Annotated in this window: 44 protein-coding genes and 1 tRNA gene (2 of these 45 running past the window's edge); 23 read left to right on the top strand and 22 right to left on the bottom strand. The window is 70.6% G+C overall.

From position 1 onward, the window contains the following. On the top strand, positions 1-314 hold the final stretch of the coding sequence (locus J3S20_RS06440; protein ID WP_246602465.1) for a Rossmann-fold NAD(P)-binding domain-containing protein. It extends 535 nt beyond the left edge of the window; the window shows 314 of its 849 coding nt (coding positions 536-849); its start codon lies off the left edge, out of view; it ends in the stop codon at positions 312-314. A gap of 9 nt (positions 315-323) precedes the next feature. Here J3S20_RS06440 and J3S20_RS06445 read toward each other — a convergent pair whose 3' ends face one another. Genes J3S20_RS06445 through J3S20_RS06455 form a run of 3 tightly spaced genes read right to left on the bottom strand, consistent with a single transcriptional unit; the run spans position 324 to position 2,883 of the window. Beyond that, positions 324-986, bottom strand: a complete 663-nt coding sequence (locus J3S20_RS06445; RefSeq protein WP_216835598.1) for a glutathione S-transferase family protein — start codon at positions 984-986, stop codon at positions 324-326. Next, positions 983-1,726: an alpha/beta hydrolase gene (locus J3S20_RS06450; RefSeq protein ID WP_216835600.1), complete on the bottom strand. Its 744-nt coding sequence runs from the start codon at positions 1,724-1,726 to the stop codon at positions 983-985. The genes J3S20_RS06445 and J3S20_RS06450 overlap by 4 nt, the downstream gene beginning before the upstream one ends. After that, entirely contained in the window at positions 1,723-2,883 is a 1,161-nt protein-coding gene (locus tag J3S20_RS06455) for a fumarylacetoacetate hydrolase family protein (RefSeq protein ID WP_216835602.1), read from the bottom strand. The genes J3S20_RS06450 and J3S20_RS06455 overlap by 4 nt, the downstream gene beginning before the upstream one ends. Positions 2,884-3,122: 239 nt before the next feature. On the opposite strand from J3S20_RS06455, the gene J3S20_RS06460 reads away from it, so the two are divergent. The 6 genes from J3S20_RS06460 to J3S20_RS06485 all read left to right on the top strand — a co-directional run bounded on the left by J3S20_RS06460 (position 3,123) and on the right by J3S20_RS06485 (position 8,515). After that, a complete protein-coding gene (locus tag J3S20_RS06460; protein WP_216835604.1) occupies positions 3,123-4,448 on the top strand; it encodes a tetratricopeptide repeat protein in 1,326 nt (441 codons plus the stop codon). 58 nt (positions 4,449-4,506) lie between these two features. Further along, positions 4,507-4,872: an ArsR/SmtB family transcription factor gene (locus J3S20_RS06465; RefSeq protein WP_216835605.1), complete on the top strand. Its 366-nt coding sequence runs from the start codon at positions 4,507-4,509 to the stop codon at positions 4,870-4,872. Beyond that, complete coding sequence (locus J3S20_RS06470; RefSeq protein WP_216835607.1) at positions 4,869-5,402, top strand: SRPBCC family protein; 534 nt, start codon at positions 4,869-4,871, stop codon at positions 5,400-5,402. The genes J3S20_RS06465 and J3S20_RS06470 overlap by 4 nt, the downstream gene beginning before the upstream one ends. 64 nt (positions 5,403-5,466) lie before the next feature. Then, a complete protein-coding gene (locus J3S20_RS06475; RefSeq protein WP_216835610.1) occupies positions 5,467-6,426 on the top strand; it encodes an isopenicillin N synthase family dioxygenase in 960 nt (319 codons plus the stop codon). 38 nt (positions 6,427-6,464) lie between these two features. Beyond that, complete coding sequence (locus J3S20_RS06480) at positions 6,465-7,589, top strand: glycosyltransferase family 4 protein (RefSeq protein ID WP_216835611.1); 1,125 nt, start codon at positions 6,465-6,467, stop codon at positions 7,587-7,589. Then, complete coding sequence (locus J3S20_RS06485; protein WP_216835613.1) at positions 7,586-8,515, top strand: glycosyltransferase family 9 protein; 930 nt, start codon at positions 7,586-7,588, stop codon at positions 8,513-8,515. The genes J3S20_RS06480 and J3S20_RS06485 overlap by 4 nt, the downstream gene beginning before the upstream one ends. 3 nt (positions 8,516-8,518) lie before the next feature. On the opposite strand, the gene J3S20_RS06490 is transcribed toward J3S20_RS06485, so the two are convergent. Beyond that, a complete protein-coding gene (locus J3S20_RS06490; protein ID WP_216835615.1) occupies positions 8,519-10,003 on the bottom strand; it encodes an NYN domain-containing protein in 1,485 nt (494 codons plus the stop codon). Positions 10,004-10,139: 136 nt separating this feature from the next. On the opposite strand from J3S20_RS06490, the gene thrS reads away from it, so the two are divergent. Both thrS and infC read left to right on the top strand, forming a co-directional pair. After that, the gene (thrS, locus tag J3S20_RS06495; protein ID WP_216835617.1) at positions 10,140-12,101 is read left to right on the top strand and encodes a threonine--tRNA ligase; all 1,962 of its coding nucleotides are present in this window, start codon (positions 10,140-10,142) and stop codon (positions 12,099-12,101) included. A 118-nt stretch (positions 12,102-12,219) separates the two neighbouring features. After that, a complete protein-coding gene (infC, locus tag J3S20_RS06500) occupies positions 12,220-12,744 on the top strand; it encodes a translation initiation factor IF-3 (RefSeq protein WP_216835619.1) in 525 nt (174 codons plus the stop codon). 73 nt (positions 12,745-12,817) lie between these two features. On the opposite strand, the gene J3S20_RS06505 is transcribed toward infC, so the two are convergent. After that, entirely contained in the window at positions 12,818-14,314 is a 1,497-nt protein-coding gene (locus J3S20_RS06505; protein ID WP_216835621.1) for a tripartite tricarboxylate transporter permease, read from the bottom strand. A gap of 455 nt (positions 14,315-14,769) precedes the next feature. Here J3S20_RS06505 and ffh point away from each other — a divergent pair, with 455 nt between their 5' ends. The 9 genes from ffh (at position 14,770) to J3S20_RS06550 (ending at position 21,667) form a co-directional block, all read left to right on the top strand. Next, on the top strand, positions 14,770-16,155 hold the full coding sequence (gene ffh / locus J3S20_RS06510) for a signal recognition particle protein (RefSeq protein ID WP_216835623.1): 1,386 nt from the start codon (positions 14,770-14,772) through the stop codon (positions 16,153-16,155). A gap of 22 nt (positions 16,156-16,177) precedes the next feature. Continuing rightward, entirely contained in the window at positions 16,178-16,516 is a 339-nt protein-coding gene (rpsP, locus tag J3S20_RS06515) for a 30S ribosomal protein S16 (protein ID WP_168029287.1), read from the top strand. A 27-nt stretch (positions 16,517-16,543) separates the two neighbouring features. Further along, on the top strand, positions 16,544-17,059 hold the full coding sequence (gene rimM / locus J3S20_RS06520) for a ribosome maturation factor RimM (protein WP_216835624.1): 516 nt from the start codon (positions 16,544-16,546) through the stop codon (positions 17,057-17,059). Then, positions 17,056-17,814 carry a tRNA (guanosine(37)-N1)-methyltransferase TrmD gene (gene trmD / locus J3S20_RS06525; RefSeq protein ID WP_216835626.1) on the top strand — a complete coding sequence of 253 codons (759 nt, stop codon included), beginning with the start codon at positions 17,056-17,058 and terminating at the stop codon, positions 17,812-17,814. The genes rimM and trmD overlap by 4 nt, the downstream gene beginning before the upstream one ends. Positions 17,815-17,840: 26 nt before the next feature. Beyond that, positions 17,841-18,224 (top strand): 50S ribosomal protein L19, encoded by a 384-nt coding sequence (rplS, locus tag J3S20_RS06530; RefSeq protein WP_216835628.1) that lies wholly within the window; start codon positions 17,841-17,843, stop codon positions 18,222-18,224. Between the two features lie 72 nt (positions 18,225-18,296). Continuing rightward, a complete protein-coding gene (gene leuC / locus J3S20_RS06535) occupies positions 18,297-19,715 on the top strand; it encodes a 3-isopropylmalate dehydratase large subunit (RefSeq protein WP_216835629.1) in 1,419 nt (472 codons plus the stop codon). Between the two features lies 1 nt (position 19,716). Then, positions 19,717-20,334 (top strand): 3-isopropylmalate dehydratase small subunit, encoded by a 618-nt coding sequence (leuD, locus tag J3S20_RS06540; RefSeq protein WP_216835631.1) that lies wholly within the window; start codon positions 19,717-19,719, stop codon positions 20,332-20,334. Positions 20,335-20,418: 84 nt separating this feature from the next. After that, entirely contained in the window at positions 20,419-21,531 is a 1,113-nt protein-coding gene (leuB, locus tag J3S20_RS06545) for a 3-isopropylmalate dehydrogenase (protein ID WP_216835633.1), read from the top strand. Positions 21,532-21,590: 59 nt separating this feature from the next. Then, positions 21,591-21,667, top strand: a tRNA-Arg gene (locus tag J3S20_RS06550). Between the two features lie 183 nt (positions 21,668-21,850). Here the strand turns inward: J3S20_RS06550 and J3S20_RS06555 are convergent. The 15 genes from J3S20_RS06555 to J3S20_RS06625 all read right to left on the bottom strand — a co-directional run bounded on the left by J3S20_RS06555 (position 21,851) and on the right by J3S20_RS06625 (position 47,729). Continuing rightward, positions 21,851-23,353, bottom strand: coding sequence for a calcium-binding protein (locus tag J3S20_RS06555; protein WP_216835635.1), 1,503 nt, complete (start codon positions 23,351-23,353; stop codon positions 21,851-21,853). 326 nt (positions 23,354-23,679) lie between these two features. Then, positions 23,680-25,752 carry a hypothetical protein gene (locus J3S20_RS06560; RefSeq protein WP_216835636.1) on the bottom strand — a complete coding sequence of 691 codons (2,073 nt, stop codon included), beginning with the start codon at positions 25,750-25,752 and terminating at the stop codon, positions 23,680-23,682. 137 nt (positions 25,753-25,889) lie between these two features. Further along, positions 25,890-26,987, bottom strand: a complete 1,098-nt coding sequence (locus tag J3S20_RS06565; protein ID WP_216835638.1) for an alpha-hydroxy acid oxidase — start codon at positions 26,985-26,987, stop codon at positions 25,890-25,892. Positions 26,988-27,167: 180 nt separating this feature from the next. Continuing rightward, positions 27,168-28,760, bottom strand: a complete 1,593-nt coding sequence (locus J3S20_RS06570; RefSeq protein ID WP_216835640.1) for a calcium-binding protein — start codon at positions 28,758-28,760, stop codon at positions 27,168-27,170. A 238-nt stretch (positions 28,761-28,998) separates the two neighbouring features. Then, on the bottom strand, positions 28,999-30,975 hold the full coding sequence (locus J3S20_RS06575) for a glycosyltransferase family 2 protein (RefSeq protein WP_216835642.1): 1,977 nt from the start codon (positions 30,973-30,975) through the stop codon (positions 28,999-29,001). 5 nt (positions 30,976-30,980) lie between these two features. Then, complete coding sequence (locus tag J3S20_RS06580) at positions 30,981-32,195, bottom strand: HlyD family secretion protein (protein WP_216835643.1); 1,215 nt, start codon at positions 32,193-32,195, stop codon at positions 30,981-30,983. Next, positions 32,192-33,304: a HAMP domain-containing protein gene (locus tag J3S20_RS06585; protein ID WP_216835644.1), complete on the bottom strand. Its 1,113-nt coding sequence runs from the start codon at positions 33,302-33,304 to the stop codon at positions 32,192-32,194. The genes J3S20_RS06580 and J3S20_RS06585 overlap by 4 nt, the downstream gene beginning before the upstream one ends. A gap of 257 nt (positions 33,305-33,561) precedes the next feature. Next, entirely contained in the window at positions 33,562-37,638 is a 4,077-nt protein-coding gene (gene glgX, locus J3S20_RS06590) for a glycogen debranching protein GlgX (RefSeq protein WP_216835646.1), read from the bottom strand. Next, complete coding sequence (gene glgA, locus J3S20_RS06595) at positions 37,628-39,070, bottom strand: glycogen synthase GlgA (protein ID WP_216836381.1); 1,443 nt, start codon at positions 39,068-39,070, stop codon at positions 37,628-37,630. The genes glgX and glgA overlap by 11 nt, the downstream gene beginning before the upstream one ends. A 2-nt stretch (positions 39,071-39,072) precedes the next feature. Then, a complete protein-coding gene (gene glgC / locus J3S20_RS06600) occupies positions 39,073-40,344 on the bottom strand; it encodes a glucose-1-phosphate adenylyltransferase (RefSeq protein ID WP_216835648.1) in 1,272 nt (423 codons plus the stop codon). Beyond that, on the bottom strand, positions 40,328-42,562 hold the full coding sequence (gene glgB, locus J3S20_RS06605; protein WP_216835650.1) for a 1,4-alpha-glucan branching protein GlgB: 2,235 nt from the start codon (positions 42,560-42,562) through the stop codon (positions 40,328-40,330). The genes glgC and glgB overlap by 17 nt, the downstream gene beginning before the upstream one ends. Positions 42,563-42,575: 13 nt before the next feature. Next, positions 42,576-45,068: a glycogen/starch/alpha-glucan phosphorylase gene (locus J3S20_RS06610; protein WP_246602468.1), complete on the bottom strand. Its 2,493-nt coding sequence runs from the start codon at positions 45,066-45,068 to the stop codon at positions 42,576-42,578. A 133-nt stretch (positions 45,069-45,201) separates the two neighbouring features. Then, the gene (locus tag J3S20_RS06615) at positions 45,202-46,146 is read right to left on the bottom strand and encodes a glucokinase (RefSeq protein ID WP_216835652.1); all 945 of its coding nucleotides are present in this window, start codon (positions 46,144-46,146) and stop codon (positions 45,202-45,204) included. After that, on the bottom strand, positions 46,143-46,895 hold the full coding sequence (locus J3S20_RS06620) for an SDR family NAD(P)-dependent oxidoreductase (protein WP_216835654.1): 753 nt from the start codon (positions 46,893-46,895) through the stop codon (positions 46,143-46,145). Before J3S20_RS06620 ends, J3S20_RS06615 begins: the two co-directional genes overlap by 4 nt. 87 nt (positions 46,896-46,982) lie before the next feature. Next, positions 46,983-47,729 (bottom strand): SDR family oxidoreductase, encoded by a 747-nt coding sequence (locus tag J3S20_RS06625; RefSeq protein WP_216835656.1) that lies wholly within the window; start codon positions 47,727-47,729, stop codon positions 46,983-46,985. A gap of 158 nt (positions 47,730-47,887) precedes the next feature. On the opposite strand from J3S20_RS06625, the gene J3S20_RS06630 reads away from it, so the two are divergent. The 4 genes from J3S20_RS06630 (at position 47,888) to J3S20_RS06645 (ending at position 55,530) form a co-directional block, all read left to right on the top strand. After that, positions 47,888-51,163: a transglutaminase family protein gene (locus tag J3S20_RS06630; RefSeq protein WP_216835658.1), complete on the top strand. Its 3,276-nt coding sequence runs from the start codon at positions 47,888-47,890 to the stop codon at positions 51,161-51,163. A 77-nt stretch (positions 51,164-51,240) separates the two neighbouring features. Next, positions 51,241-53,703 carry a circularly permuted type 2 ATP-grasp protein gene (locus J3S20_RS06635; protein ID WP_216835659.1) on the top strand — a complete coding sequence of 821 codons (2,463 nt, stop codon included), beginning with the start codon at positions 51,241-51,243 and terminating at the stop codon, positions 53,701-53,703. After that, positions 53,704-54,573 carry a transglutaminase family protein gene (locus J3S20_RS06640; protein ID WP_216835661.1) on the top strand — a complete coding sequence of 290 codons (870 nt, stop codon included), beginning with the start codon at positions 53,704-53,706 and terminating at the stop codon, positions 54,571-54,573. Positions 54,574-54,651: 78 nt separating this feature from the next. Further along, the gene (locus J3S20_RS06645) at positions 54,652-55,530 is read left to right on the top strand and encodes an endonuclease/exonuclease/phosphatase family protein (protein ID WP_216835663.1); all 879 of its coding nucleotides are present in this window, start codon (positions 54,652-54,654) and stop codon (positions 55,528-55,530) included. A 57-nt stretch (positions 55,531-55,587) separates the two neighbouring features. Here the strand turns inward: J3S20_RS06645 and J3S20_RS06650 are convergent, their stop codons facing one another. Further along, a complete protein-coding gene (locus J3S20_RS06650) occupies positions 55,588-56,544 on the bottom strand; it encodes a Bug family tripartite tricarboxylate transporter substrate binding protein (protein ID WP_216835665.1) in 957 nt (318 codons plus the stop codon). Between the two features lie 5 nt (positions 56,545-56,549). Further along, positions 56,550-57,530 (bottom strand): Bug family tripartite tricarboxylate transporter substrate binding protein, encoded by a 981-nt coding sequence (locus tag J3S20_RS06655; RefSeq protein ID WP_216835667.1) that lies wholly within the window; start codon positions 57,528-57,530, stop codon positions 56,550-56,552. Positions 57,531-57,623: 93 nt separating this feature from the next. On the opposite strand from J3S20_RS06655, the gene J3S20_RS06660 reads away from it, so the two are divergent. Beyond that, positions 57,624-57,671, top strand: partial view of an SMP-30/gluconolactonase/LRE family protein gene (locus J3S20_RS06660; protein ID WP_216835669.1) — the start only. 1,674 nt of this gene lie beyond the right edge of the window; only the first 48 of its 1,722 coding nucleotides appear in the window; it begins with the start codon at positions 57,624-57,626; the stop codon falls past the right edge of the window.

Genomic DNA, 57,671 nt, shown 5'->3' on the forward strand with positions numbered 1-57,671 from the left:
ACCGGGACGATATCGCGCTGGCCGTGGTCACGGCCGCGCGGCAGGGCGGGCAGGGCATCCGCGTGCTGCACCTGGTGGATGACGAGCCGGCACCGAATGAGGCGGTGATCGCCGAGGCCGCCCGGCTGCTCGGCCTGCCGCCACCGCCGGCGATTCCGTTCGAGGAGGCGGCGCGCGGCATGTCGGCCATGGCGCTGTCCTTCTGGGCGGAGAATCGCCGGGTGGCCAATGCGAAGACCAAGGCGGCGCTCGGCCTGGCCTGGCGCTGCCCGACCTATCGGGAGGGGCTGGCGCGGATCCTCGCGGCGGGCTGAGGCGCGGCCTCAGTCCCGGTCCGGCGCGCCCAGCGGGAAATAGTGGCGATAGGGACGGCCGCCCTCCACGGCCCGCGCGACGGAGGGATGCGCCAGCAGCCGGGCGCGATAGGCGCGGAGGACGGGGAAGCTCTCCGCGATCGGGTGCGTCCAATCCGCATAGAACAGCGCCGGCGCGGCGGCGCAGTCCGCCAGGGTGAAGGTCTCGCCGGCGGCCCAGCGGCGTCCCGCCAAAGTGCCTTCCAGCCAGGCATAGGCGCGGTCCAGCCGCGCGGCGGCGATGGCACGGCCCGCCTCGGGGTCCATCGGCAGCTTGCCGAGCTTCGCATCCACCGCGACCTGCATGGCATCCATCACATGCAGGTCGAAGAAGCGGTCGAGGAAGCGCACCTCCAGCGCCTGCATCGGATCCGCCGGCAGCAGCCGGTTCGCGCCGGGATGCGCCAGCTGCAGGTATTCGATGATGATGCTGGTCTCCGCCACCGGGCGGTCGCCATCCAGCAGCAGCGGGAATTTTCCCATCGGCCAGCGGCGCTGCCATTCCTCCCGATTCGCGGCGGGCTCCTGCGGATCCAGGTTGCGGAAGTCGAATTGGTTCCCGGTCTCCCACAGCGCGATGAGCACCTTCTGCGTATAGGAGGAGAAGGGGTGGCCGAAGAGCGTCAGGGTCATGCGGGCGGCTCCAGCAGGCTTTCGACGGTCTCGGTCAGCAGCCGCAGATCCTCCGGCCGTGACAGGCGGTGGTCGCCGTCCTTGATGAGGTGCAGGCGCACGTCGCCGCCGGTCAGTGCCTCGACCAGCCGCAGCGCGTGCTGCCAGGGCACGTCCGGGTCGGCCATGCCCTGCAGGATGCGGACGGGGCAGGGCAGGTCGAGCGGGGCGGAGAGCACGGACTGGTGGCGGCCGTCCTCGATGAGGGCGCGCGTCACCGGCGTCGGCTCGCCATACTGGCTGGGCAGGTGGATCACGCCGCGCTGCATCAGCTCCGCCCGCTGCGCTTCGGAGAAGGCCGGCCACATCAGCAGTTCGGAAAAGTCCGGCGCCGGCGCCAGGCCGATGAAGCCCGCCAGGCGGTCGCGCCGCTGGCGCGCCAGCAGCAGCCCGATCCAGCCGCCCATGGAGGAGCCGACCAGCAGCTGCGGCCCCGTCGTCAGCGCATCGAAGACGGCGAGCGCATCGGCTGCCCATTGGCCGATGGTGCCGTCCTCGAATCGCCCCGCCGATTCGCCATGGCCCGAATAGTCAAAGCGCAGGAAGGCGCGGCCCGTGGCGGCGCAATGGTCGCGCAGCGCCAGGGCCTTGGAGCCCTGCATGTCGCTGCGAAACCCCGGCAGGAAGACCAGGCCGGGGCCGCGCCCGTCCAGCCGCGCCCAGGCCAGGCGGCCATCCAGCCGGCCGGTTTCCTCCCTCATTGCGGAAAGCCGCGCTTTGCCAGATTGGCCATCAGCGCGCCGATGCCGAAGCGCCAGGGCGGGCAGGAATCCGTGCGGTCGACCTCATTCTCCAGCGCGCCGAGGCGCGGCGTCGCGATGCGCACCACGTCGCCGGCGTGATGCGTGAAGCCCATGCCCGCCGCGCCGCGATCCTTGGATGGCGAGAAGGGCGTGCCGAGGAACAGCACCGCGCCATCCGGATACTGGTGATGCGCGCCGATCATCTGGCCCACCACCTCCGTCGGGTCGCGGGAGATGACGCCGATGCGGCCGGTTTCCTCCAGCGCGAAGCCGTCGCGGCCGGTGATGGTCAAAGTGAGTTCGCCCTGGCGCACATCCTCCAGCGTGAAACCCTCGTCGAACAGGCGGATCAGCGGACCCAGCGCGCAGGCCGCGTTGTTGTCCTTGGCGCGGCCCAGCAGCAGCGCGCTGCGGCCCTCCACGTCGCGCAGGTTCACGTCATTGCCGAGCGTGGCCCCGAGGATCTTCCCCTGCGCCGAGACCACCATGACGGCTTCCGGCTCCGGGTTGGACCATTGACTGACCGGATGCACGCCGACCTTGGCGCCGGGGCCGACAGCGGACAGCACGGGGGCCTTGGTGAAGATCTCCGCATCCGGGCCGATGCCAACCTCCAGGTATTGGCTCCACCAGCCCTTCTCCACCAGCGCCGCCTTCACCCGCGCGGCTTCCGGGCTGCCGGGCACCAGGTTCGCCAGGTCGTCGCCGATCATGCCGCGCACCTCGGCGCGGATCGCCTCCGCCTGGCTGGCATCGCCGCGGCAGCGCTCCTCGATCACGCGTTCCAGCATGGATCGCACATAGGTGACGCCGGCGGCCTTGATGACCTGCAGGTCGATCGGCGCCAGCAGCCAGGGCTTTTGCGGATCCTGTGCCGCGTGATGCGCATTGGCCAACGCCGCCGGCAGGTCCAGCGCCATGGGGCGGCCGCGCGCGGCGATGGCGGCCAGCGGGTCCTCGGTATTGAACCAGGCGCTGGCGGTGCCGAAGGCGGGGGTCATGTCGAAGGCCTGGCCCTGCCGCAGCGCGACGACGCAGGGCCCTTCCGGCGTCATCAGGCGCAGCGCGAAGCTGCCGGTCTCGAGATCCTGCGGCAAGGCGGGGGGCTGGGTCATGGCGGGCTGGCTTTCCCTTCTTGGACCGGCCTAGCCTAGCCGCAGCCTCGGGCCAGCCCAACCCGCGCGCAACACAGGAGATGCAGGCGAAACCGTTTTTGCCCGGGCCCTGCAATCGGGATGAAACGCAAAGCCGCGACATAGCGCGCCCCCAGCAAGGGAATGCCGCGAGGGCTGCGCCGGGCCTGCCCGGCCAGCCCATCGTGCGGCGCCAACCCATCCCGCGTGAGTAGGAAGAGATGAATATCACCGATCGCTACGGCAATACGCTGTCCACCACCAACCGGGCGGCGGTGGACCGCCTGGACCAGGGGATGGAGGCGATCCTCGGCTTCCGCGCCGATCCGCTGGCGGAGGCCGATGCCGCCATCGCCGCCCAGCCCGATTTCGCCATGGCCCATGCCTTCCGCGCCAATCTGATGGTGATGTCCGGCGAGGCCGCGGCCGCCGCGGAAGGCCTGCGCAGCGTCGCCGCCGGCGAGGCCCTTCGCCATGCCAATGCGCGGGAGCAGGCGCATCTGGCCGCCGCGCGCGCCTGGTGCGAGGGTGACCTGGCACTGGCCCAGGCCCGCTACGGTGCGCTCAGCGCGGCGCATCCGCGCGACCTCTGCGCGCTGCAGCTGGCCCATACCCTCGACTTCTTCCTCGGCAATGCCGCCGGCCTGCGCGACCGGCCTACGCAGGCGCTGCGCGACTGGCGGGAGGGCGAGGATGGCTTCTCCTGGCTGCTCGGCATGCAGGCCTTCGGGTTGGAGGAATGCGGCGCCTATGCCGCGGCGGAACGCGCCGGGCGGATGGCGCTGGCGCTGAACCCCCGGGATGCCTGGGCCACCCATGCGGTGGCGCATGTGATGGAAATGCAGGGGCGGGACGAGGAGGGCACGGCCTTCCTGGCCGCAGGCGAGGCGGAATGGAGCGCCGCCGGCCTGCTCGCCGTGCACAACTGGTGGCACCTGGCGCTTTATCACCTGGAGCGCGGCGCGCAGGCGGAGGTGCTGGCGATCTACGACCGCGCCATCGCGCCGCATGCCGGCAGCGTGACGCTGGAACTGGTGGATGCCTCCGCCATGCTCTGGCGGCTGATGCTGCGCGGCATCGACACCGGCACGCGCTTCGAGGCGGTTTCCGCCGCCTGGGAGAGGACGGGCGGTGCCGGCTTCTATGCCTTCAACGACCTGCATGCGGTGATGGCGCATCTGGGCGCCGGCCGGGCCGCCCTGGCCGACCAGGTGCTGGCCGAAATGCGCCAGGCCGCGACGGGGCAGGGCACCAATGCGCGGATCACCCGCAGCATCGGCCTGCCGCTGGCCGAGGGCTTCGCCGATTTCCACCGCGGGGCGCATGCGGCGGCGGTGGCGCGGCTGGCGCCGGTGGCGGGGCTGGCGATCGGCTTCGGCGGATCCAATGCGCAGCGCGACGTGATCTGGCTGACGCTGCTGGAAGCATCGCTGCGCGCCGGCGAGCGCGGCACGGCGCGAGACCTGGCGGCGCGGCGGCTGGCGGCGAAGCCCGAAAGCCCCTTCGCGCGAGCGCAGATGGCGAGGGTCCAGGCCCGCGCCGCCTGAGCGGCATCAATCAACCATTCGGTTGACAATCCTGGGGCGGCTGGGCATATTCAACTGCATGGTTGAATTATCCCCGCCCCAGCTCGATACTGTCTTCCACGCCCTCGGCGATGCCACGCGGCGGCAGATGCTGCGCCACCTGGCCGAGGGCGAGCGCACGGTCGGCGACCTGGCGAAACCCTTCGCCATGTCGCTGGCCGCGGCCTCCAAGCACATCAAGGCGCTGGAGGCGGCGGGGCTGATCCACCGCGAGGTGCGCGGCCGCACCCATCTGTGCCGCCTCGCCCCCGGGCCGCTGGCCAGCGCGCATCGCTGGCTCGGCTTCTACGAGCGCTTCTGGACCGAGAGGCTGGATGGGCTCGAGCGCCTCCTCCGCGAGGAGGATGCGCGCAGGACTCGGACCCCCGAAGGAGACAAGCGATGAACGACCTCATGACGCTCGACGCCTATGGCAGGCTCACCGAGCCTGCCACGCTCACCATCCAGCGCCTGCTGCCGGGCCCCATCGAGCGCATCTGGGCCTATCTGACCGAGAGCGAGCTGCGCCGGCGCTGGCTGGCAGCCGGCGAGATGGAGCTGCGGCTCGGCGCCACCACGGAACTGGTCTGGCGCAACGAGCAGCTGAACGACCCGCCGACGCGCCGCCCCGAAGGCTTTGGGGAGGAGCACCGGATGCAGGTGGAGATCACGGAGCTGGACCCGCCGCGCCGGCTCGGCATCAGCTGGGGCAGCACGGGTGGCGTGACCTTCCTGCTGGAGAAGCAGGGAAGCGAGGTGCTGCTGACCGTGATCCATCGCCGGGTGGAGGATCGCGCGACGCTGCTGAATGTCAGCGCCGGCTGGCACGCGCATCTCGACATGCTGGCGGCCGATGCGGGCGGTGGGGTGAAGCCGCGCCACTGGGATCACTGGCTGCGGCTGCGCGCCGAGTATGATCGGCGCCTGCCGGGCTGATTCCCCGGCTTCACGCGCGGCGCTTTCCGCGTGCAGCATGGCGGCAGCCGAAGGAGGCTCCGCCATGCCCGATAGCTTGCCGATCATCGACGTGGCGGGGCTGCGCGCCGCAGATCCCGCCGCGCGGCACGCCGTCGCCACCGAACTCGGCGCCGCCTGCCGCGGCGCCGGCTTCTTCCTGGTCACCGGCCACGGCATTCCGGAGGCGGTGACGCAGGGGCTGTTCGGCGCGGCGCGGGCGCTCTTCGCCCTGCCGGATGCGGCCAAGCAGGCCGTGTCCATCCGCCGCTCGCCGCACAATCGCGGCTATGTCGGCCTCTCCGAGGAACAGCTGGACCCCACCAAACCCGCGGACCGGAAGGAGGCTTTTAATGTTGGCCTCGACCTGGCGGCGGACGATCCGGAGGTGCTGGCCCAGAAGCCGTTCCGTGGCGTGAACCTGTGGCCGGAGGGCGCGCCAGAGTTGCGCAGCGCCATCCTGGCGCATTTCGACGCCGCCTGGGCCTTGGGCCGGCTGCTGCATCGCGGTTTCGCGCTGGACCTCGGAATTGAAGAAGACTTCTTCGAGGACAAGCTGGACCGCCCGCTGGCGACGCTGCGCCTGCTCCACTACCCGGCCGGCGGCGGCACCGATGCGGCGCTCGGCGCGGGCGAGCACACCGACTACGGCAATGTCACCGTCCTCGCCACCGATGGCGTGGCGGGGCTGGAGGTGAAACGCCGCGCGGGCGGGTGGGAGGAGGTGCCGCAGGTGCCGGGCGCCTTCGTCTGCAATATCGGCGACTGCCTGATGCGCTGGACCAACGACGTCTATGTCTCCACCCCGCATCGCGTGCGAGCGCCGGCCGCAGAGCGCTATTCCGCGGCCTTCTTTCTCGACCCGAATCCGGAGACGGTGGTGGCGGTGCTGCCTGGCTGCACCGGGACCGGCAACCCAGCGCGCTACCCCCCGGTCACCGGCGCCGATTACCTGCGCCAGAAGCTGGACGCGACCTATGCGCATCGGCGCGCGCCGGCGGGCTGATGGACGCCTCGCATCGGCGGGGGTAGGAACGGCGCGCCATGACCCTGCCCCCTGCCGTGCTCCAGGTGCTGCCCGCTCTGGCCTCCGGCGGGGTGGAGCGCGGCACCATCGAAATTGCCGAGGCGATCCGCGATGCGGGCCTCCGCCCAATCGTCGCCTCCGCCGGCGGTGCGCTGGTGGCGGATCTGGCGGCGCTCGGCGTGCCGCATCTGGCGCTGCCGCTGGCGACGAAATCGCCCCTCGGCATCTGGCGCAATGCCGCGGCGCTGACGGCGCTGGCCCGCGAGCACGGCGTGCGGATCATCCATGCGCGGTCGCGCGCACCCGCCTGGTCCGCGCTGCTGGCCGCGCGGCGCGCGGGCGCGGCCTTCGTCACCACCTATCACGGCGCCTATAACGAGAACCTGCCCGGCAAGCGGCTGTACAATTCCGTCATGGCGCGCGGCGACCGCGTGATCGCCATCAGCCGTTTCATCGCGGAGCTGGTGGAACAGCGCCACGGCGTGCCCCCCGCGCGCATCCGCCTGATCCCGCGCGGCGTCGACCCGCGCCGCTTCGACCCGGCCGCGGTCGTACCGGAGGCCATCGCCGCGCAGCGCCGCGACTGGGGCGCCGCGCCCGGCGAGGCGGTGATCCTTCTGCCCGGGCGGCTGACGCGTTGGAAGGGCCAGTCGGTGCTGGTGCAGGCGCTGGCGCTGCTGCCCGCCACCAGCCGCGTGGTGCTGGCCGGCGGCGGCCGCGACGGTTTCCGGGACGAGCTGCTGGCGCTGGCGGCGCGCCTCGGCGTCGGTGACCGGCTGCGCATCCTCGGCCATGTGCCGGACCTGGCGCTGGCGCTGGCCTCCGCCGATATCGTCGTCCATGCCAGCACCGATGCCGAAGCCTTTGGCCGCACCGTGATCGAGGCGCAGGCCATGGCGCGGCCCGTCATCGCCGCCGATCTCGGCGGGCCGCGCGAAACGGTCGAGCATGGCGCCACCGGCTGGCGCGTGCTGCCCGGCGATCCGGCGGCGCTGGCCGCGCTGCTGGCGCAGGTTCTGGCGATGCCGGACGCGGCGCGGCAGGCAGTGGGCGAGGCGGCCCGCCAATCCGTGCTGCGCCACTACAGCACCGCCGCGATGCAGGCCGCGACCCTCGACGTCTATCGGGAGCTTCTGGGATGACCGCCCCCGCCATCCTGGTGATCCGACTCGGCGCGCTGGGCGATTTCGTCCAGTCCTTCGGCCCCTTCGCCGCGATCCGCGCGCATCACCCGGGTGCCCGCATCGTGCTGCTGACCACGCCGCCCTTCGCCGATCTCGCCCGGCGCAGCCCCTGGTTCGACGAGGTCTGGTCCGAGGGCCGGCCCGCCTGGCACGACCCCCGCGCCGTGCTCGGCCTGCGCCGGCGGCTGCGCCAGGCGCGTTTCGGGCGGGTGTACGACCTGCAGACCTCGGGCCGATCCTCCCGCTACCGCTGGCTGGTGGGGCTCGGCGTCGAATGGTCTGGCGTGGCGCGCGGCGCCTCCCACCCCCATGCCAATCCGGATCGCGACAGCCTGCACACCATCGAGCGGCAGCGGGAGCAGCTGGAGGCGGCGGGCATCACGCGCTTCCCCGTGCCGGACCTCGGCTGGCTGGATGGCGACCTGACCGCCTTTGACCTGCCACGGCGCTTCGCCCTGCTGGTGCCCGGCGCCTCTCCTCAGAGGCCGGGCAAGAAATGGCCGGAGGGGCGCTTCGCCGCCTTCGCTGCGGAGAGCCCGGTGCCCTGCCTGGTGCTTGGCGGCAAGGCCGAGGTGGAGATGGCCGAGCGGATCGTGGCCGCGGCGCCGGGCACCCGAAACCTGGCTGGCCGCACCGGCTTCGCCGAGATCGCGGCCTTGGCGCGCCGCGCCAGCTTCGCCCTGGGCAACGACACCGGCCCGACCCATCTGGTCGCCGCCGCCGGCTGCCCGACGCTGGCGCTGTTCGGCGCCGAGAGCGACCCGGCGCTGTGTGCCCCGCGCGGCCCCAGCGTCGCCGTGCTGCGGCATGTGCCGCTGGCCGGGCTGGGGCTGGAGGCGGTGCGCGCGGCGCTGGCCGGCATCCTGCCGCTGGAGCTCAACTGAGGCTCAGCGCAGCCCGTACTGCGTCCAGGCGCGCAGCGCCTCGCTCTCCGTCTCGCTCAGCTTTTCGCCCAGCGCGCGCAGCGTGTTCACCAGCGTGGCAAACAGCACGCGGGCCAGGCGGGCCGCGCCTTCCGGCGTGGCCGGTTCATGCAGCTTGACGTAGCCGCGCATCAGCCAGCGCAGCAGGGCCGTCACCTCCCGCGCCGAGACGCAGAAGCCCTGCGCGGCGGCGGCTTCCGCCAGCTCCGGCGCCGCGGTGGCGGGATCCAGCGGCAGGGCTTCGGAGATGGCGTTCAGCAGGAAGCCGAGCTCGGCGGGGGTGAAGGCGGGCAGGTCGTGCGGCAGGCCCTTGGGGTCGCGCGAGCCCCAGAACAGGTCCCGCAGCAGCTGCGCCGCCTGGGCCATGGCGAGGTCGGGGCTGGAGCTGGGCGAGGGCGGGGCCTCGGGCGGCGGCTCGGCGGTCTCGGGCACCGGATCCGGAGCCGCTTCTGGCGCCGGATCGGGCGCCGGATCCGCCTGGGCCGCTTCCTCCTGCCCCTGCTCCTCCGGCATCAGATCGCTCGGCGCCGCACCACGCTCCGCGTCAAAAACCCAGCGCCGCGCCGGCGGGCCGGAGAGGGAGAGGCGGCGGTCGCGCGCCTCCTCGATCAGCGCGCCGAGCGAGCCCGCGCCGGCATAGTCCGTGCTGCGCAGGGCCGGGAAGGCGCGGGGCAGGGCCTGGCCGAGATCGGTCAGGCGCATCGCGCCATTCGGGCTGCGCGCCACCGCCTCCCGCACCCAGTCCAGCGCCTGGGCGCGAAGGGTGGCGAGGTCCGTCCCGCGCGGCTCCGCCAGGCGCGGCGGGGCGGGTTGCGCGGGGGGCGGGGCATGGGCGGAGAATTGCGCGATGGGCAGGTTGCCCATGCCGGCATGGGCGAATTCATCCAGCCCCACCACCAGATCCGCCGCCGCCAGATAGGCGGCCTTGGCGGTGTCCTGCGCCAGCACGGTGATGCGCCGGTCATGTGCCCGAAGCCGCGCGAGGGCCGGCAGGAAGTCGCTGTCGCCCGAGAGCAGCACGAATTCGTCGAAATGCGTGCGGTGGTCCAGCGCCTCCCGGATATCGAGGGCCATCTTCATGTCGGCGCTGTTCTTCAGCCAGGCGATGGGTGGGCAATCCACCACGTCGAAGCCGGCCTGCACGAAGGCGGCGCGGAATTCGGAGAAGTAGGTGCGGTTGCGCAGGTCTCGTGCGGCCCGGTACCGGGCCACGGGCCGGCCGAGTTGGAAGTCGTGGTATCCGCCCGGGTTCAGGTAGCAGCGGCGCACCAGGGTGCGCCGGGTGGCGGGCCTGCCGCCTTCCTCCCGCCCCTCCAGCCAGGCGAGCCAGGCGTCGGGGCGCTCGCCGAAGGCATAGGCCGCCCTCTCATCCCAGCGCAGCAGGGCCATGAAGACATTGTCGAAATCGACGTAAAGCGCCGCGCGCGGCGGCGGGTCTTGATCGGTCATGCAGTCATCCAGGCAAAAACGGAGAGTCATTCAGGGAATGGGGCGCCTGCCATGCCCTGCCGCGCCTTGACGGCGGGGCAACAGGCTGGCCATGGTCCGCGCCCCTTATCGCACAGCCCAGGAGCCTTGTATTCCAATGCCCGCGATCACCCTGCCTGACGGTTCCGTCCGCGATTTCGCCGGGCCCGTCACCGGCACGACGGTCGCGGCCAGCATCGGCCCCGGCCTGGCCAAGGCTGCGCTCGCCATGCAGGTGGATGGCGTGCTGCGCGACCTGTCGGACGAAATCTCGGCCGATGCCAGCCTGCGCTTCATCACCCGCCGCGACCCCGAGGCGCTGGAGATGATCCGCCACGACACCGCCCATGTGCTGGCGGAGGCGGTGCAGGACCTGTTCCCGGGCACCCAGGTGACCATCGGCCCGACCATCGAGAACGGCTTCTACTACGACTTCTTCCGCAACCAGCCCTTCAGCGTCGAGGACTTTGCCGCCATCGAGGCGCGGATGCGGGAGATCGTGGCGCGCAACGCGGCGTTTAAGCGCAGCGTGGTGTCCCGCGCCGAGGCCACCGCGCTGTTCGAGAAGAAGGGCGAGGCCTTCAAGGTCGAGTTGATCCGCGACCTGCCGGAGGGCGTGGAGATCAGCCTCTACAGCCAGGGCGACTGGATCGACCTCTGCCGCGGGCCGCATATGCGCTCCACTGGCGATGTCGGCACCGCCTTCAAGCTGACCAAGGTCGCCGGCGCTTATTGGCGCGGCAAGTCCGAGAACCCCGTCCTGTCCCGCATCTACGGCACCGCCTGGCGCGACCAGAAGGAGCTGGATGCCTATCTGCTGCAGGTCGAGGAGGCGGAGCGCCGCGACCATCGCCGCATCGGGCGGGAGATGGACCTGTTCCACCTGCAGGAGGAAGCCACCGGCAGCGTCTTCTGGCACCCCAAGGGCTGGAAGCTGTACCGGACGGTGGAAGACTATATGCGCCGCCGGCTGGACCAGGCCGACTACCAGGAGGTGAAGACCCCCCAGGTGCTGGATCGCCGCCTGTGGGAAGCCAGCGGGCATTGGGAGAACTATCGCAAGAACATGTTCATGGCGACGGTGGAGGACCAGGACGAGGCGCATCGCGCCCTCGCCCTGAAGCCGATGAACTGCCCCTGCCATGTGCTGATCTTCAACCAGGGCCTGCGGTCCTACCGCGAGCTGCCGCTGCGCATGGCCGAATTCGGCGCCTGCCATCGCTACGAACCCTCCGGCGCGCTGCACGGCATCATGCGCGTGCGCGCCTTCACCCAGGACGATGCGCATATCTTCTGCACCGAGGCACAGATCGCCGAGGAGACGGTGCGCTTCGTGGCGCTGCTGACCGCGGTCTATCGCGACCTGGGCTTCGACAGCTTCCGGGTGAAATTCTCCGACCGCCCGGCCGAACGCGCCGGCAGCGACGCCGTCTGGGACCAGGCGGAGGATGCGCTGCGCCGCGGCTGCGAGGCGGCCGGCGTCTCCTACGAGATGAATCCGGGGGAGGGCGCCTTCTATGGCCCGAAGCTGGAATTCGTGCTGCGGGATGCCATCGGCCGCGACTGGCAATGCGGCACGCTGCAGACCGACTTCGTGCTGCCGGAACGGCTGGGCGCGGAATATGTGGCGGAGGATGGCAGCCGAAAGCGACCCGTCATGCTGCACCGCGCGGTGCTGGGCAGTTTCGAGCGCTTCATCGGCATCCTGATCGAGCAATATGCCGGGCGCTTCCCGCTCTGGCTGGCCCCTGTTCAGGTGGTGGTCGCGACCATCGTCTCCGACGCCGATGACTATGCCCGCCAGGCGGCGGCGGCGCTGGCCAAGGCCGGGCTACGGGTGGAGTTCGACCTGCGGAACGAGAAGATCAACCGCAAGGTGCCGGACCATATCGGCGCCCGCGTGCCGGTGCTGGCCGTGGTCGGGCGGCGGGAGGCAGAGGAGGGCATGCTGGTGCTGCGCCGCCTGCCGGGGCGGGAGCAGGAGACGCTGCCGCTGGCCGAAGCCGTCGCCCGGCTGGCGGCGGAAGCCACCCCGCCGGACCGGGTCGAGGCTGAAAAGGCGCCTGTTGCGGCGCAATAACGCCATATTTTGCGGAGTCGCGCGCCTGGCTGGCGCTTGCTTCGGCCGGGTCGCATCGCCATAACAAGCGCGAATACGCCTTGAACCACGACAGGAGAGCGCTATAGCCCGAGGTCCAATGCCCGCCCAGTTGCCGACGCGCGACGGCCCGCGGGTCAATGAAGACATCCGTGTCCCCCAGGTCCGCCTGATCGACCAGGACGGCGAGATGATCGGGGTGATGTCTGCGCGCGACGCGTTGCTGCGGGCCTATGAGGTCGGGCTCGACCTGCTCGAGATCAGCCCCAATGCGGTGCCGCCCGTCTGCAAGATCACGGATTACGGCAAGTACAAGTACGAGCAGCAGAAGAAGGCCAATGAGGCGCGCAAGCGCCAGAAGGTCGTCGAGCTGAAGGAAATCAAGGTCCGTCCGAACATCGACGACCACGACTACGAAGTGAAGATGCGCCAGATGAAGGAATTCATCGGCGAGGGCGACAAGGTGAAGGTGACGCTCCGTTTCCGCGGCCGCGAGATGGCGCACCAGGACCTGGGCCTGAAGGTGCTGGACCGGATCCGGACGGAGCTGGCGGAGGCCACCAAGGTGGAATCCATGCCGCGCCTGGAAAACCGCCAGATGATCATGGTGCTGGCGCCTAAATAGGGCACCGGTGGATCATCGAGTTGGGAGCGGCCCCGCCATCCGGCGGGGCCTTTTTCATGGGTGGAGGCGTGGCTCACCCGGCCTCCATCGCCTCCTCCTTCTTCTTGCGGATGGTGGGCAGCAGCATCATCGTCAGCGCGATGCCGGCCAGCACCAGCAGCGTGCCGCTGATCGGCCGCTCGATGAAGGTGGAGGGATCGCCGCGCGACAGCAGCATGGCGCGCCGCAGGTGTTCCTCCATCATCGGGCCCAGCACGAAGCCCAGCAGCAGCGGCGCCGGCTCCAGCCGGAACTTCTTGAACATGTATCCGATGCCGCCCCAGACGGCCATCATATAGACGTCGAAGATGTTGTTGTTCAGGCTGTAGGACCCGATGCAGCAGAACACCAGGATGCCGGCAAAGAGATACTTGTAGGGCACCCGCAGCAACTGTACCCAGATGCCGATCATCGGCAGGTTGATGACCAGCAGCATCAGGTTGCCGACCCACATGGAGGCGATCAGCCCCCAGAAGAGCTCCGGCTGCGCCTCCACCATGCGGGGGCCGGGCTGGATGCCCTGGATGATCAGCGCGCCCGTCATCAGCGCCATGACGGCGTTGGACGGGATGCCCAGCGTCAACAGCGGGATGAAGCTGGCCTGCGCCCCGGCGTTGTTGGCGCTTTCCGGCCCGGCCAGGCCCTCGATCGCGCCATTGCCGAAGCGCTCCGGCCGCCGCGAGATCCGCCGCTCCACCATGTAGGAGCCGAAGGAGGACAGCGAGGCGCCGCCGCCGGGCAGGATGCCCAGCACGGTGCCGAGCAGCGTGCCGCGGATGGCCGCCGGCGTGGCGTAGCGCCATTCCTCCCGCGTCAGCCATAGCCGGCCGCGCTTGGCGACGATGCCCTTGCGGATCTCGGGATTCTCCAGGTTCACCATAATCTCGGCGATGCCGAACAGGCCCATGGCGAGCACCACGAAGTTGATGCCGTCCGAAAGTTCGGGGATGCCGAAGGTGAAGCGCTGCTGGCCGGTCTGCACATCCGTGCCGATCATGCCGATGCCGACCCCCACCACCACCATGGCGATGGCCGCCAGCACGCTGCCCTGCGCCAGGATGCAGGAGACGATCAGCCCCAGCAGCATCAGCGAGAAATAGTCCGGCGGCCCGAAGGACAGCGCCACGGAGGTGAGCAGCGGGCCGGACAAGGCGACGACGAAGGTGGAGACCGATCCCGCGAAGAAGGACCCGATGGCCGCCGCGGCCAGCGCCGCGCCGGCGCGGCCCTGCTGCGCCATCTTGTAGCCCTCGATGGCGGTGACGACGCCCGAGATCTCGCCCGGCAGGTTCAGCAGGATGGCGGTGGTGGAGCCGCCATACTGGGCGCCGTAATAGATGCCGGCCAGCATGATGATGGCGGTGGTCGGATCCAGCCCGAAGGTCAGCGGCAGCAGCAGGGAGATGGTGGCGGTCGGGCCGAGGCCCGGGAGCACGCCGATGGCGGTGCCGACCATGGCGCCGAGGAAGGCGAAGCTGAGGTTCTGGACGGTCAGGGCGACGGAGAAGCCGAGGATCAGGTTATCCAGCATGCGGCGCCGCCCTCAGCCGAGCAGGATGCGGTGGCGGCCGGCAAGGGCCCGGCCATTGGCGGGGCGGCCGGGCCTGGCATGGGTTGAGCGGGTTAGATTGTCTTTCATGGGGAGCCTCCATTTTTGGGGAATGCCGCCGCGACCGGGCGCTGGGCTCCGACTTGCTGCTGAAGATGCAGCAATTCCGCCAGACAAAAGCCGTAATTCTGTCCCAATTTTATATTGCTGCGTTCGAACGGTCCTATCGCGTGCCGTTGCCCCGGCGTTCCGGCGGCTTGGCCAGGGAAAACTTGACGCGGCTGGGGCGGAGGGCTAACCGCAAGCCCGTTCGGTCGCCCGGACACCCTTAGGTCGCCCCGCCTGATGCGGGTCGGCTCCGTCGCTCCGCGAAGGCTCGCGCAGCGGCGCGATTTCGTTTGGGCGATCCTGTGGTTGGAAAGGGCAGTACCGCCGCGATGTTTGAGGCGCTGGGCAACAGGCTGACAGGGGTCTTCGACAAGCTGCGCCGCCGCGGCGCGCTGTCGGATGCCGATGTGGCGGAGGCGCTGCGCGAGGTGCGCGTGGCGCTGCTGGAGGCCGATGTCGCCCTGCCGGTGGTGAAGGACCTGGTGAACCGCGTGCGCGACCGCGCCGTGGGCCAGGAGGTCATCCGCAGCGTCTCCCCGGCCCAGCAGGTCATCAAGATTGTCAACGACGCGCTGGTCGAAGCGCTCGGGGGCGGTGAGGGCGATGACGGCAAGCGCGGCATCGACCTGAACGCGCCTTCCCCGCTGCCCATCCTGATGGTCGGCCTGCAGGGTTCGGGCAAGACCACGACGTCCGGCAAGATCGCACTGCGGCTGCGGACGCGGGATCGCAAGAAGGTCCTGCTTGCCTCGCTCGACGTGCACCGCCCGGCGGCGCAGCTGCAGCTGCAGCAGCTGGCGGACCGCGCCGAGGTCACCTGCCTGCCCATCGTCGCGGGCCAGAAGCCGCTCGAGATCGCCGCCCGCGCGCTGGACGTGGCGCGCCGCGAACTGTTCGACGTGGTGATCCTCGACACCGCCGGCCGCCTGTCCATCGACGCCGAGCTGATGGCCGAAGTCGCCGCGGTGAAGGCCTTCGCCAAGCCGCATGAGACGCTGCTGGTGGTCGATGCGATGACCGGCCAGGATTCGGTGCAGACCGCACGCGCCTTCAACGAGCAGGTGGGCGTCACCGGCATCGTCATGACGCGCGTCGATGGCGATGCGCGCGGCGGTGCCGCGCTGTCCATGCGGGCTGTGACCGGCGCGCCGATCAAGCTGCTGGGCGCCGGCGAGAAGCTGGATGCGCTGGAGGATTTCCATCCCGATCGCATCGCCAACCGCATCCTCGGCATGGGCGATATCGTCTCCCTCGTCGAGCGTGCGGCGGAGACGATCGACCAGGCGGAAGCCGAAAAGCTCGCCCGGAAGATGCAGAAGGGGTCCTTCGACCTCGAGGACTATGCCCAGCAGATCAAGCAGATCGGCAAGATGGGCTCGCTGTCGGGCATCCTCGGCATGCTGCCGGGCATCGGCAAGATGAAGGCGCAGATCGAGAACGCCAATCTCGACCAGTCCATGCTGAAGCGCCAGGCCGCCATCATCTCCTCGATGACGGTGAAGGAACGGCGGAAGCCGGAGCTGATCAAGGCCTCGCGCAAGAAGCGCATCGCCGCGGGCTCCGGCACCACGGTTCAGGAAGTCAATCGCCTGCTGAAGCAGTTCGACGACATGTCGGACATGATGAAGCGGATGAACAAGATGGGCCAGAAGGGAATGATGCGCGGCGGCCTCGCCTCGCTGATGCCCGGCCTTGGCAACAAACGACCCTTTTGAAGATCAGGAGAAGGTAACCCTCATGGGCCTCAAGATCCGCCTCGCGCGCGCCGGCGCCAAGAAGCGTCCCTACTACCACATCGTGGTGGCCGACAGCCGTAGCCCGCGCGACGGCCGCTTCATCGAGAAGCTGGGCAGCTACAACCCGATGCTGCCGTCGGACCACCCCGACCGCGTGCGCCTGTTTGCCGAGCGCATCACGCATTGGAAGTCCGTCGGCGCGCTGCCGACCGAGCGCGTGGCGAAGTTCCTCGGCCATGCCGGCCTGGCGCCGATGCCGGTGTATCCGGAGCAGCCGAAGCAGTCCGCGCCGAAGAAGAAGGCGCAGGAGCGCGCCGCCGCGAACGCCGCGGCGGGCTGAGCTTAAAGGGCCGGACAGGTGGCGCGGGTGCAGCGGGTGATCGTGGGCGAGATCGGCAGGCCGCATGGCGTGCGCGGCCTCGTGCGCCTGCGCGCCTTCACCGCCGACCCGGCCGCCCTTGCCAGCTACGGCCCGCTGACCGATGAGGCCGGCACCCGCCGCTTCGCCGTGACGCCGCTGCCGGAAGGCATCGCCCGCATCGAGGGGATCACGGACCGCGACCAGGCCGCGAAGCTGACCGGCGTGAAGCTCTATGCCGATCGCGACCGCCTGCCGCCGCCCGAGGATCCGGAGGAGTTTTTCCTCTGCGATCTCGAAGGCCTTGCCGCCCATGGCGAGGACGGTTTCGTGCTCGGCGTGGTGCGTGCGGTGGAGGATCACGGCGCGGGGCCCTTCCTGGTGGTCGACGGTCCGTCGGGGGAGCTGCTGCTGCCCTTCACCAAGGCCGTGGTGCCGGTGGTGGATGTCGCCGCTGGCCGCCTCACCGTCGTGCCGCCGGCCGAGATCGTCGTGCAGCCCCAGCCCGGGGAAGACGCGGCATGACCTGGCAGGCGACCATCCTGACCCTGTTCCCCGAAATGTTTCCGGGGCCGCTCGGCCTGTCCCTCGCGGGCAAGGGTTTGCGGGAGGGGCGCTGGGCGATCGAGGCCATGGATATCCGCGGCTTCGCAACCGACCGGCACCGCAGCGTGGACGACACGCCCTTCGGTGGCGGCGCGGGCATGGTGATGCGGCCGGATGTGCTGGATGCCGCCTGCGAAGCCGCCACCGCCGCCAATCCCGGCGCGCCGCTGGTCTATCTGACGCCGCGTGGGCGTCTGCTGGACCAGGCGCTGGTCCGTGACCTCTCGGCCGGCCCTGGCGTGGTGCTGCTCTGCGGCCGCTACGAGGGCGTCGACCAGCGGGTGATCGAGGCACGGCAGATGGTCGAGGTCTCCGCCGGCGACTTCGTGCTGTCGGGCGGGGAGCCCGCGGCGCTGCTGCTGCTCGATGCCTGCATCCGGCTGCTGCCGGGCGTGATGGGCGGGGCGGCCAGCGCGGCGGAGGAAAGCCACGGCACGGACGGCCTGCTGGAATATCCGCACTATACGCGGCCCGCCGAATGGCAGGGCCGCCGCGTGCCCGATGTGCTGCTCTCCGGCCACCATGCCGAAGTGGCCCGCTGGCGCCGCGCCGAGGCGGAGGCCGCGACCCGCGCGCGGCGGCCGGACCTCTGGGACCAATTCACCCGCCGCAAGGCGGAGCAACCGAACACGGCCAAGGCGGGGCGGCTGGACGGCCACCCGGCCGCCGCCTAGATGCATCAATTGGAAGGAACCACCCGATGAACCTGCTCCAGCAGTTCGAGGCCGCCCAGCAGGCGCGCCTCTCCGAGAACCGCCCGACGCCGGCCTTCGATGCGGGCGATACGCTCCGCGTCATGGTGAAGGTCGTCGAAGGCGAGCGCACCCGCGTGCAGGCCTATGAAGGCGTCTGCATTGCCCGCAGCAACCGCGGCCTGAACAGCAACTTCACCGTCCGCAAGCTGTCCTACGGCGAGGGCGTGGAGCGCATCTTCCCGCTCTACTCCCCGAACGTGGCGGAGATCGTGGTGGTGCGTCGCGGCAAGGTGCGGCGCGCGAAGCTGTATTACCTGCGTGGCCGGACCGGCAAGTCCGCGCGCATCGAGGAGCGGGCGCGCGACAAGCGCGAGACCGCGGCAGCCTGACCCGACTTTGGCCCCGCCCATGATGGCGGGGCCTTTGTCTGGGGGAGGGCAAGAAGGCAAAAGGGGAAAGCGATGGCCGGGCCACGCACGCTGTTCGACAAGATCTGGGATGCGCATGTCGTGGAGACGCTGCCGGATGGCACCGCGGTTCTCTACATCGACAAGCACCTCACCCACGAAGTCACCAGCCCCCAGGCCTTCGAAGGGCTTCGCCTCGCTGGCCGCAAGGTGCGGCGGCCGGATGCCACCATCGCGGTGGTCGACCACAACATCGCCACCGATAGCAGCCGCTACGGCCGCATCGAGGATCCCGAGAGCCGCCAGCAGGTCGAGACGCTGGAGCGCAACGTCGTCGAATTCGGCGTGCCCTATATTCCGCTGACGGATATCCGCCAGGGCATCGTGCATGTGATCGGGCCGGAACTCGGCCTGTCCCTGCCGGGCATGACGCTGGTCTGCGGTGACAGCCACACCTCCACCCATGGCGCGCTCGGCGCGCTCGCCTTCGGCATCGGCACGTCGGAGGTGGAGCATGTGATGGCCACCCAGACGCTGCTGCAGAAGCCGGCGAAGAACATGCGGGTGACGGTGAACGGCAAGCTGCCGGCCGGCTGCACGGCCAAGGACATCGTGCTGGCCATCATCGGCAAGATCGGCACCGGCGGTGGCACCGGTCATGTCATCGAATATGCCGGCGAAGCGATCCGCGCGCTGGACATGGCCGGGCGCATGACGCTCTGCAACATGACCATCGAGGCCGGCGCCCGCGCCGGCATGGTGGCGCCGGACCAGGTGACCTTCGACTACGTGAAGGGCCGCCCCTTCGCGCCGAAGGGCGCGGATTTCGACAAGGCCGTGGCCTGGTGGAAGACGCTGCCCTCCGACGAAGGCGCGCATTTCGACAAGGAAGTGGTGCTGGACGCGGCCGAGATCGCGCCGCAGGTCACCTGGGGCACCAACCCCGAGGCCGTGCTGCCGATCACCGGCACCGTGCCGGACCCGGCGCTGGTCGAGGATGAGGACCGCCGCGCGCAGATGCAGCGCATGCTGCAATACATGGACCTGCAGCCGGGCCAGAAGCTGGAGGGCCTCAAGATCGACGTCGCCTTCATCGGCTCCTGCACCAATTCCCGCATCGAGGATATCCGCGCCGCCGCCGCCATTGCCCGTGGAAAGAAGGTCGCGGAAGGCGTGCGCGCCCTGGTCGTGCCCGGCTCCGGCCTGGTGAAGAAGCAGGCGGAGGATGAGGGGCTCGACATCGTCCTGAAGGAAGCCGGCTTCGAATGGCGTGAGGCGGGTTGCTCCATGTGCCTCGGCATGAACCCGGACAAGCTGAAGCCGGGCCAGCGCAGCGCCAGCACCTCCAACCGCAATTTCGAGGGCCGCCAGGGCCCCGGCGGCCGCACCCATCTCGTCTCCCCCGCCATGGCGGCGGCGGCGGCGATCCATGGCCAGCTGGTCGATATCCGCAAGCTGCAGGAGGGTGTGTGAGATGAAGGCCTTCACCACGCTCACCGGCGTCGCCGCACCCATGCCGGCCGCGAATATCGACACCGACAAGATCATCCCGGCGCGCTTCCTGAAGACCATCGCGCGCACCGGCCTAGGCAAGTCGCTGTTTGCCAACATGCGCTACAATGAGGACGGCACGGAGAACCCCGACTTCGTGCTGAACCAGGAGCCCTACCGGAAGGCGGAGATCCTGATCGCCTTCGACAATTTCGGCTGCGGCTCCTCCCGCGAGCATGCGCCCTGGGCACTGCTGGATTTCGGCATCCGCTGCGTCATCGCGCCGGACTTCGCCGACATCTTCCACTCCAACAGCTTCAAGAATGGCGTGCTGCCGGTGGCGCTGCCGCGCGAAGTGTGTGAGCAGCTGATGGAAGACGCCCGCATGGGCGGCAATGCGCGCCTCACCGTGGACCTGGAGCGCCAGGTGGTGGTGCGGCCGAATGGGGAGGAAATCCCCTTCAAGGTCGATCCCTTCCGCCGCCACCTGCTGCTGAACGGGCTGGACGATATCGGCCAGACGATGCAGCACGCGCCGGCGATCGACGGCTTCGAGGCCAAGCAGCGCGCGGCGCAGCCGTGGTTGTACGCTGAGACCTGAGTAGTTTGGGGGCCGTCCTGGCCCCCGCCCCGACCCTCCCCCGCGAGGCGGGGGAGGGAGAGCTTTCCCCGACAGGACACCCCCATGCCCGCGAACAAGAAGCTTCTCATCCTGCCCGGTGACGGCATCGGGCCGGAGGTGATGCGCGAGGTGCGCCGCCTCATCGACTGGATGGACCGCCGCCGCAGCGTCACCTTCGAGATCACCGAGGGCCTGGTCGGCGGTGCCGCGCTGGATGCCACCGGCTCGCCCTGCCCGGATGAGACGGTGGCCGCGGCCGCCGCGGCGGATGCCGTGCTCTTCGGCTCCGTCGGTGGCCCCAAGTGGGACAGCCTGCCCTTCGACAAGCGCCCCGAACTCGGCATCCTGCGGCTGCGCAAGGATCTCGGCCTGTTTGCCAATCTGCGTCCCGCCGTCGTGCTCGATGCGTTGATCGATGCCTCCGCGCTGCGGCCGGAGCTGGTGCGCGGCCTCGACATCATGATCGTGCGCGAGACCACCGGCGGCATCTATTTCGGCGAGCCGCGCGGCATCCATGTGAACGAGCAGGGCAAGCGCGTCGGCATCGACACGGAGATCTACTCGGAAGACGAGATCGCCCGCGTCGCCCGCGTCGCCTTCGACCTGGCCCGCAAGCGCCGCAACAAGGTGACGAGCGTCGAGAAGGCGAATGTCATGCAGTCCGGCCGCCTGTGGCGCGCCGTGGTGGGCGAGGTCGGCAAGGCCGAGTACCCGGACGTCGAGCTGGAGCACATGTACGCCGACAACTGCGCCATGCAGCTGGCCTCGCGGCCGAAGCAGTTCGACGTGGTGCTGGGCGGCAACCTCTTCGGCGACGTGCTGTCGGACCTCGCCGCGGCGCTGACGGGCTCGCTCGGCATGCTGCCCTCCGCCACTATCGGCGCGCTGCAGCCCGATGGCCGGCGCAATGCGCTGTATGAGCCGATCCACGGCTCGGCGCCGGATATCGCCGGCAAGGGCGTCGCCAATCCCAGCGCGCAGATCCTGTCCTTCGCCATGCTGCTGCGCCTGTCCTTCGGCATGGACGAGGATGCGGCGCTGATCGAGCAGGCGGTGGAGAGGGTGCTCGGCGGCGGGCTGCGCACGGCCGATATCATGGCTCCCGGCATGGCCCGCGTGGGCACCACCGTGATGGGCGAGGCGGTGCTGCGGGAGCTGGAAAAACTCTCCGCCTAGAAATGCGGATGGCGGGGTTGCGCGATCCCATCGCCCCCGCTATCTAGCGCCTCCCGTGCGGACCCGTAGCTCAATTGGATAGAGCACCAGACTACGGATCTGGGGGTTAGGAGTTCGAATCTCTTCGGGTCCGCCACGGGTTTCTTTTTCGCCAGGACACCGGCCCTTCGGGGCCGGTCTGCAGACCGGGTGGCGCGGGTTTGCAGACGGTGTTTCGGGGCGCAGCGCGCCGCTTCTTCCACATGATCCAGCTTGGTGCGCGGGGCGGTTCGGCTTCGCGCAAGGCCGGCCCGGGATGTCCCGGGCCGGGTCGTCTTGGTCAGGCGAAGATGAAGTCGCTGGCCGATAGGCCCGCTGCCTGCAGGCCACCGAGATCTGTGATATCGGTGAAGCGGGCGATCGAGACCGCCGTGTCCGGCGCCGAGACCACCAGCAGGCTGGCCACGTTCACCGTGCTGTTGAAGTACACGATCATGTCGCCCGCCTGCTCGCCCTGCGCCGCCTGCACCGCCAGGGCGCCGGAGGCGAAGCCCGTGTCGGTCAGCACCATAACGCCCTGGCCGTTCGAGCCCGCCGCCGCCCCGCTGTAGAAGCTGGACACCTGGCCGCCGGATGCGCCGCCGCCATTGATGAAGTTGGCGCCGCTGGCATCGTTCCGGATGCCCGCGGCGTCGAAGATCAGCGTGTCATCCGCCGCGCTGAAATCGGTGATGCTGGCGAAGGCCGGACCGGTGCCGGCCGCCAGCGGCGTCTGCGGGTCGGCGAAGCGGAAGACGAAGCGATCGGCGCCGGACCCGCCGGTCAGCACATCCAGCCCCTCTCCGATCAGCAGCGTATCGTCGCCGGACCCGCCATTGAGCACATCCGCCGAAAGGTCGCCGCGGCCGGTGAAATTGCCCGAATCGCCGGCCAGCACGTCGTTGCCGGCGCCGCCGATCAGCTGGTCGATGCCGGTGCCGCCGGTGATGGTGTCGTTGCCGTCATTGCCCAGCAGACGGTCGGCGCCGGCATCGCCGCGGATCGCGTCATTGCCGCCATTGCCCTGCACCTGGTCATCGCCCGCGCCGCCCAGGATGGTGTCGTTGCCGCCGCCGCCGCGCACGCTGTCATCCCCGCGATTGCCGAGGATGCGGTCGGCGCTGGCGCCGCCGATCATGCGGGAGCCGACCGCCTCGATCTCGCCGGAGGCCACCGGCAGCACCAGCTTGTAGCCCGCCGTGCCGTCGATCTCGCCCGTCGTGCCGGCGCCCGCGCTGCCATCGACGGTCAGGCCGTGGATGACGAATTCGCGCAGCTCCAGCGGGAACAGCTGCTCGGCGACGATGCCTGCGGCGAGGCCCTGGCCGGCGCCGATGTCGAAGGTCTCGTAGTAGCGGATGCTGCCATCCGGCGCCGTCGGGAAGCCGGACAGGCCGGCGCCGGGCGGGTTGGTCAGGTTCATCAGGATGGGCCCATAGGCCGGCAGGCCCTCGCCGAGCTCGACGAAGCCGTCACCATCGGTGTCGAGGCCGAGGGAGGGGGTGTTGCTCTCCTGCGGCTGGCCGGTGGGGGAGAGGCGGCCGTGGATGTGCTGGATGTGGATCTGGTCCGGTTCCAGCCCGTCGGCATGGACATGCACGGTCAGGCGGCTGCCGAGCCGCGCGACCTCGGCGAAACCGCTGACGCCGGAGCCGTTGAGGGCGGTGAATTCGACCCGGCCCAGGTCGATGGCCGTCAGCGTATCGCCGTTCTGATCGGCGCGCAGCGTGGTCTGGAAGATGACAGGCGGCAGGGAGGGACCGTCCCCATGGTTCGGATCGGGCGCGTGGTGAGAATGGCTCATCTTGGGCATCTCCACTCCGGCAGCGAAAATGCGCCGCCGTCCCCCGCGCTACGGGCGGGCGCGGGCGTTGGACGCGCAGATCACGGGAACGTCATCTCGGCCCGTGCATCTGCTCCGGATCCATGGATCCGGTCGAGGGCCGGGTCGCGCCCTTGGGCAGGCCCAGGGCGGTCAGGCGGTGGCGTCGTTCTCCGCGCAAGGCAGATACATCGGTGTTGCCGCCCGCGCTGGCCGCGGGGCAGCGAGCGACAACGGCATCCAATCCGGCGTCCCTTCGGGCAGGCATGGAAGGCCGCCCGGGGATGCGCCCTAGGGCGCTCCGCACCTCACGGAGCGCTGATCCCAGCCGGCGGCGCCGGCGGCGGGTCGCGGCGCGGGCGCAGGAAGGCGTAGACCACCAGCAGGAAGCCCGCGACCCAGGCGACGCCGATGATCCAGCTGCGCCAGGGCCGCAGCGCGGCCAGCCAGGCGGTGGCGCCGGCCAGGGACATGCCCTCGGGCCGCGGCGCCTCGGGATAGGCGATGCGCAGCGCCGGCGCCGGCCCGCTCGACCAGGCCAGCGCCACGCCCTGGCCATCGAGCAGCGCGATATCGCCCTGGCCGAGGCGGGGTGCCGCGGCCGGCAGCAGCGGCACCGGGCCCACATGGCGCAGCCAGAGGCCGGGATGGCCCCCCGCCGTCAGCAGCTGCGCCGCGATCAGCCGGTGCAGCCCGCCGAGTTCCAGCACGGGCCGGCCCTCCCGATTCGAGAGCAGGATGCGGCCGGCATCGAAGCGCAGCAGCGGGTCGCTGTCCGCCGGCGGCTCGATAGTGGCCGCGACGAAGGGGCCGGAGGGGGCGGCGGGGGTGCCGGGCTCGGCCAGCGTCACCCGCAGCGGCGCGGCGGCGGGCACCACGGCGCGCATCACCCAGAGCAGCGGGTTCAGCCCCTCCGCCACCAGTACCCGGCCGGGGGCATCCACCAGCACCTCCACCCCCGCGCCGAAGGCCGACGGCAGGTCCAGGAAGTCGCGCGGCGGGCCGGCCGGCGCCAGGCGCAGCAGGGAGGAGGGCAGCAGCTGCGCCGGGCCGCTGGCCGCCGCGCGGTTCACCACGACCGAGAGGGTGTTCTCCGCCGCCAGGGCGCTGGCCTGAACCGGCAGCACCAGCCGGGCGCTGCCCTCGGCCGAGAGGGTCGCGGCGCCCAAAATCTCGTTGTTCAGCAGCACGGTGCCAACGGCGCGCGCCCCGCCGGGGTCCGGCGCCGCGCGCAGCGCCACCTCCAACGCCTCCAGCCGCGTGCCAGGCGGGAGGTCGCGGGTGGAGAAGGACAGGGTCCATTCGGCCCGCGCGGCCTCCTGCGGCGCCGTGCTGCCGCTGAGCGCGGCGAAGGGCAGGGTGGCAGTGGCCGAGGACGCGGCAGCGCCCTCCGTGCCGCCGGAGACGGCGCCCATCAGCGCCGCCTCCCGCAACGGGCTGTCGAGCAGCCGGGCCATGCGTTCCGGCGAGGGGCCGCCCAGGGTCAGCACCGGCACGCCGTCCAGCATCCGCACCGCCGCGGCCTCGGCACCCAGTCCCACCAGCACGGCGCCGCTGGCCCAGATGCGGGTGCCGCCCGGGCCAGGCAGGGCGCGGCCGGGCGGGGCACTGGCGATCGACACCTCCCGCCCCGTGGCGGCCAGGGCCAGGCCGATCTGCAGCGCGGCGGTGGCCTCGGCCGGGCTGATCGGGCCGGGGCGCAGCAGCACCTGCGTCGCCTGCGGCAGCAGGCGGAACAGCGCCGCCACGGAAAGCTCCGCCGGGTCGGGCAGCAGCAGGGTCAGGTGGCTGTCCGGCCGCAAGCTGGCGCTGGCAGGATCGGGGTCGCCGACCAGCCGCAACTCGATGCTGAGGGCTCCATCGGGCTGCGCCAGCAGATCCTCCGGCAGCGGCATTTCGATGGCGAGCGGGCCGGGCGCGTCGCTGAAGGCGCGGCTTTCCAGCAGCCGGCCCTCCGCGCGAAGTTCCACGGCATGGCGGCCGCCGAAGGGGGCGGCGAGGTCGATCGCCAGCGCCAGGCGGCCCGCCAGGCCCGGCTGGTTGCGCGGCAGCGGCACCGTCAGCGTGACGCCGCGCTGGTCGAAGGGCAGGCCGGCGGCCGGGCCGAGCTCCGCCAGGCCGATCCGCCGCTGCAGCGGCGGGCCAGCGCGGGGTGCGTCTCGGGGCGCTTCGCGGGGGACAATCCCCGGCTGCGCCGGCTGGGGCGCCAGGCTGGCCGGCGGCGCCGGGGGCGGCGGCAGGGGCAGCGGTTCCGTGGCCGACGGCCGGGCGCGGGTCTGCGCCTGCGCCATGGGCAGGCCTGGCGGCAGGCCCATCGGCAGCAGCGCCAGGGCGAGGAGCGTCGCGGCGGCGCGGCGAAGGATTGGGCGTTCGGCTCGCACGGGTCCTCGGTCAATCAATGCGCCGCAAGCGGCCGGACCGGCAGCTGGGCGCGGCACCGGCCTGGGGATCGCGCGGCGAGCCAGGCTGAAGGGCGGTTACTATTCCACCCGCCGCGCGGCGGCGGCAAGGGAAGCTCTCAGTAGCGATCCGGCTCGGCCAGCAGCGGGAAGGCGGAATGCACATGCGGCGGCACCACCGGCGCCACCTGGTGCAGCATGGACCGCTCGACCGCGGCGAAGCTGGTGGCGCCCAGCAGGCCGAGGCAGGTCTGCACCTCGTCCTCCAGCAACTGCAGCACGCGCAGCACGCCGTGCTGGCCGGCGGCAGCCAGGCCGTAGCAGTAGAGCCGGCCGAGGCCCACCACCTCCGCCCCCAGCGCCACGGCCTTCACCAGGTCCGTGCCGCGGCTGATGCCGCCATCCATCCAGACCCGGGCGCGGCCGGACACGGCTTCCACCACCTCCGGCAGCACGGCGAGCGAACCGCGGCCGTGGTCGAGCTGGCGGCCGCCATGGTTCGAGACATAGACCACCTCGATCCCATGCTCGACCGCCATAGCGGCGTCCTCGGCCGTGCCGATGCCCTTCAGGATCAGCGTGACGTTCGGATGCGCCGCGCGCACGCGGGCGATGTCGGCCCAGGACAGCGCGGCCTGGTAGTTCATGCCGGAGGACCGCGCCCGCCAGTGCTTCACGAAGCGCTTGGCGATGTCGCGTTCGCGCCGGCTGTAATGGGCGGTGTCCACCGTGATGGCGAAGGCGTCGTAGCCCGCATCCATGGCGCGGCGGATGTGTTCGTCGATGAACTCCGGCCCGCCGCGGACATAGAGCTGGAAGACCTTGGCGCCATCCGGATTGGCCTGGGCGGAGCCCTCCAGCCCCGGCTCCGTCACGCTGCTGACGATGATCGGCACGCCGAATTCGGCCGCCGCACGGCCCGCCGTCGCCGCGCCACCGGGATCGAAGGAATCGAGCGAGCCGACCGGGGCGAGGGCCACCGGCAGCCGGATGCGGCGCTTGCCCAGGAAGTCCCCGCTGCTGTCCACCTGGCTGACATCGCGCAGCACGCGCGGGCGGAAGGCCCAGGCATCGAGCGATGCGCGATTGCGCATCATCGTGGTCTCGGTCTCTGTCGCGCCGACCAGGTAGTCCCAGATATTGGCGTTGAGCTTTAGCTTCGCGGCCTTCACCAGCTCATGCAGCGTCTGGAAACGTTCCTGGCCTTCGGTCGACATGCGTTCTTCCTTTCCCCCCGCCCTGGCGGGCTGCGTCGGCAGTCTGCAACGGCCTGCCGGCGCAGCCTAGAGCACGATCCGTCCTCTCCGACGGATCCCGTGCTCTAGAAGTTATTGTTTCTGAAGAACAAAATCCGAAAACACCGATTCAGCGTCATCGGAGGGTGCTCTAGCCTCGGGCTACAGGATGAAGTCGGAGGCGGTGAGGCCCATGACGCCGCTGACGAAGATCTGGAAGTCGAAGCCGCCATCCCCGTCCACATCGCCACGCACGAAGGAGCCGCCGAAGGCTTCCTGCGCCCAGAGATCGCCGGCCGAGCCGAAGAAGGGCTGCGCCGTGCCGGCAAAATGGAAAGCATTGGCATTGCCCGCCGCGCCATCGGCGTCGATCGCCGACAGGTCGATGCGGTCCACCCCCTTCTGCATGTCCATGATGACATCGGGGAAGTTCAGGCTGCTGTCGCCGATGCTGCTGAAGACGAAGCGGTCGGCATGGGCGCCGCCCGTCATCACGTCGCGGCCCGCGCCGCCCACCAGCCGGTCCGCGCCATCGCCACCCAGCATCGTGTCGTCGCCCGTGCCGCCCTGCAGGATATCGTTGCCCAGGCCACCGATCAGCGTATCGTTTCCGGCCCCGCCCACCAGCTGGTCGTTGCCGCTGCCGCCATCCATCCAGTCATGCCCGGATTCGCCGAACATCAGGTCGGCACCCGCCTCCCCGTGGATCTCATCGGCCTCCGTACCGCCCCAGAGCTGGTCGTCGCCGTTGAAGCCCCAGAGCGTATCCTCACCGGTGCCGCCCATGACGGTGTCGTGGCCGCCGCCCGCCTTCAGCTCGTCATGCCCGCCCTCGCCGCGGAGCAGATCATGGCCGCTGCTCGACGTGATGATATTGTGCGCGGAATTGCCGGTGCCGTTGAAATCGAGGTTGCCGAAGTATTCCAGCCGCTCCAGCGCCGGGCCCAGCGTATAGCTGGTGAGCGAGGTCCTGACCGTGTCGATGCCCTCATTCGCCAGCTCCGTGATATTGTCGCCGGCGCCGGCGACATAGAGGTCGTCGCCGAGCCCGCCCTGCATCACGTCGGCTTCCGTGCCGCCATCCAGCGTATCCATCCCCGCGCCGCCATAGAGCGCATCCTTGCCCGCGCCGCCCCGCAGCATGTCGTTGTCGGCATGGCCGAAGAGGCGGTCGTCGCCAATGCCGCCCTGCAGGTCGTCATGGCCATTGCCGCCGAGCAGGGAGTCGTTGCCCGTGGAGCCCAGAAGCGTGTCGCGGCCGTCGCCGCCGTCCAGCGTGTCGTTGCCATCGTTGCCGATCAGGTAGTTGTCCAGGCTGTTGCCGACCAGCTTCGCGCTATGCGGGCTGATGAACACCGAGGGATCCTGGTGGATGACCATGTCCTCGATATTGGCGCCGAGGGTGTAGGTGCCGCCCGGCTTCGTGATCACCAGAACCTTGTCGTGGCCGCCATCCGCCTGCTCGGTGATGACATTGGCGATGGCGCCATGGGTGTCGGCGAACAGGTAGATATCGTCGCCGGCCCCGCCCGCCATAAACGCGCCGGTCTGGAGATAGTCGTTGCCCGCACCGCCATAGAGCTGATCGGCGCCCCAGCGCCCGATCAGCGTGTCGTTGCCGTCATTGCCGTAGAGCCAGTCCTTGGCCTGGCCGCCATAGACCGTGTCATTGCCGCCGCCGGCGTAGACCTGGTGCGATTCTGTGCCCTGGTAGTCGAAGACGTCGTTGCCGTTGGTGAGGACCTTGATGACCATCGTCGCGTTTCCTTCTGATCGCGTTGCGGTGGCCGTCTTTTGACGATGGGTCGTTGCCGTTCGACGTTGCGCGAACGGCCTGCTGTTCGCGCCTGTTTCGGTTCAAGTCGTGCTCTGGAGGGCGCGCAGCGGCGCGTTTCGCCAGATGTCGGCCTGCACCGCGGGGTGCGGGCGCCGCGTAAGACGGTTTCGCGGTCCGCGGCGCAGGCGCTGCGGGCCTTGCCTCGCAGTCAGTCGCTCAGCTGCGCGGGCCGCGCAGGGTCCGGCCGCCCAGCGCCGTCAGCAACCCGCCCAATTCGGTTTGCCGCGTGCCGGCCGCGCCTTCCAGCGTATGCAACTGCGTGAGCAGGGCCACGCGCTGCGTCGCCGAGGGCTGCAGTTCCAGGGCAATGCCGGCGCTTTCCTGCCGGGTGACGCGGGCCGGGATCCCGCCGATGGCGGGCAGGTCCAGCTCGACGCTCGCGCCCCGTTCCGGCAGCGGGCCACCGCGGATCCAGGCATCCTCGGCCGTCAGGCGCATCGCCCAGCCCCGCATCCGCTGCGTGCCGAAGCGCACCACCACGGGCGTGGCGCCGGGCGAATGGGCGGTGGCGCGGCGTGGCAGCTCGATGCACACGGCCATGGTCACCGCCAGCACCGCCAGATTGTACAAGGTCCAGGTGATGATGACGGACTTGCCGTCGCCCGGGTCGCGTTCGAAGACCACGTCGGTGACGATGGCGTAGAGCAGCCCCACCAGGGTTGCCAGGAAGGCCAGCAGCATCGGCATCAGCAGCGGCCATTGCACCACGATCCGGGTGCGGTCGCCGCCCTTCGCCGTCACCTTGAACTTCTGGTTCTTGGGCTGCAGCAGGCCGGTCACCACGGCCTTCGTGATCTCCCGCGCGCCGAGCAGCTGGCTCACATCGTTCAGGATGGGCACGATCAGCCCGCCGGAAATCCAGTTCAGCACGATCAGCACGGCGGCGAAGTAGGGCAGGAAGTAGGACAGCACGCCGGGGACGGAGGCATCGACCACGGTCACGCCGAAGAACCAGTAGAGCAGCGGCACCACCAGGCAGGCGAGGCGGAAGGGATAGGTGCTGGCCCAGTAGAGGAAGGAATCCAGCAGCCCGAGGCGATCCACCAGCCGCAGCCGGCTTTTGGAAAAAGGGCCCATCGGGCCGCGCACGATCTGGATCAGCCCAAGGCACCAGCGCCCGCGCTGGGTGATGTATTCGCCCAAACCCTCCGGCGCCAGGCCCTCCGTCAAGGCCTCGTTCAGGTAGACGGTCGAATAGCCCTCCTCCTGGAAGCGCAGGGTAATGAGGAAATCCTCCGTCACGCTGCCGGTGGGAAAGCCGCCGATCGCCATCAGCGCCGACCAGCGCATGACGGAGGAGGTGCCGCAGCAGAAAGCGATGCCCCAGGCATCGCGGGCCGGCTGGATATGGTCGAAGAAGAAGCGCTGCTCGTCCGGATAGGCGCGCTCGATGCCCAGATTGTGCTGGATGGGGTCGGGGTTGAAGAAGTGCTGCGGCGTCTGCACCAGCCCCACCTTGGGGTCGTGGAACAGCGCCAGCGCCCGGTGCACGAAGTCCCGGTGCGGCACGAAATCCGCATCCAGCACGGCGACGAAATCCGGCGGATCCGGCAGCGCGGCCAGCACCTTGAGGCCGGCATTGATATTGCCGGCCTTGGCATGGGCATTGTCGGCCCGCGTCAGGTAGTTCGCGCCCAGCCTGTCGCACAATTCGCGCAGCCAGGGCCGCCGCCCGTCATCCAGCACCCAGACGCGGGTCGGCACATGGCGCGCTGCCAGGGCGCCGGCGATGGTCCGCTCCAGGATCGCCGCTTCCTCGTTGTAGCTGGCGATCAGGATATCCACGCGCGGCGCGGGGCCGGGCCGCCACCAGCCGGCATGGTCATCCGCCTCCCGCTTGCGGTCGCGGGTGCGCGACAGGATCAGGAAGGCGAGGGTGGAGGAAACGACGGTGCCGCCTTCCAGCAGCGCAAAGGTCCAGGACGCCACGGCATCGACCGACCATTCCAGCGGCGCCAGCGTGCTGGTGAAGCGCCAGGCCATGTAGCGCCAGGCCAGCAGCACGACGAGGGCGAGCGCCCCCGCCCGCACCACCGCATGATCCGGCCGGAACAGCGGCAGGATCATCAGGCAGAGCCCCGCCACGAGGATCGCCGGCGCCATGCTGACGGTGACGGGATCGAAGGCGAACATGGCCGCTAGAAGGGCGCGTATTCGGCGACCAGGCGGCGCCAGAAATCCAGCGGACGCGCGGCGAAGACCACGCGGCCGGTGCGGCCGACGGCGCAGCCCAGCTCCGGGTCCTGCGGCAAGACCGGCACGTTCAGCGCCACGTCGAAGCGCTTCAGCTGCTCCGCGCTCGGACCGATGGCGAGGCTGCGATAGATGCTCTCCGCACCGGATCCCGCCAGCCGCGCGACGCTGCCGGCAAACACCTGCCCGCTGCCCAGCAGCCGGAACTGCACGGGGTCCCCGACGCGCAGGCTGTTGTAGAGACTCTCCCGCACCGTCGCGGTGACCATGGTGGTGGTGCAGTCGACCAGGCGGGCCACATCCTGGGCGCGGCGGACATACTCGCCGGGGCCCGCCACCAGCTCCCAGAGGATGGAGCGCGTGGGGGCGCTGATCCGTGCCTCCTTGAAGCGCGCGGTGCGCACCCGTTCATCGTCGATCTGGCCGCGCAGCAGGTCCAGCCGCTGCTGCTTCTCGTTGATCTCCGTGCGCAGCTCGGCGACCCGCGTCGCAAGTTCCTGGGCGCGCTGCTGGGAATAGGGGCTGTCCGAGTAGGAATCGCCGATGAAGACGCCCTGGCGCGCCGCATCCAGCTCCACCGTCAGGTAGCGCAGGCGGTTGCGGCCTGCCTCCAGCTCCTGCTGCGCAACTTCGTAGGCGGCGCGGGAGCGGTTCAGCTCGACCACCGTCTGCACGCCGCTGCGGTTGAGCGAGGCCGTGCGCTGCAGCGTGGCATCCGCCTCCCGCAACCGGGCGGAGGAGCCATCGATCACGGCCTGGGTCTCGGCGATGCGCGCTTCCAGCTGGCGCACGCGGCCATCGGCATAGGCCGAGGCCTGGCGTTCATACCCGGCAAGCGCTTCGTTCAGCGCCGCGCGCAGATGCTGCAAGCGGCGCAGCTCGGCCGCGGCAAGGCCCGCGGCGCGTTCCAACTCCACCAGGCGCAGGTCGTCGGGGCGCGGGTCGATCACGCTGGCCACCGGTTCGCCGGCATCCAGCCGCGTGCCGAGCGAGCGCACGGCGAAGCTGACCTCGCCATCCAGCGGTGCGCGCAGCACGGTGACCTGGGCGTTCACGACGGCGCTGGCGCTGGTGCCGGCCAGCTGTTCGCCGACGATGGCATAGAGCGCGCCGCAGACGAGGATCAGACCCAGCAGGACCTTTGTGAAGCGGCCCCTCATCGAGGCGCGTCAGCCCGCATGCGATCGGGAAGCTGCGCCTGCAGCCTGGCCAGCGAATCCGCGATGGCGCGCACCTCGCTATAGCCGCGCAGGTCGGGCACCGGCCCGTCCAGCGATCCATCGGCCAGCGCGGTGGCCGCGTTGCGAAGCCGCCGCAGCGGCCGCGCCACGGCGGCACCCAGGACTAGGCTGCCGCACAGCGCCACGGCGGCAACCGCGATGAAGCTCAGCCCGAGGCGCTGCGTGATGGCGCGCGCAGGCGCTGCCGCCGCATCCGCCCGCTGCCGCAGCACCAGGCTCCAGCCGAAGCTGGGCAGGTTGCGATAGGCGATGGGCGCGATGACCGCGGTGACGTAGGCCTCGCCATCCGGCCAGGTTTCCACCCCGCTGCGCGTGGCGCCCTGGCGGGCCGCGAGGATGCTGGGCAGGGAGAGGTTGCGGCCTTCCAGGTCCGGCGGCCCGATCAGCACCGTGCCTTCGCGGGACACCAGAAGTACGTCGCGCCCGGTATCCTGCAGGGCTTCCCGCACCACCTCCCGCACCGCGGACCAGGCGACGTGGCTGCCGATGACCCCGGTGATGGTGCCATCGGCGCGACGCAGCGGCGCGGCGAAGTCGATCAGTCGCAGCGGCTCCGCCGCATTGGGGGCGATAAGGCGCTGCAGCAGCACCGCCTCATGCACGTCCCCGGCAAAGGGGCCCTGCAGGCCGGCGCGGAACCAGGGGCGCTGCGCCACGGACTCGCCCTCCAGGTTGCGGCCGGTGGCGACGACGACCTGGCCATCGGGCCGGGCCACGCCGATCCAGGCATAGCGTTCATTCAAGGCGGCGATGGTATCGAGCCGCAGCCGCAGGGTGTCGCGGTCCGGCGTGGACTGGGCGAAGCGCACCAGGCCCTCGAGCTCCCGCCACTGCACGTAAAGCGACCTTGCCAGCTGGCGCGCCACTTCGTCGCCGAGGACGCGCAGGATGGTCGTGCTTTCCCGGTCCGTGACGGTGCGCGCCACCCCGGCCGCCGTGACCACCAAAATGCCGCCGCAGATAAGGGAGGCCAGCGCGCAGAGGACGAAGATGCCGCTGCGAATACCGAGGGTGAAGGGGAGGCGCATCAGGCGGGCATCCTACCTGCGTACATTGCGCGGCCTTGCATCAGGTCCGCGCCCGGACGCGCTGTACTTTTGGGTGTGCCGTAAAGAGAACGCACCTCACAGAGTATGCATCATTCTTAACCACAACCCAAGGTAGGTGACCTGGTGGCAATCGTCCAGTCAGAATGCCGCCGCGTCCCACCTCCGATCCGGATCCGCATCCACCCGCGACGTCGGTGGAACGACGGCCAGGGGCGCCACGATCAGGGGCGCCACGATCAGGGGCGCAGGCGGCGCAGCGCCTCGAGGATGGTTCCGGCCCGCGGCAGCTTGGCCAACTCGGCCACCGGCACCGGCAGGCGGCGGCGCCAGTTCGGGCGCTCCCTGTCCGTGCCCGGCAGGTTCACCGCCTGGCGCTCCCCGGCCAGGTCCTCCGCCTGCACCAGCAGCAGGGCGGAGGGGGTGAGGGCGACCAGGGCATGGATGGCGGCCGCCAGGGCATCGTCCATCGCGCCGTCGGGCGTGGCACCTTCCGGCAGCAGGTTCGGCTCCGCCAGCGCCTGCAGCAGCGCGGCGCGATCCGCCGCGCGCTCGGCCTCCGCCGCCGCCACATCCGGCAGCAGGCCCAGCGCGGCGCGTTCGGCGATATCGGCGCCGTCCCAGAAGCCCTGCAGCGTCGCCAGGTCATGCGTGGAGACGCAGGCGGCGGCGCGGGCGGGCCAGGTCTCGGGCGGGGTGAAGCGGCTGCCGTGCCGCTCGAACCAGAGCACGCGGTAGGACAGGATATTGGCGGATTGCAGGGCATGGCCGATGCCCTCCGGCACCGTGCCCAAATCCTCCCCCACCACCAGGCAGTTTGCCCGCGTGCTTTCAAGCGCCAATTGGCCCAGCAGATCCGCGAAGGGCTGGGCGAGGTAGGTGCCCTCCGACCCGCGCGCGCCCTCCGGCACCAGGAACAGGCGCTTCAGCCCCAGCACATGGTCCACGCGCAGCGCCGCGGCGTGGCGCATATTCGCGCGGATCAGCCGGGCGAAGGGGGCGTGGCCGAGTGCCTCGCCATGCCGCGGGTCGGGCGGCGGCAGGCCCCAGACCTGGCCCTCCAGCGCGAAGGGATCGGGCGGCGCGCCCACCGAGAAGCCGGGCAGGAAGCGGCTGTCGCCGGACCAGATCTCGGCGCCATCCGGTGCGGCGCCCACCGCCAAGTCGCGATAGAGGCCCGCCCCGGCGCGGCCGGCCGCGGCCAGTTGGCTGTCGGCGATCCATTGCTGGAAGGCGGCGAAGCCGATGGAATCGGCGTGCTCCGCGCGGAAGGCGGCCAGGCCCGCATCCGCGCCATGCCGCAATCCGACGGGCCAGGCGCGGGCATCGCTATGGCCGATGCGATCGGCGATGGCGACGAAGGTGCAGAAGTGCTCCAGCGCCTCGCCACCGTCGCGGCGAAAGGCGGTCAGGCCCGCCGGCTCCGCCTTCAGGCGCCGCCAGGCGGCCAGCAGCACGGCCCGCTTGGCGGTCCAGACGGCGGCGTAGTCGACCGACTCGCCGGTTGCCAGCGCGGCGAAGATCGGCGCGGCCTGCGCCATCTCCGGCAGTTCGCCAACGCCTGGCAGGGCGGTGACATCGATGAAGATGGGATCGAGGAAGCGGCGGTCGGAGGGGTGGTAGGGGCTGGCGCGGGTCCGGTCGGTGGGGAAGAGCGCATGCGGCGGGCTGATGCCGACCACCGCCGCGCCCTGCTGCTGCGCGAGGGCGGCAAATTCGCCGACCGCGGAAAAATCGCCGATGCCCTGGTCCCGGGCGCCGCGCAGCCCGTAGATCTGCGCCGAAAGGCCGAAGCGGCGGCCGCCGGCATCGAGGTCCCCCGGCAGATGGCAGCGCGCCGGCGACACCGTCAGCAGGCAAGCGCGCTCCGGCGCCGCCTCGTCGCGCAGCACATGCCGCCCCGGCGGCAGCAGCGGCAGGCTGACCAGCCGCTGCGCCGCGGCGCGACCATCGGGCAGCACCAGCCGCTGCGTCTCCCCGGCCTCGGGCGGCACGGGGATGCGCTGCGTGTGGCCATCCTCCGCCGTCAGCAGCAGCATGCGCGGACGATCGGACAGCGGCAGCGCCAGCCGCGCCGGCGTCGCGCCGCGATGGGTGACGGAGGCGGGCAGGGCGGGCAGGGTGGAGAGGCCGTTCAGGCTGTCCCGGATCGCCGCGGCATTTTCGGCCGGCAGGCCCAGCGCGCCGAGCAGCGCGCGCAGCGTGGTGGGCGGCACCACCACCTCCGGCCCCGAGATCGGGTACCAGCTGGTATCGATGCCTGCGGCCTGGGCGAGGCGGGCCAGCAGCGCCGAATCGTCGGTGGCGACCGCGGCGCGCGGCGCCTCCGCCAGCAGCAGCACGGCGCGGGCGGGCAGCGTGGCGGGCAGGGCGGTGGCGGCCGGGTCGCTGCTATCCACCAGCAGCTTCCAGGCCTGGCCGGGGCGCGGCGGGGGCAGAGTAAGGGGCAGCGGATCCGCCCCGGCATTCAGCGCCAGCAGGCAGCGGTCACCCGCCTTGGCCAGCACGGCGACCAGCGCGCGGCGGTCGCGATCCTGCCAATCGTCGTCCTGCAGCGCGGCGCCATCCGGCCGCAGCCAGGCCACATCCGGCAGGCCGTCCGCCTGCACCACCCCAGTCAGCGGTGCGGCATCCTGCAGTGCCGGATGCGCGCGCCGCGCGGTGATCAGGCGGGCCGCGAAGTCGCAGAGGCCCTGGTCCATCGCCGGCCAGTTGAACCAGCTCAGCGCATTGTCCTGCGCATAGGCGTTGTTGTTGCCGCCCTGGCTGCGCCCGGCCTCGTCGCCCATGGACAGCATGGGCGTGCCGCGCGCCAGAAGCAGCGTGGCCAGCAGTGCGCGGCTGTCGCGCAGGCGCCGGGCCTTGACCTCCGCATCGTCGCTGCGTCCCTCGACGCCGCAGTTCCAGGAGAGGTTGTCGCCGGTGCCGTCCCGGTTCTGCTCGCCATTCGCCTCGTTGCGTTTTTCCGAATGGCTGACGAGGTCGGCGAGGGTGAAACCGTCATGCGCGGTGATGTAGTTCACGCTGTCCGTCAGTGGTCGGCCCGCGAAGACATCGGCGGAACCGGCGAGGCGCGTGGCCAATGCGCCGACGCCGCCGGCATCGCCGCGCCAGAAGCGGCGGATGTCGTCCCGGAAGCGGTCATTCCACTCGCCCCAGCCGGGCGGGAAGCGGCCGAGCTGGTAGCCGTCGCGGCCGATATCCCAGGGTTCCGCGATGATACGCAGTTTGCGCAGCACCGGGTCCTGCCGCATCGCCTGGATCAGCGGTGCATCGGGATCGAAGCCGGCGTCACGCCGCGCCAGCGTGGTGGCAAGGTCGAGGCGAAACCCGTCCAGCCCGGCCTGTTCCGCCCAATGGCGGAAGGCGTCCATGGCCAGGCGCAGCGGCCAGGGCCGGTCCAACGCCAGGGTATTGCCGGTGCCGGCGTCATTGGCGTAGCGGCGCGCATCCTCCGGCAGCAGCCGGTGGAAGGCGGCATTGCCCAGGCCCTTCAGCGAGAGGGTGGGGCCCAGCTCGTCGCATTCGCCGGTGTGGTTGAAGACCACGTCCTGGATGACGGCGATGCCCGCCGCCTGCAGTGCCGCCACCGCCGCGCGCACTTCCGCCATGCCGCCAGGCGCCAGGCGCGGATCGGGCGCCAGCAGCGCCACCGGATTGTAGCCCCAGTAGTTGGACAGTCCGAGCGGCGGCAGGTGGCGTTCGTCGATCCAGGCGGCGGCCGGCAGCAGTTCCACCACGGTCACGCCGAGGCGCTTCAGATGCGCGACGCTGGCCGGGTGGCCGAGGCCGGCGAAGGTGCCGCGCAGCCGCTCCGGCACTGCCGGATTGCGCTGCGAAAACCCCTTCACATGGAGCTCGTAGATCACCTGCGGGCCGGTCGGCGCGGTGCGGATGAGGGGCGGCAGCGGCGGGGTCAGAATCGCCTTCGGCAGATGCGGCGCGCTATCCGTCTCCTCCGGCATCTCACCCGTGTCGAACAGCGCCGGATGCAGCGCGAAGGGGCGGTCGAGCGCGGTTGCCCAAGGGTCGACCAGCAGCTTCTGCGGATTGAAGCGATGCCCGCGCTGCGGCTGCCAGGGGCCGGCGACGCGCAGCCCGTATCGCGTGCCGGCGGCGAGGCCGGCGACATGGCCGTGATGCACATCCCCGCTGCGGCCGGGCAGGCGGATGCGCGCCACCTCCCGGTCCTGCGCATCGAAGACGCAGAGGAAGACCGCGGTGGCGTCCGGCGCCGGAAAGGCGAAATTCGCGCCGTTGGCGTCGAGCGTCGCGCCGAGCGGTTCGGCCTGGCCTGGGCTGGCCTCAGCCTGCATGCGCAACCGCATCCCGGTACAGCGCGGCATAGCGAGCGGCGGAGCGGGTCCAGGAGACGTCGCAGCGCAAGGCATTGGCCTGCAGCTGGCGGAAGCTGGGCTGGTCGCGCCACAGTAGCGCCATGCGCAGCACGGCCGCTTCCAGCATCTCCCGGTTCACCGGCGAGAAATGCAGGCCGGTGCCCTGGCCCTCGGCCAGCGCCATCTCATTCGCGTCGATCACGCTGTCCGACAGCCCGCCCACATGGGCTACCAGCGGCAGCGCGCCGTAGCGCAGCGCGCAGAGCTGGGCGAGGCCGCAGGGTTCGAAGCGGCTCGGCACCAGCACCGCATCGGCGCCGGCATAGATCTGTCGCGCCAGGGCCTCGTCATAGCCGATCTCATGCCCGACGCGGCCTGGATTGGCCCAGGATGCACCGCGCGTCGCCGCCTCCAGCTCCGCATCGCCGGTGCCGAGGATGGCGAGCTGCGCGCCCTGGCCCAGCATGGTGCCGAGCGCGCCAAGGATCAGGTCCACGCCCTTCTGCCAGGTCAGCCGGCCGACGAAGCCAAACAGCAGCGCCTCCGGATCCTCCTCCAATCCCAGCCGGCGCTGCAGCGCGGCCTTGTTGGCGGCGCGGGGTGCGACGTCCTTCGCGCTGAAATTCGCCGGCAGCAACTTGTCCTTCGCCGGGTCCCACGAAACCGCGTCGATGCCGTTCAGGATGCCGGAGACGATGCCGGCGCGGCCGCGCAGCAGCCCGTCCAGCCCCATGCCCATCTCCGGCGTGCGGATTTCCGCAGCATAGGTGGGGGAGACGGTGGTGATGCGGTCCGCATACCAGAGACCCGCCTTCAGGAAGCCGGTGGTGCCGAAATACTCGACGCCTTCCACCGAAAGCGCCTGCGGCGGCAGGCCCAGCAGGGGAAACAGCGCCAGCGGGAATTTGCCCTGGAAGGCCAGGTTGTGCACGGTGAAGACCGAGGGCACGCGCTTGCCCGCATAGCGCAGATAGGCGGGCGCGAGGCCCGCCTGCCAGTCATGCGCATGCACCAGGTCGAAGCCCAGGTTGCGGATGCCGCCGGTGGCGATCAGCGCGGCCATGGCACCGAGCGCGGCGAAGCGCACGCCATTGTCGGCCCATTCGCCACCCTGCGGCGAGAGATACGGATTGCCGGGGCGGGCGAAGAGATGCGGCGCGTCGATGGCGATGATGTCCATCCCCGCCACCTCCGCGCGCTGCAGCCGCGCCGGCCCGCCGAACAGATCGTCGATCCGCCGCAGCGCCCGCCCGCCGCCCATCGCTGCCATGACGGAAGGATAGCCCGGCAGCAGCGTGGTGACGCGGATGCCCTGCGCCGCCAGCGCCGAAGGCAGCGCGCCCACCACATCGGCCAGCCCGCCGGTCTTCACCAGTGGCACGCATTCCGAGGCGACGGAGAGGACGCGCAGGCTCATGCCTCCAGCTTGTCGAGCATGGCCTGGGTGACCAGGCAGATGCCCTTTTCCGTGCGACGGAAGCGGCGGGCATCCTCCTCGGGATCCTCGCCGATCACCATGCCGGCCGGGATCCGCACGCCGCGATCGACGACCACGTTCTTCAGCCGGGCGCCGCGCGCCACATCGACATAGGGCAGCAGCACACCGCCTTCGACCTTGGTGTAGGAATGCAGATGCACGCCGGTGCAGAGCAGCGAGCGCCGCGCGAGACCGCCCGAGACGATGCAGCCGCCGGAGACGAGGGAGGAAATCGCCTCGCCCCGCCTTCCTTCGACATCATGCACGAACTTGGCCGGCGGCGTGACCTCGGCATAGGTCCAGATTGGCCAGTTGCGGTCGAACAGGTCGAGCTCCGGCACCACATCGGTCAGGTCGATATTCGCTTCCCAATAGGCATCGACGGTGCCGGCATCGCGCCAATAGGGGGTCGATTCCGCCGAGGAGCGGACGCAGCTGCGCTCGAAGCGATGCGCCACCGCCTTACCGTGCTTGACCAAGTAGGGGATGATGTTGTGGCCGAAGTCCCGCTGGCTATCGGGATCCGCCGCATCGCGCCGCAGCTGGTCGAACAAGAATTTTGTTTCAAAGACGTAGATGCCCATGGAGGCGAGGGCGAGATCCTCGCGGCCCGGAATGCCGGGCGGGTCCTTGGGCTTCTCCAGGAAGGCGACGATGCGGGCGTCGCGGTCCACATGCATCACGCCGAAGGCGGTGGCTTCCATGCGCGGCACGGCGATGCAGCCCACGGTCACGTCCGCGCCGGATTCGACATGCTGCTGCAGCATGTACTCGTAATCCTGCTTGTAGACGTGGTCGCCCGCGAGGATGACCATGTGGCGCGGCGCCAGGTCCTCGATGATGTCGATGTTCTGGTACACCGCATCCGCGGTGCCGAGATACCAGTTCTGCCCATCGCCGCGCTGGCTGGCGGGCAGGATGTCGAAGCTCTCGTTCCGCTCCGGCCGCATGAAGTTCCAGCCGCGCTGCAGGTGGCGGATCAGGCTGTGTGCCTTGTACTGGGTGGCGACGCCGATGCGGCGGATGCCGGAATTGATGGCGTTCGACAGCGCGAAGTCAATGATGCGGGACTTGCCGCCGAAGAACACGGCCGGCTTGGCGCGCCGGTCGGTCAGCTCCATCAAGCGGCTGCCACGTCCGCCGGCCAGGACGAAGGCCATGGCGGTGCGGGCCAGCGGCGCGGAGGCCTGGCTATGGCTGGTCGGCATGGTCTTCTCCCTCTTGGTCTTCAACAGTCTCCGGCATCAGGTAGATGGTGGCCAGGGGCGGCAGCACCACCACGGCGGAAGCGGGCATTCCATGCGCCGGCAGCTCCTCTGCCACCACACGCCCGAGATTGCCCACGCCCGAACCGCCGAAGCCGCTGGCATCGGTGTTCAGGACTTCCCGCCAAACCCCTGCCTGCGGCAGGCCGAAGCGGAGATGAAACCGCGGAACGGGCGTCAGGTTGCACAGGACCGCAACGGGCGGTCCACCTTCGCCATCCATGCGCAGCCAGCTGAAGGTGGAATTCTCGGCGTCATCCGCGTCGATCCAGCGGAAGCCCTCATACTCCGCGTCGCGCGCATGCAGCGCGGGGATGTCGCGGTAGAGCTGGTTGAGCTCGCGGACCAGGTTCTGCACCCCCTGGTGCGGCGGGAATTGCAGCAGCCACCAATCCAGCTCCCGCGCCTCGGACCATTCGCGCCACTGCGCGAATTCGCCGCCCATGAAGAGCAGCTTCTTGCCCGGATGGCCGTACATGAAGCCGAAATAGGCGCGCAGCGTGGCAAAGCGCTGCCAGTCATCGCCCGGCAGGCGGCCGAGCAGCGATCCCTTGCCATGCACCACCTCGTCATGGCTCAGCGGCAGCACGAATTTCTCGGAAAACGCATACATCATGCCGAAGGTCACCAGGTTGTGGTGCCAGCGGCGATGCAGCGGATCGAGCGCCAGGTAGCGCAGCGTGTCGTTCATCCAGCCCATGTTCCACTTGAACTGGAAGCCGAGCCCGCCATCCTCCGCCGCATGGGTCACACCGGGCCAGGACGTCGCTTCCTCCGCAAAGATCGCGGCCCCCGGCGCCTCCTCCGCCACCAGCGCATTCACCTGGCGCAGGAAGGCCACGGCCTCGTGGTTCTCCGTGCCGCCTTCCTCATTGGGAATCCAGTCGCCGGGGGCGCGGCCATGGTCGAGATGCACCATGGTGGAGACGGCATCGACGCGCAGCCCATCCGCATGGAATTCCTGCGTCCAGTACAGCGCATTGGAGGCGAGGAAGCCCGCCACCTCGCGCCGGCCGAAGTCGAAGGTCGCGGTGCCCCAGCCCTTGTGGAAGCCGCGCTTGGGATCGGGGTGTTCATACAGCGTATGGCCGTCGAAGCGGATCAGCCCGTGCTTGTCCTGCGGAAAATGCGCCGGCACCCAGTCCAGGATCACGCCGAGGTCATGCGCGTGGCAGGCCTCGACGAAGCGCTTCAGCCCGGCGGCATCGCCCATGCGCGCGGTCGGTGCATGCAGGCCGATCGGCTGGTAGCCCCAGCTCTCATCCAGCGGATGCTCCATCACCGGCATCAGCTCGATATGCGTGAAGCCCATCCAGGCGACATAGGGCACCAGGGCGGCGACCAGCTCGTCCCAGCTGTAGAAGCGGCCATCGGGATGGCGGCGCCAGGACGGCGCATGCACCTCGTAGATCGCGATCGGCGCGCGGGCGGAATTCTTCTCGGTGCGGCGGGCCAGGAAATCCGCATCGCCCCAGGGGAACTCGACCTCCTCCTCCACCAGGGAGGCGGTGGCCGGGCGCAGCTGCGCGGCGCGGCCGAAGGGGTCCGCCTTCAGCGGCTGCACCTGCCCGTCCGCGCCCAGGATCTCGTACTTGTAGGCGGCGCCGGCGCCGAGGCCGGGCACGAAAATCTCCCACAAGCCGCTGTCGACGCGCTTGCGCATCGGGTGGCGGCGGCCGTCCCAGGCGTTGAATTCGCCGACCACGGAGACCCGCTTCGCATTCGGCGCCCAGACCGCGAAGCGCGTGCCTTCCATGCCTTCATGCACCACCACATGCGCGCCCAGGCGTTCATGCAGCCGGCGATGCGTGCCCTCCACCAGCAGATGGTCATCCAGCGGGCCCAGCGTCTCGCCGAAGCGATAGGGGTCGTCCAGTTCCCAGACCCCGCCTGCATTCTCGGCACGTAGGCGATAGGCGAAGGGCAGGCGGCGCTTTGGCAGCAGGCCTTCGAAGATGCCGGCGGCGTCGCGCTGTTCCAGCGGCAGCGGCCGGCCGCCCTCGGCCGGCAGCACGTAGAGCCGCTCGGCATCCGGGACGAAGGCGCGGAGCACCAGCCCCTCCGCCTCCTCATGCGGCCCGAGCCAGGCGAAGGGGTCGCCATGGCGGGCATTTCGCAGCGCCTCAAGCTCGGCCGTTGGCATGCGCCAGGCTTCCATCATCGGCGCGTCACCTTCATCGGTTGTCGGGGCTTCGTTTGACCGGCACGTTCCAGATCTCCTCCGCATATTCCGCGATGGTGCGGTCGGAGGAGAACCAGCCGACATTCGCCGTGTTCAGCGCGGCGGATTGCCACCAGGCGGCCGGGTTGCGCCAGCGCTCGGCGACGCGGCGCTGCGCGTCGTAGTAGCTGTCGAAATCGGCGGTCACCAGGAAGTAGTCGGAGGCACGCAGCGACGCGACCAGGTCGCGGTAGCGCGTGGGATCGTCGGGCGAGAAGACGCCGGCCTCGATCTGCTCCAGCGCCTCCTGCAGCCGGCGGGACCGGGCGATGGCGGCGGCGCCCTGGATGCCGGCGGCGCGATGCTTCGCCACCTCCTCCGTCGTCAGGCCGAAGATGAAGATGTTCTCGTCGCCGACGCGTTCCTTGATCTCGACATTGGCGCCATCGAGCGTGCCGATGGTCAGCGCGCCGTTCAACGCCAGCTTCATATTGCCGGTGCCGGAGGCTTCCATGCCGGCCGTGCTGATCTGTTCGGAGAGGTCGGCGGCCGGGACGATCATCTCGGCCAGCGAGACGTTGTAGTTCGGCAGGAACACCACCTTCAGCAGGTTGCGCACCGTCGGGTCGCTGTTCACCACGCGGGCCACGTCGTGTGCCAGCTTGATGATCAGCTTCGCCCGGTGGTAGCTGCTGGCCGCCTTTCCGGCGAAGATCTTCACCCGCGGCGTCCAGTCCTTGGTCGGCTGGCTGCGGATCTCATCATACAGCGCGACCGCCTCGATCACGTTCAGCAGCTGCCGCTTGTATTCATGGATGCGCTTGATCTGCACGTCGAACAGCGCATCGGGGTCGATCTTCAGCTGGTACTGATCGCGCACCAGCGCGGCCAGCGCCTGCTTGTTGGCGCGCTTCACGGCGGCGAATTTCTGCTGGAAGCCGGCATCGGCGGCCAGCGGGCGCAGCTTCTCCAGCGCGCCGGGATCGTCCAGCACCTCGGCCCCGCAGGCCTCCACCAGCAGGCCGGTCAGGCCCGGATTGCACTGCTGCAGCCAGCGCCGGAAGGTGATGCCGTTGGTCTTGTTGGTCAGCCGCCCAGGGAACAGGCGGTGGAAATCGGCGAAGATGGTCTGCTTCAGCAGGTCCGAATGCAGCGCGGAGACGCCATTGACCTTGTGCGAGCCGACCACGGCCAGATGGCCCATGCGCACGCGGCGCCCGTGCCCTTCCTCGATCAGAGAGACGGAGGACAGCAGCCGGCCGTCATCCGGATTCTTGCCGCGTACCTCGTCCAGGTGGAAGGCATTGATCAGGTAGATCAGCTGCATATGGCGCGGCAGCAGGCGCTCCATCAGCGGAACGGGCCAGCTTTCCAGCGCCTCGGGCAGCAGGGTGTGGTTCGTATAGCTGATGGTGCGGCGCGTGATGTCCCAGGCCTCGTCCCAAGCGATGTCATGCAGATCGACCAGGATGCGCAAAAGTTCCGCCACCACGATGGCCGGATGCGTATCGTTCAGCTGGATGGCGACGCGGTCGGGAAGGGACCGAATATCGCCATAGACGCGCAGGTGCCGGCGCACGAGGTCCTGCAAGGCGGCGGAGGAGAAGAAGTATTCCTGCCGCAGCCGCAGCTCCTGCCCCGCAGGGCTTTCATCGGAGGGATAGAGCAGCTTGGAGATGCTCTCCGCCCGCACCTTCTCGCTCAGCGCGCCGATATGGTCGCCGGAATTGAAGGCCTCCAGCTTCAGCGCATCCGTGGCGCGGGCGGACCACAGCCGCAACGTGTTCACATGCGCGCCGCGCCAGCCGACGATGGGCGTGTCATAGGCCACCGCCTGCACCGTCTCGCCCGGCTTCCAGACATGCTGCACCCGGGCCTCGGAGACGGTGACGGCCTCCACCACCCCGCCGAAGCCGATGGTGTGGGAGATTTCGGGCCGGGCGAATTCCCAGGGGTTGCCGAAGTTCAGCCAGTCCTCTGGGAATTCGTGCTGCCAGCCGTCGCGGATGATCTGCCGGAACAGCCCGTGATCGTAGCGGATGCCGTAGCCGAAGGCGGGGATGCCGAGGCTGGCCATGCTTTCCATGAAGCAGGCGGCCAGCCGGCCGAGGCCGCCATTGCCGAGCGCCGCATCCGGTTCCGCGATGCGCAGCTTCTCCGGATCCACGCCCAGCGGTTCCAGCGCATCGCGGATGGTGCCGACCAGGCCCAGGTTGCAGACGTTGTCCCGCAGCAGCCGGCCGATCAGGAATTCCAGGCTCAGGTAATAGACCTGCTTCGCGCCCGACTGGTAGGTGGCCCGCGTCAGGTCGATCCAGCGATCGACGATGCGGTCCCGCACCGCGAGCGCCGTCGCGATGAACCAGTCGCGGTCGCGCGCGCCGAGCCGGCTTTTCCCCAGGTCGTAGGTCAGCTTGTGCAGGATGGTTGCGCGCAGCGCCGCCGCCTCGTCGGCCGGGGCGCCGGGGGCAGGGTGTTCCGGACGCGGCATCGTCGGGGTGTCCATGGCTATCGGCTCCTGGGGGCGCGTTTTCGCACCATCGCGCGGCGCGGTACCACGCTGCTTTGCAGCAATTTGTATGGCCCGCCAAATGAAAAACAAGCTGGAGCGGCGGCCCGACGGCCGCCGCCAGGCCGGCTCAATCGGCCGAGCTGCGCGCCAGGGCGGCAAGGCCCAGGAAGGCTGGCGCGGGGTGGGTCACGACCGCCAGAGGCACATCCGCCATCCAATGCCGCATCGGCGGCTTGGCCTCGAACTGGGCGCGGAAGCGCGGCGCATCCAGCCGCGGCAGCAGGCGCGGCAGGATGCCGCCGGCGATGAAGATGCCGCCGCGGGCGCCCCAGGCCAGCGCCATGTCGCCCGCATAGGCGGCCAGGAAGGCCAGGAAATGCGCCAGCGCCTCATCCGCCACCGGGCAGGTGCCGGCGGCCGCGACGATGGCCGCGGCATCGCGCTGCGGCGCGGCCACGCCCTGCAGCTCGGCCGCGATGGCGTGCAGGTTTACCAGGCCGCGGCCGGAAAGGGCTTCCTCCGCCCCCGCACGGCCGCAGCGGGCGCGCAGCGCGGCGATCACCGCATCCTCCCGCGGCGTCTCCGCCGCCAGGCCGATGTGGCCGCCTTCCGTCGGCACCGCGACCGGATCACCCGCCGTCGGCACCAGCCCGGCTGCGCCCAGCCCGGTGCCCGGCCCCACCACCAGCATGGGCGCGGAGGCCACGGGCGTGCCGCCACCGATCCGCACCAGGTCGCCCCCCGCCAGATGCGGCAGCGCATGGGCGAGTGCCAGAAAATCGTTCACCAGCCGCACGCGGCGCATGCCGAAGCGCGCGGCGATGGCGGCACTTTCCAGCGACCAGGGCGCATTGGTCAGCCGCACCGGCTCCGCCAGCACGGGCCCGGCCAGGGCCAGCACCGCCTGTTCCGGCGGCGCGGCGGGGGCGAGGCGCTTCAGCGCCTCCTCCATCGCATCCTCGGCGCTGCCGAAACCTGCCACCGGCAGGATCACGGGCGCGCCGATGCGCCCGTCCTGCAGCAGCGCGAAGCGGGCATTGGTGCCGCCGATATCCGCCAGCAGCGCCCTCAATAGGTGGCGCGCCCGCCGGAGATGTCGAAGACCGCGCCGGTGGAGAAGGAGCAGTCGGGCGAGGCCAGCCAGCAGATCATGCCGGCGATCTCCTCCACCTCGACGAACCGGCCCATGGGAATTTTCGACAACATGAAGGCGATATGGGCCTCCGTCATCTGGTTGAAAATATCGGTCTTGGCCGCGGCCGGGGTCACGCAGTTCACGAGGACGTTCTTCGTCGCCAGCTCCTTCGCCAGCGACTTGGTCAGGCCGATCAGCCCGGCCTTGCTGGCGGAATAATGCGCGGCATTCGGATTGCCTTCCTTGCCCGCGACGGAGGCGACATTCACCACGCGGCCCCAGCCATTGGCGACCAGGTGCGGCACCAGCGCCTGGCTGACGAGGAAGGGCGCGGTCAGGTTCACCTCCACCACGCGGCGCCATTGTGCCGGCGGGATCTCCGCCACCGGCATGTTGCCGCCGGTGATGCCGGCATTGTTGACCAGGATATCCACCTTGCCATGGGTGGCCAGCGTCTTCGCCGTCGCCTCCGCCACCGCCAGCTCATCCGCCAGGTCCAGCACCTGGGCGGAGACGCTGCCATCGGCGGCGAGCGCGGCGCGGCTTTCCTCGGTCTTGGCCGGGTCGGCATCCCAGATCGAGACGCTGGCGCCGGACTGGATCATGCGCCGCGCCACGGCCAGGCCGATGCCGCGGGCGCCGCCGGTGACGACGGCGACGCGACCTTGCAGGTCGAGCTTGTTCATGCGTTTTCTCCCATGCGATTCACGCCTCCGGTGCTCGTCGCCCTTCGGGCTCCTGCGCCCTCCAGCGATCGCATGGGGCCCGCTCCCTCAACCACGACCGACGAAGGGCATCTTGCTGGCCATGATGGTCATGGTCAGCACATTGGTTTCCAGCGGCCAGGCGGCCATCTGCGCGACGGCGCGGCCGACATGGTCCACCTTCATCAGCGGCTCCGCCTTGATCGACCAATCGGCCTGCGGCACGCCCTTGGCCATGCGCTCCGCCATCGGGGTCGCGGCATTGCCGATGTCGATCTGGCCGACCGCGATATCGAAGCGGCGGCCATCGAGGTTCATGGACTTGGTGAGGCCGGTGACGGCGTGCTTGGTGGCCGTATAGGGCGCGCTGCCCGGCCGCGGCGCATGCGCGCTGATCGAGCCGTTGTTGATGATGCGCCCGCCCATCGGGTCCTGCTTCGCCATCATGCGGAAGGCCGCATGCGCCACCAGGAACACGCCGTTCAGGTTGACGTTCACCACCTTGAACCACTGTTCGGCGGTCAGCTCCTCGAAGGGCGTGCCGGGCACGTTGTTGCCCGCATTGTTGAACAGCAGGTCCAGCCGGCCGAATTCCTTCTGGATCGTGGCGAAGGCGGCGTCGATCTGGGCGGGGTCGGTGACGTCGGCCGGGACCACCAGGGTGCCGCCGCCCTGGCACAGCCCTGCGGTCTCCTCCAACGCATCCTTGCGGCGGCCGAGCAGGGCCACGGTCCAGCCCTCCGCCGCCAGCGCGATGGAGGCGGCGCGGCCGACGCCGGACCCGGCCCCCGTCACCAGTGCATATTTTTGTGCCATTCCCGTTCCCCCAAAGGCCATTGCGACGGCAGGGTGGAGCGCCGGGGCCGGTCCTGTCCACCCGGGCGGCGCCTGGCGGGCTCGGGCGGCCTTGCGGCGGTTCCCATTCCAATGGGATAGCGAAAGGTGAAAATTCCGGCCGGGACATCCCCCACCCCATGAGCATCCACGCCGCGCTCACCCATCGCACCAGCTACCGCTACGACCGCCTGGTCGGCATGTCGCCGCAGCTGATCCGGCTGCGCCCGGCGCCGCATTGCCGCACGCCGATCCTGTCCTATTCGCTCGACATCTCGCCGAAACCGCATTTCCTGAACTGGGTGCAGGACCCGCAGGGCAATTTCATCGCCCGCGTCGTCTTCCCGGAGCGGGTGCGGGAATTCGTCGTCACGGTCGACCTGCTGGCCGATATGGCCACGATCAACCCCTTCGACTTCTTCGTGGAACCGGAGGCCGAGAGCTTCCCCTTCACCTACGACCCCGTCCTGGCGCAGGAGCTCGCGCCCTTCCGCCGCGTCTCTGCCCCCGGCCCGCTGCTCGAGGCCTATCTGAAAGGCATCCCGCGCGAGGCGCCGAGCACGGTGAACTACCTGGTCGACCTGAACCAGAAGCTCTCCACCGAGATCGACTACATCGTCCGCATGGAGCCCGGCGTCTGGACGCCGGAGGAAGTGCTGGCGAACCGCAAGGGGTCCTGCCGCGACTCGGGCTGGCTGCTGGTGCAGATCCTGCGCCACCTCGGCTTCGCCGCGCGCTTCGTCTCCGGCTACCTGATCCAGCTGGTGCCGGATGTGAAATCCGTGACCGGCCCGGTCGGCACCTCCGTCGACTTCACCGACCTGCATGCCTGGTGCGAGGTCTATGTGCCCGGCGCCGGCTGGATCGGGCTGGACGCCACCTCCGGCCTGCTGGCCGGGGAGGGGCATATCCCCCTGGCCGCAACGCCGGAACCCGCCTCGGCGGCCGCCATCACCGGTGGGGTGGACCAGGCGGAGACCGAGTTCGGCTTCCACATGGAGGTCCGCCGCGTCGCGCAATCGCCGCGCGTAACCAAGCCCTATGCGGAGGAGGACTGGGCGCGGATCATGGCGCTCGGCACCAAGGTGGACCAGGTGCTGTCCGCGCGCGACGTGCGCCTGACGGTAGGCGGCGAGCCGACCTTCGTGGCGGAGGGCGATCGCGACGCCGCCGAGTGGAACACCGATGCGCTGGGCCCGACCAAGCGCAAGCTGGCCGGCCGGCTGCTGCGCCGGTTGCAGCCGCTCTGGGCGCCCGGCTCCGCGCTGAGCTACGCCCAGGGCAAGTGGTATCCCGGCGAGCCGCTGCCGCGCTGGGGCCTGCATTGCCATTGGCGCGCCGATGGCGAGCCGGTCTGGACCGACCCCGCGCTGCTCGCCAGCGACGACGACACGGACAATGCGACGCCGCGGGACGCCACGGCCTTTGCCGCTTCGCTCGCCACCCGCCTGGGTCTGGATCCGGCGCTGCTGATGCCGGCGCGGGAGGATGTGCACTACTACCTGTGGAAGGAGCAGCGCCTGCCGGCCAATGTCGTGGCCGAGGACGCCAAGCTGAAGGACCCGCTGGAACGCGCCCGCCTCGCCCGCCTGTACGGCCAGGGCCTGGCGGCGGAGGTCGGCAGCGTGCTGCCGCTGCGCCGCGCCGGCGTCGGTGCCGAGCGCGCCTGGGAATCCGGCAAATGGTCCTTTCGGGATGGCGAGCTGTTCCTGATCCCCGGTGACAGCCCCATGGGGTTCCGCCTGCCGCTGGACAGCCTGCCCTGGGCCAGCGCCGAGGCCATCGAGGCGGAGCCGGAGCCCGACCCCTTCGCGCGCCGCGAACCCCTGGCGCCGCATCGCGAAGGCCCGGCCCGCGCCCGCATCGTGGAACAGCCGGTGCCGGAGCCGGGGAAGGAGGAGCCGGGCGTGGTGCGCACCGCGCTCTGCGTCGAGCCGCGCAACGGCCTGATCCACATCTTCCTGCCGCCGCTGGCGCTCGCCCAGGACTGGCTCGACCTGGTCGCCGCCATCGAGGCGACGGCGCGTGAGGCCGGCCGCAAGGTCTTCCTTGAAGGCTACCCGCCGCCGCACGATCCGCGCCTGCCGAGCTTCTCCATCACCCCCGATCCGGGCGTGATCGAGGTGAATGTGCATCCCTCCGCCAGCTGGCCGGACCTCGCGGCGCGCACCGAGACGCTCTACGAGGAAGCCCGCCAGATCGGCCTGGCCGCGGAAAAATTCATGCTGGATGGCCGCCATGTCGGCACCGGCGGCGGCAACCACATGGTCATGGGCGCGGCAACCCCGGCGGACAGCCCCTTCCTACGCCGGCCGGACCTGCTGAAGTCGCTGGTCGGCTTCTGGCACAACCACCCCTCGCTGTCGTATCTGTTCAGCGGCCTGTTCATCGGCCCGACCAGCCAGCATCCCCGCGTGGATGAGGCGCGCAGCGATGCGGTGCATGAGCTGGAGACGGCGCTGGCCGAAGTGCCGCCCCCCGGCACGCAGGTCTCGCCCTGGCTGGTCGACCGGATCTTCCGCAATCTGCTGGTCGATATGACGGGCAATACCCACCGGACCGAGTTCTGCATCGACAAGATGTACGATCCGGGCCGGGCCGGGGGGCGCCTCGGCCTCGTGGAATTCCGCGGCTTCGAGATGCAGCCGCATTGGCGCATGTCGCTCGCCCAGCAGCTTCTGCTGCGCAGCCTGGTCGCCGGCTTCTGGGAACGCCCCTATGAGCGCCGCCTGATCAAATGGGGCACGCGCCTGCATGACGACTTCATGCTGCATCACCACGCCCGCCAGGATTTTGCGGAAGTTATCGAGGAGGTGCGCGCCCTCGGCTTCCCCATCGAGGCCGCGTGGTTCGAGCCGCATTTCGAATTCCGCTTCCCCAAGGTCGGCGCCATCGCCGTCCACGGCATGGAGCTGGAACTGCGCAATGCGCTGGAGCCCTGGCATGTGCTGGGCGAGGAAACCACCTCCGGCGGCACCACCCGCTATGTCGACAGCAGCGTGGAACGCCTGCAGGCGCGGGTCACCGGCTGGGTGGAGGAACGCTTCACCCTGGCCTGCAACGGCGCCGCCGTGCCGCTGACGCCGACGGGGACGGAGGGCGAATACGTCGCCGGCATCCGCTTCAAGGCCTGGGACCCGCCTTCCGCCTTGCACCCCACGGTGCGCGCCCAGGCGCCGCTGACCTTCGATATCTGGGACAGCTGGACCGGCCGCAGCCTGGGCGGCTGCCAGCACCACGTCGCGCATCCGGGCGGCCGCAACTACCAGACCTTCCCGGTCAATGCGAACGAGGCCGAGGCGCGGCGCCGCGCCTTGTTCTTCCCCTTCGGCCACACGCCGGGCGCCATGCCGGCGCCGCGCGTGCTACAGTCCCGCGCCACCCCCCGCACCCTGGACCTGAGGCGCCACACCTGACCGACGCCCAACTGGCCGAGCCCCAGCCGGCCCCGACAGCGGCCGAAGGGCACAACGCCCCGCCGCAGCTGGATGAGATGGTGGACGGCCGCGGCCAGGTGCGGCCGCATTGGCGCGGGCTGCTCGGCGCCTTCTCCTCGCTCGGCTACCCCGCCGTCGCCGAGCGCGGCCGCCGCCTCGACCGCGCTTTCGAGGAGGAGGGCGTGGCGACGGTGCTGGCCGATTCGCCCAGCCGCACCCGCCGCCCCTGGCGTTGCGACCCGGTGCCGCTGATGCTCTCGGCCGCCGAATTCGGCACGCTGGAGGCCGGGCTGGCGCAACGCGCGCGGCTGCTCTCGGCCCTGCTGGACGACCTCTATGGCCCCCAAAACCTGCTGGCCGAGGGGGTGCTGCCGGCCACGCTGGTCTTCGGCAATCCGCATTTCCTGCGCCCCTGCCGCGCCCCCGCCGCCGTGCCCTTTCCCCGCCTGACCTTCTACGGCGCCGATCTTCTGCGTGGGCCGGATGGGCAATGGCGGGTGCTGGCGGATCGCGCCGGAGGTGCGAATGGCGTGGGATTCGCGGCGGAGAACCGCAACCTGCTGGCCCGCGCCCTGCCGGAGGCCTTCCGGGCCGTGCAGGTGCGCGCGCTGCGGCCCTTCTTCGATACCTGGATCGACGCGCTGCAGGCGCTCGCCCCCTCCGGCGTCGACAATCCGCGCCTGGCTTTGCTGACGCCCGGCGCCAAGCAGGAGACCTGGCTGGAGCATCTGTTCCTGTCCCGCGAGCTCGGCCTGGAACTGGTGGAGGCCGGCGACCTTACGGTGCGGGACGGCCAGGTGCTGCTGAAGACGCTGCGCGGGCTGAAGCGCGTCGATGTCATCCTGCGCCGGATCAAGGGCGAGGCCACCGACCCGCTGGAATTCGATGCCGGCACCGGCGTGCCCGGGCTGATGCAGACGCTGCGCGACGGCGCCGTGCGGCTGGTGAATGCGCCTGGCTCCATGCTGGCCGAGGCCCCCGGCGCCGCGCCCTACCTGCCCGCCTGCGCCCGCGCCCTGCTGCATGAGGAGCTGCTGCTGCCGGGCCTGGAGACGCTGTGGATGGGCGACCCGGCCGCCCGCGCCATCGTGCAGGCTGCGCCCGATGCCTGGCGCCTGCGCTCCGCCTTCGACCCCGGCCAGGCGACGCCGCTCGGCGCGCTCGAGGTGTTTTCCGAGAAGGGCAGCGCGGCGCCCTGGATGTTCGCCGCGACCCGGCCGATGTTCCCCTCCGCCGCCCCGCAGCTGGTGGGGGAGTCGCTGGAGCCCGCGCCGGTGGTGCTGCGCATGTTCCTGGCGCGGGATGCCATGGGCAATTGGCAGGCCATGCCGGGCGGCCTGGCGCATCTGCTGGAGGGCAGCGGTGCCATCGCCGGCCCACCGGCCCGCCGCGGCGCGGCCAAGGATGTCTGGGTGATCGCGGAGGATGCGCAGGACATCCTCGGCCCTTCCGCGCCCCGCGCCACCCAGCTGGCGATCCGCCGCGCCTCCGGCGACCTGCCGAGCCGCGTGGCGGACGACCTCTATTGGCTCGGCCGCTATGTGGAGCGGCTGGATGCGGCGGCGCGGCTGCTGCGCGCGCTGCTGTCGCGGCTGCTGCGGGGCGCAGCCCTGCCGCGGGAAATCGCGGAGGTGAAGGCGCTGGCGCGCTGCCTGCACGCCGCCGGGCTGATCGATGCCGAGGCCGCGGCCAGCCCCGCCGACGGCACCGCCCTGCCGCGCGCACTGCGCGCCGCCGCCGGGCCGGGCGGCGCGCTGCTCGGCCTGCTGGAGGCGGTGGAGCGGCCGCAGGTCGCGGTGCGCGACCGGCTGACGCATGACATGTGGGCCGCCTTCGCGCATCTGATCCAGGAAGGCCGCGCGCGCCTGCTGCTGGGCACCGGTGGGGTCGATGCCCTGTCCCAGGCGGCCACCGCCATCATCCGCTTCTGCGCCACGCTGTCGGGCATCGCGGCGGAAAACATGGTGCGTGGCGGCGCCTGGATGTTCCTGGACCTTGGCCGGCGGATCGAGCGCGCCAACGCCACGGCGCGCAACCTGGCGCATGCGCTGGACCAGCCGCCGCAGCGGCTGGAGGCGGGGCTGCGCCTGGCGCTCGAGATCTGCGACAGCGCGCTGACCTATCGCGCGCGGTATCTCGCCGCGGTGCAGGCGGCGCCGGTGCTGGACCTGGTGCTGGCCGACCCCGGCAATCCGCGCGCACTCGGCTTCCAGCTCTCCGCCGTCTCCGACCGGCTGGCCGAGATCGGCGGGGCGGAGGATGGGCTGGCGGCCACCGCCGCCTCGCTCGCCGCGCGGCCGCAGGCGCTGGTCGATTCGGTGCTGGTGGCCACGGACCGGGACGCGGCGACGGCCGCGCTGCCCGCCGCGCTGCATGCGCTGGAGACGGAGACGGCGGCACTCTCGGATGCCGTGGCGCGGCGCTATGTCAGCCATGTCCGCACCCATGCGCTGGGCGAGACGGATGCCGGGGGCCCCGAGGGGACAGGCGAGGGGACAAGCGAGGGGGCGAGCGACTAGATGACGCGCTACAGCCTGTCCCACCGCACCGCCTATCGCTACGGCCGGTCCGTCGACCTCGCCTCCCACCTGCTGCACCTGTCGCCGCGGGAGCTGCCAGGGCAGGTGGTGCGGCAGACGGCGATCGAGGTGATGCCGCAGGGCGGGCGGCGGCGGGATGGCCGGGACCATTTCGGCAATGGCGTCACCTGGCTGTTCCTAGGCAGCACGCATGACGCCTTCGAGGTGACGCTGGAGGCGACGGTGGAGGTGGATTTCCCGCCACCGCCGCCCGCCGGGGAGACCCTGCCCTGGGAAGAGGTGCGGGAGGCGGCGCGCAGCGCCGAGGGGTGGGACGCGGCGGAATTCACCCTGCCCAGCCACCACGCGCCGGCGGAACGCGCGGCCGGGGTCTATGCCGCCGAATCCTTCCCGCCGGGCCGGCCGATCATGGCCGGGGTGCGGGATCTCTGCGCCCGCATCCGCCGCGACTTCGCCTTCAAGGCGGGCGTCACCAGCATCTCAACGCCGGTCTCCCGCGTGCTGGAGCTGCGCGCCGGCGTCTGCCAGGACTTTGCCCATCTGATGATCGCGGGGCTGCGCGCGCTCGGCCTGCCGGCGCGCTACTGCTCCGGCTATGTCCGCACCCGGCCGCCGCCCGGGCAGGCGCGGCGCCAGGGGGCGGACCAGAGCCATGCCTGGGTCGGCTGCTGGCTGGGGCCGCGGCATGGCTGGGTGGATCTCGACCCGACCAACGATTTGGTGGTCTCGGACGAGCATCTGCTGCTGGCCTGGGGGCGCGATTTTTCCGATGTCAGCCCGGTCACCGGCATCCTGCTGGGCGGCGGGCGGCAGAAGCTGACGGTAGGGGTGGACCTGATCGCGGAGTAGCCGCTGTCACGGTTCCGACCCTCGACGCGCCGCGGGCTTCGGCGGCAAGGTCCGCGCCCGGACTTCGAGGACGCCGCCGTGACCATCCGCTTCGCCAGCTACAATATCCAATACGGCAGGGGCCAGGACGGGCTCTATGACCTGGAGCGCATCGCGCGGGAGGTCGAGCAGGCCGATGTGATCGCGATGCAGGAGGTCACCTCCGGCTTCGCCCGCAGCGGCTTCGTCGACCAGGCCGCCTGGTTTGCGGAGCGGCTGGATCGGCACATGGTCTTCGGCGCCACCTATGACGTGGATGCCAGCTACCGCGATGACAGCGGCCGGCTGGTGAACCGGCGGCGGCGCTTCGGCAATGCCGTGTTCTCGCGCTTCCCCATCCGCTCCACCCGCACCCTGCCGCTGCCCTTCCTGCCGCCGGCGGATGAGCAGGACATCCAGCGCTGCGCGGTGGAGGCGGTGATCGACCTGCCGGGCGGGCCGATCCGCGTCTATTCCATCCACCTCTCGCATCTGACGCCGGGCACGCGCATGCCGCAGATCGCCGCGCTGAAGGCGATGGTGGCCAGCGCCCCGCGCGACGGCATGGCCTGGGCCAATGGCCGCGACCATGACTGGACCGAGGGCTGGGCCGAACCCGCCCCGCCCGAGCCCTGCATCCTGTTCGGCGACTTCAACCTGCGGCCGGCCGACCCCGAATACCCGATGCTGGTCGGCGACCCCACCCGCCGCCGCGGCCGGGTCGCGGTGCGCGGCCAGTTCGCGGATTCCTGGGTGCTGGCCGGCAACGCGGAGAACTCCGGCTATACCCTGGCCGAATGGGCGAGCGAGGAGGGCGCGCGGATCGACTACGCCTTCCTGCACCCGTCGCTGGTCCCCGCCTTCCGCGCCGCCAGCATCGACACCGCGGCCAAGGGCAGCGACCACCTGCCGATCTTCCTGGAGATGGACTTCGGCTGACCCTTCTCCCTCCCCCGTAGTTTACGGGGGAGGGTCGGGGTGGGGGCAAGCGCGCCCTCACTCGATCCGGATACTCGCCCGCCGCGGCACCGCCGACCACCGCTCCACCTCCGCGAGATAAAAGCGCCCCCATTCCTCGCGCGTCATCGGCGCCGGAATCAGCCCCAGCGTCCCAAGCCGCGCCTGCACCTCCGGCACCGACGCCACCTGCGCAAAGGCGCCGTGCAGCCGGTCCAGCGCCGCGGCCGGCGTGGCGCGCGGCGCCAGGAAGCCGAACCAGCTGTCGGACTGCAGCGCCGCGACGCCGAGCTCCGCAAAGGTCGGCACCTCCGGCAGCATCGGGCTGCGCGTCGGGCTGGTGACGGCAAGGGCGCGCAGGCGGCCGGCGCGGACATGCTCCGCCACCTCCAGCACATTGCTCACCATGAAGTCGAGGCGGCCTGCGATCAGGTCCGTCTGGCCCTGCGGGCCGCTGCGATAGGGCACGTGCTCCAGCGTCAGCCCGTAGGCCTCCTTCATGATCTGATGCGCGGGCTGCCAGCCGGCCAGGGCGGCGCTGCCGGTCTGCAACGGCGTGGCGCTGGCCTTGCCGCGGGCGACCAGCGCGGCGAGGTCTCGGTCCGGGGATCCCGCGGGCACCACCAGCACATTCGCCGAATGGCCGGCAAGGAAGACGGCCGAGAAATCGCCCGCGGTGTCATAGGGCAGCCGCGCATAAAGCCCCGGCGCCACGGCATGCGCATTGGCGATCAGCATGATCGTGTATCCATCCGGCGCCGCCTTGGCGACGCGGTCGGAGGCAATGGTGCCGCCCGCGCCCGGCTGGTTCTGCACCACCATCGGCTGGCCGAGCAGCGGCTGCATGCGCTCCGCCAGGGTGCGGGCGATGATGTCCGTGGCGCCGCCAGCGCCATAGCCCACCACCAGGGTCACCGGCCGATCCGGAAAGCTGCCCTGTGCCTGCGCGGCGAAGGGCAAAGCGAGGCTGGCGCCCAGCAGGCTGCGGCGGTGCATGGCTGTCACTCCACCACGATGTTCTGGGCGCGCGCGAGGTCGCGGAAGGTCGCCAACTCCCGCACCATGAAGGCGCTGAAGGCCTCCGGCGTCGTGTGCTGCGGCATGTCCAGGTTGAGCTGGCTGTAGCGCTGCACCGTCTCGGGCTGGCGCAGGAAGGCCTGGGTTTCCGCCGAGAGCCGCGCCAGGATCGGCGCCGGCGTGCCGGCAGGGGCCGCCAGGCCGTGCCAGGAGGCGAGCTCGGCGCCGGGATAGGTCTCGTTCAGCGCCGGCAGGTCCGGGTAGATCGGCATGCGCGCCGGCGCCGTGGTGGCCAGCGCGCGGATCTGCCCGTCGCGGATCAGCTGCGTGGTGGTGGCCGCGACATCCAGCGAGCAGTCGATGGTGCCGGCCAGCAAAGCCTGCAGCAGCGGCCCGCCGCCTGCGAAGGGCACATGGGTCATGCGGATGCCCGCCTTGGCCATGAACAGCTCCATGCCGAGATGCAGCGAGGAGCCGACGCCGGAGGAGCCGAAGTTGATCGCCTCCGGCCGTGCCTTCGCCGCCGCGACGAGGTCCGCCACCGTCCGCACATCCGGCAGCTTGCGCGGATTCACCAGCAGCAGCGCCGGCGTCACCGCCAGGTTGGAAACCGGCGCAAAATCCTCGATGGGGCGGTAGGGCAGGGGCACCTTGCGCACGGCGGGCAGGATGGCATTGGCGGCGATATTGATCATGCCGACCGCCGTGCCATCCGCCGGCGCCTTGGCCAGCGCATCCACCCCGATGGCGCTGCCAGCGCCGCCGCGATTCTCCACGACAAAGCCCTGGCCGAAGGCGGTCTGGAAATGCGCTGCCAGCATGCGGCCGACCAGGTCCGCGGCGCCGCCGGGCGGGAAGGGGATGATGAAGCGCACCGGCCGGCTGGGCCAGGCGGGCTGGGCCCGGGCCAGGGATGGCGTGGCGAGGGCGGCGAGGCTCAGGGCGGCGAGCTGGCGGCGGCGCATGGGTGGTTCCTCCCGTTCCATTGGTGTCTTGCGTGACTTGGAACTTGGTTCCACGATATGGACACGACAGGACGCGGTCAATCGGGGAGAGGCATGGCGCGCAGCAGGCCGGCAGAGACGGAGGACGACCAGGCCGCGGTG

It is taken from the genome of Falsiroseomonas tokyonensis (genome assembly GCF_019024325.1).
GTDB lineage: Bacteria > Pseudomonadota > Alphaproteobacteria > Acetobacterales > Acetobacteraceae > Falsiroseomonas > Falsiroseomonas tokyonensis.

Coding starts and splice junctions, on each gene's coding strand:
- J3S20_RS06460 (WP_216835604.1), top strand. CDS start 3,123: ATGAATATCACCGATCGCTACGGCAATACGCTGTCCACCACCAACCGG.
- J3S20_RS06465 (WP_216835605.1), top strand. CDS start 4,507: ATGGTTGAATTATCCCCGCCCCAGCTCGATACTGTCTTCCACGCCCTC.
- J3S20_RS06475 (WP_216835610.1), top strand. CDS start 5,467: ATGCCCGATAGCTTGCCGATCATCGACGTGGCGGGGCTGCGCGCCGCA.
- J3S20_RS06485 (WP_216835613.1), top strand. CDS start 7,586: ATGACCGCCCCCGCCATCCTGGTGATCCGACTCGGCGCGCTGGGCGAT.
- leuD (WP_216835631.1), top strand. CDS start 19,717: ATGAAGGCCTTCACCACGCTCACCGGCGTCGCCGCACCCATGCCGGCC.
- J3S20_RS06625 (WP_216835656.1), bottom strand. CDS start 47,729: ATGGCACAAAAATATGCACTGGTGACGGGGGCCGGGTCCGGCGTCGGC.
- J3S20_RS06580 (WP_216835643.1), bottom strand. CDS start 32,195: ATGAGGGGCCGCTTCACAAAGGTCCTGCTGGGTCTGATCCTCGTCTGC.
- J3S20_RS06505 (WP_216835621.1), bottom strand. CDS start 14,314: ATGCTGGATAACCTGATCCTCGGCTTCTCCGTCGCCCTGACCGTCCAG.
- J3S20_RS06575 (WP_216835642.1), bottom strand. CDS start 30,975: ATGTTCGCCTTCGATCCCGTCACCGTCAGCATGGCGCCGGCGATCCTC.
- trmD (WP_216835626.1), top strand. CDS start 17,056: ATGACCTGGCAGGCGACCATCCTGACCCTGTTCCCCGAAATGTTTCCG.
- J3S20_RS06570 (WP_216835640.1), bottom strand. CDS start 28,760: ATGGTCATCAAGGTCCTCACCAACGGCAACGACGTCTTCGACTACCAG.
- J3S20_RS06635 (WP_216835659.1), top strand. CDS start 51,241: ATGGTGGACGGCCGCGGCCAGGTGCGGCCGCATTGGCGCGGGCTGCTC.
- J3S20_RS06470 (WP_216835607.1), top strand. CDS start 4,869: ATGAACGACCTCATGACGCTCGACGCCTATGGCAGGCTCACCGAGCCT.
- leuB (WP_216835633.1), top strand. CDS start 20,419: ATGCCCGCGAACAAGAAGCTTCTCATCCTGCCCGGTGACGGCATCGGG.
- ffh (WP_216835623.1), top strand. CDS start 14,770: ATGTTTGAGGCGCTGGGCAACAGGCTGACAGGGGTCTTCGACAAGCTG.
- glgX (WP_216835646.1), bottom strand. CDS start 37,638: ATGCAGGCTGAGGCCAGCCCAGGCCAGGCCGAACCGCTCGGCGCGACG.
- J3S20_RS06640 (WP_216835661.1), top strand. CDS start 53,704: ATGACGCGCTACAGCCTGTCCCACCGCACCGCCTATCGCTACGGCCGG.
- J3S20_RS06650 (WP_216835665.1), bottom strand. CDS start 56,544: ATGCACCGCCGCAGCCTGCTGGGCGCCAGCCTCGCTTTGCCCTTCGCC.
- J3S20_RS06610 (WP_246602468.1), bottom strand. CDS start 45,068: ATGGACACCCCGACGATGCCGCGTCCGGAACACCCTGCCCCCGGCGCC.
- infC (WP_216835619.1), top strand. CDS start 12,220: ATGCCCGCCCAGTTGCCGACGCGCGACGGCCCGCGGGTCAATGAAGAC.
- J3S20_RS06620 (WP_216835654.1), bottom strand. CDS start 46,895: ATGAACAAGCTCGACCTGCAAGGTCGCGTCGCCGTCGTCACCGGCGGC.
- J3S20_RS06480 (WP_216835611.1), top strand. CDS start 6,465: ATGACCCTGCCCCCTGCCGTGCTCCAGGTGCTGCCCGCTCTGGCCTCC.
- J3S20_RS06445 (WP_216835598.1), bottom strand. CDS start 986: ATGACCCTGACGCTCTTCGGCCACCCCTTCTCCTCCTATACGCAGAAG.
- J3S20_RS06655 (WP_216835667.1), bottom strand. CDS start 57,530: ATGCGCCGCCGCCAGCTCGCCGCCCTGAGCCTCGCCGCCCTCGCCACG.
- J3S20_RS06630 (WP_216835658.1), top strand. CDS start 47,888: ATGAGCATCCACGCCGCGCTCACCCATCGCACCAGCTACCGCTACGAC.
- glgC (WP_216835648.1), bottom strand. CDS start 40,344: ATGCCGACCAGCCATAGCCAGGCCTCCGCGCCGCTGGCCCGCACCGCC.
- J3S20_RS06455 (WP_216835602.1), bottom strand. CDS start 2,883: ATGACCCAGCCCCCCGCCTTGCCGCAGGATCTCGAGACCGGCAGCTTC.
- rplS (WP_216835628.1), top strand. CDS start 17,841: ATGAACCTGCTCCAGCAGTTCGAGGCCGCCCAGCAGGCGCGCCTCTCC.
- thrS (WP_216835617.1), top strand. CDS start 10,140: ATGCCCGCGATCACCCTGCCTGACGGTTCCGTCCGCGATTTCGCCGGG.
- J3S20_RS06565 (WP_216835638.1), bottom strand. CDS start 26,987: ATGTCGACCGAAGGCCAGGAACGTTTCCAGACGCTGCATGAGCTGGTG.
- glgB (WP_216835650.1), bottom strand. CDS start 42,562: ATGATGGAAGCCTGGCGCATGCCAACGGCCGAGCTTGAGGCGCTGCGA.
- J3S20_RS06450 (WP_216835600.1), bottom strand. CDS start 1,726: ATGAGGGAGGAAACCGGCCGGCTGGATGGCCGCCTGGCCTGGGCGCGG.
- J3S20_RS06555 (WP_216835635.1), bottom strand. CDS start 23,353: ATGAGCCATTCTCACCACGCGCCCGATCCGAACCATGGGGACGGTCCC.
- J3S20_RS06490 (WP_216835615.1), bottom strand. CDS start 10,003: ATGACCGATCAAGACCCGCCGCCGCGCGCGGCGCTTTACGTCGATTTC.
- J3S20_RS06585 (WP_216835644.1), bottom strand. CDS start 33,304: ATGCGCCTCCCCTTCACCCTCGGTATTCGCAGCGGCATCTTCGTCCTC.
- leuC (WP_216835629.1), top strand. CDS start 18,297: ATGGCCGGGCCACGCACGCTGTTCGACAAGATCTGGGATGCGCATGTC.
- rpsP (WP_168029287.1), top strand. CDS start 16,178: ATGGGCCTCAAGATCCGCCTCGCGCGCGCCGGCGCCAAGAAGCGTCCC.